This is a genomic window from Mesorhizobium sp. M1D.F.Ca.ET.231.01.1.1, assembly GCF_003999155.2.
Classification (GTDB): Bacteria; Pseudomonadota; Alphaproteobacteria; order Rhizobiales; family Rhizobiaceae; genus Mesorhizobium.
Genome location: NZ_RZOZ02000001.1, coordinates 597,914 through 654,841, shown reverse-complemented (window position 1 = coordinate 654,841; position 56,928 = coordinate 597,914). Strand labels below are relative to the sequence as shown.

Annotated in this window: 53 protein-coding genes and 1 pseudogene (2 of these 54 only partly in view); 28 read left to right on the top strand and 26 right to left on the bottom strand. The window is 63.7% G+C overall.

From position 1 onward, the window contains the following. Positions 1–244, bottom strand: the 5' portion of a protein-coding gene (locus EN874_RS03285; RefSeq protein WP_059188601.1) for a DUF971 domain-containing protein. It extends 110 nt beyond the left edge of the window; 244 of the gene's 354 nt are visible here — the first part of the coding sequence; the start codon lies at positions 242–244; its stop codon lies off the left edge, out of view. 195 nt (positions 245–439) lie between these two features. Here EN874_RS03285 and moaA point away from each other — a divergent pair, with 195 nt between their 5' ends. From moaA to EN874_RS03225, 12 genes are all read left to right on the top strand, one after another. Continuing rightward, complete coding sequence (gene moaA, locus EN874_RS03280; protein ID WP_127424035.1) at positions 440–1,435, top strand: GTP 3',8-cyclase MoaA; 996 nt, start codon at positions 440–442, stop codon at positions 1,433–1,435. A gap of 55 nt (positions 1,436–1,490) precedes the next feature. Beyond that, the gene (locus EN874_RS03275; RefSeq protein ID WP_127424034.1) at positions 1,491–1,985 is read left to right on the top strand and encodes a hypothetical protein; all 495 of its coding nucleotides are present in this window, start codon (positions 1,491–1,493) and stop codon (positions 1,983–1,985) included. Between the two features lie 114 nt (positions 1,986–2,099). Then, positions 2,100–2,459 (top strand): hypothetical protein, encoded by a 360-nt coding sequence (locus EN874_RS03270; RefSeq protein ID WP_126089224.1) that lies wholly within the window; start codon positions 2,100–2,102, stop codon positions 2,457–2,459. Between the two features lie 114 nt (positions 2,460–2,573). Next, a complete protein-coding gene (locus EN874_RS03265; protein ID WP_127424033.1) occupies positions 2,574–3,494 on the top strand; it encodes a DMT family transporter in 921 nt (306 codons plus the stop codon). A gap of 5 nt (positions 3,495–3,499) precedes the next feature. Further along, positions 3,500–4,132 (top strand): molybdenum cofactor guanylyltransferase MobA, encoded by a 633-nt coding sequence (mobA, locus tag EN874_RS03260; protein ID WP_127424032.1) that lies wholly within the window; start codon positions 3,500–3,502, stop codon positions 4,130–4,132. Further along, positions 4,129–4,644: a molybdopterin-guanine dinucleotide biosynthesis protein B gene (gene mobB, locus EN874_RS03255; RefSeq protein WP_126089221.1), complete on the top strand. Its 516-nt coding sequence runs from the start codon at positions 4,129–4,131 to the stop codon at positions 4,642–4,644. Before mobA ends, mobB begins: the two co-directional genes overlap by 4 nt. A 152-nt stretch (positions 4,645–4,796) precedes the next feature. After that, a complete protein-coding gene (locus EN874_RS03250) occupies positions 4,797–5,582 on the top strand; it encodes an ABC transporter substrate-binding protein (RefSeq protein ID WP_126089220.1) in 786 nt (261 codons plus the stop codon). 78 nt (positions 5,583–5,660) lie between these two features. Further along, positions 5,661–6,377, top strand: coding sequence for an ABC transporter permease (locus tag EN874_RS03245; RefSeq protein ID WP_127424031.1), 717 nt, complete (start codon positions 5,661–5,663; stop codon positions 6,375–6,377). Further along, positions 6,374–7,198: an ABC transporter permease gene (locus tag EN874_RS03240; protein WP_126089218.1), complete on the top strand. Its 825-nt coding sequence runs from the start codon at positions 6,374–6,376 to the stop codon at positions 7,196–7,198. Before EN874_RS03245 ends, EN874_RS03240 begins: the two co-directional genes overlap by 4 nt. Before the next feature lie 199 nt (positions 7,199–7,397). After that, the gene (locus EN874_RS03235; RefSeq protein ID WP_127424030.1) at positions 7,398–8,267 is read left to right on the top strand and encodes an NAD(P)-dependent oxidoreductase; all 870 of its coding nucleotides are present in this window, start codon (positions 7,398–7,400) and stop codon (positions 8,265–8,267) included. A 6-nt stretch (positions 8,268–8,273) separates the two neighbouring features. Beyond that, complete coding sequence (locus EN874_RS03230) at positions 8,274–8,978, top strand: DNA alkylation repair protein (RefSeq protein WP_127424029.1); 705 nt, start codon at positions 8,274–8,276, stop codon at positions 8,976–8,978. Next, positions 8,938–9,516: a GNAT family N-acetyltransferase gene (locus tag EN874_RS03225; protein ID WP_127424028.1), complete on the top strand. Its 579-nt coding sequence runs from the start codon at positions 8,938–8,940 to the stop codon at positions 9,514–9,516. The genes EN874_RS03230 and EN874_RS03225 overlap by 41 nt, the downstream gene beginning before the upstream one ends. Before the next feature lie 43 nt (positions 9,517–9,559). Here EN874_RS03225 and EN874_RS03220 read toward each other — a convergent pair whose 3' ends face one another. Beyond that, entirely contained in the window at positions 9,560–10,909 is a 1,350-nt protein-coding gene (locus EN874_RS03220) for a hypothetical protein (RefSeq protein WP_127424512.1), read from the bottom strand. 248 nt (positions 10,910–11,157) lie between these two features. On the opposite strand from EN874_RS03220, the gene EN874_RS03215 reads away from it, so the two are divergent. Next, entirely contained in the window at positions 11,158–11,724 is a 567-nt protein-coding gene (locus tag EN874_RS03215; RefSeq protein ID WP_127424027.1) for a DUF3299 domain-containing protein, read from the top strand. A 45-nt stretch (positions 11,725–11,769) separates the two neighbouring features. On the opposite strand, the gene EN874_RS03210 is transcribed toward EN874_RS03215, so the two are convergent. The 4 genes from EN874_RS03210 to EN874_RS03195 all read right to left on the bottom strand — a co-directional run bounded on the left by EN874_RS03210 (position 11,770) and on the right by EN874_RS03195 (position 14,472). Then, on the bottom strand, positions 11,770–12,261 hold the full coding sequence (locus EN874_RS03210; protein ID WP_066992738.1) for an Lrp/AsnC family transcriptional regulator: 492 nt from the start codon (positions 12,259–12,261) through the stop codon (positions 11,770–11,772). Between the two features lie 109 nt (positions 12,262–12,370). Then, positions 12,371–12,988 (bottom strand): uracil-DNA glycosylase family protein, encoded by a 618-nt coding sequence (locus EN874_RS03205; RefSeq protein ID WP_245513477.1) that lies wholly within the window; start codon positions 12,986–12,988, stop codon positions 12,371–12,373. A 28-nt stretch (positions 12,989–13,016) separates the two neighbouring features. Continuing rightward, complete coding sequence (locus EN874_RS03200; RefSeq protein ID WP_127424025.1) at positions 13,017–13,628, bottom strand: glutathione S-transferase; 612 nt, start codon at positions 13,626–13,628, stop codon at positions 13,017–13,019. A gap of 220 nt (positions 13,629–13,848) precedes the next feature. After that, a complete protein-coding gene (locus EN874_RS03195) occupies positions 13,849–14,472 on the bottom strand; it encodes a thermonuclease family protein (protein WP_127424024.1) in 624 nt (207 codons plus the stop codon). Positions 14,473–14,547: 75 nt separating this feature from the next. On the opposite strand from EN874_RS03195, the gene EN874_RS03190 reads away from it, so the two are divergent. After that, on the top strand, positions 14,548–16,068 hold the full coding sequence (locus tag EN874_RS03190; protein ID WP_127424023.1) for a HAMP domain-containing sensor histidine kinase: 1,521 nt from the start codon (positions 14,548–14,550) through the stop codon (positions 16,066–16,068). A 13-nt stretch (positions 16,069–16,081) separates the two neighbouring features. Here EN874_RS03190 and EN874_RS03185 read toward each other — a convergent pair whose 3' ends face one another. Beyond that, positions 16,082–17,077 carry a nicotinate-nucleotide--dimethylbenzimidazole phosphoribosyltransferase gene (locus EN874_RS03185; RefSeq protein ID WP_127424022.1) on the bottom strand — a complete coding sequence of 332 codons (996 nt, stop codon included), beginning with the start codon at positions 17,075–17,077 and terminating at the stop codon, positions 16,082–16,084. 164 nt (positions 17,078–17,241) lie between these two features. Between EN874_RS03185 and EN874_RS03180 the strand changes: the two genes are divergently transcribed. Further along, positions 17,242–17,472, top strand: a complete 231-nt coding sequence (locus tag EN874_RS03180; RefSeq protein ID WP_127424021.1) for a DUF1289 domain-containing protein — start codon at positions 17,242–17,244, stop codon at positions 17,470–17,472. Positions 17,473–17,499: 27 nt separating this feature from the next. Beyond that, positions 17,500–18,204 (top strand): TIGR02281 family clan AA aspartic protease, encoded by a 705-nt coding sequence (locus EN874_RS03175; RefSeq protein WP_127424020.1) that lies wholly within the window; start codon positions 17,500–17,502, stop codon positions 18,202–18,204. A gap of 7 nt (positions 18,205–18,211) precedes the next feature. Here EN874_RS03175 and dusA read toward each other — a convergent pair whose 3' ends face one another. After that, the gene (dusA, locus tag EN874_RS03170; RefSeq protein ID WP_127424019.1) at positions 18,212–19,222 is read right to left on the bottom strand and encodes a tRNA dihydrouridine(20/20a) synthase DusA; all 1,011 of its coding nucleotides are present in this window, start codon (positions 19,220–19,222) and stop codon (positions 18,212–18,214) included. Between the two features lie 506 nt (positions 19,223–19,728). On the opposite strand from dusA, the gene EN874_RS03165 reads away from it, so the two are divergent. The 3 genes from EN874_RS03165 to EN874_RS03155 all read left to right on the top strand — a co-directional run bounded on the left by EN874_RS03165 (position 19,729) and on the right by EN874_RS03155 (position 26,733). After that, positions 19,729–23,349 (top strand): DUF5801 repeats-in-toxin domain-containing protein, encoded by a 3,621-nt coding sequence (locus EN874_RS03165; protein ID WP_135882192.1) that lies wholly within the window; start codon positions 19,729–19,731, stop codon positions 23,347–23,349. A gap of 111 nt (positions 23,350–23,460) precedes the next feature. Next, a complete protein-coding gene (locus EN874_RS03160; protein WP_245513476.1) occupies positions 23,461–25,203 on the top strand; it encodes a type I secretion system permease/ATPase in 1,743 nt (580 codons plus the stop codon). A gap of 3 nt (positions 25,204–25,206) precedes the next feature. Further along, a complete protein-coding gene (locus tag EN874_RS03155; RefSeq protein WP_127424018.1) occupies positions 25,207–26,733 on the top strand; it encodes an HlyD family type I secretion periplasmic adaptor subunit in 1,527 nt (508 codons plus the stop codon). 86 nt (positions 26,734–26,819) lie between these two features. On the opposite strand, the gene EN874_RS03150 is transcribed toward EN874_RS03155, so the two are convergent. After that, positions 26,820–27,122 (bottom strand): DUF982 domain-containing protein, encoded by a 303-nt coding sequence (locus EN874_RS03150; protein WP_126089203.1) that lies wholly within the window; start codon positions 27,120–27,122, stop codon positions 26,820–26,822. A 307-nt stretch (positions 27,123–27,429) separates the two neighbouring features. On the opposite strand from EN874_RS03150, the gene EN874_RS03145 reads away from it, so the two are divergent. Further along, on the top strand, positions 27,430–28,887 hold the full coding sequence (locus tag EN874_RS03145; protein ID WP_127424017.1) for an NCS1 family nucleobase:cation symporter-1: 1,458 nt from the start codon (positions 27,430–27,432) through the stop codon (positions 28,885–28,887). Between the two features lie 46 nt (positions 28,888–28,933). Here the strand turns inward: EN874_RS03145 and EN874_RS03140 are convergent, their stop codons facing one another. The 5 genes from EN874_RS03140 to tpiA all read right to left on the bottom strand — a co-directional run bounded on the left by EN874_RS03140 (position 28,934) and on the right by tpiA (position 34,086). Continuing rightward, positions 28,934–29,482 carry a DUF1697 domain-containing protein gene (locus EN874_RS03140; RefSeq protein WP_127424016.1) on the bottom strand — a complete coding sequence of 183 codons (549 nt, stop codon included), beginning with the start codon at positions 29,480–29,482 and terminating at the stop codon, positions 28,934–28,936. After that, complete coding sequence (locus EN874_RS03135) at positions 29,482–31,119, bottom strand: CTP synthase (protein WP_127424015.1); 1,638 nt, start codon at positions 31,117–31,119, stop codon at positions 29,482–29,484. Before EN874_RS03135 ends, EN874_RS03140 begins: the two co-directional genes overlap by 1 nt. A 228-nt stretch (positions 31,120–31,347) precedes the next feature. Next, on the bottom strand, positions 31,348–32,460 hold the full coding sequence (locus tag EN874_RS03130) for a L,D-transpeptidase (RefSeq protein WP_127424014.1): 1,113 nt from the start codon (positions 32,458–32,460) through the stop codon (positions 31,348–31,350). Positions 32,461–32,672: 212 nt separating this feature from the next. Then, positions 32,673–33,149: a preprotein translocase subunit SecG gene (gene secG, locus EN874_RS03125; protein ID WP_127424013.1), complete on the bottom strand. Its 477-nt coding sequence runs from the start codon at positions 33,147–33,149 to the stop codon at positions 32,673–32,675. 169 nt (positions 33,150–33,318) lie between these two features. Next, the gene (gene tpiA / locus EN874_RS03120) at positions 33,319–34,086 is read right to left on the bottom strand and encodes a triose-phosphate isomerase (RefSeq protein WP_127424012.1); all 768 of its coding nucleotides are present in this window, start codon (positions 34,084–34,086) and stop codon (positions 33,319–33,321) included. Positions 34,087–34,230: 144 nt separating this feature from the next. Between tpiA and EN874_RS03115 the strand changes: the two genes are divergently transcribed. From EN874_RS03115 to lexA, 6 genes are all read left to right on the top strand, one after another. Beyond that, positions 34,231–36,123 carry a SurA N-terminal domain-containing protein gene (locus EN874_RS03115; protein ID WP_127424011.1) on the top strand — a complete coding sequence of 631 codons (1,893 nt, stop codon included), beginning with the start codon at positions 34,231–34,233 and terminating at the stop codon, positions 36,121–36,123. Next, on the top strand, positions 36,120–37,130 hold the full coding sequence (gene trpD, locus EN874_RS03110) for an anthranilate phosphoribosyltransferase (RefSeq protein ID WP_127424010.1): 1,011 nt from the start codon (positions 36,120–36,122) through the stop codon (positions 37,128–37,130). Before EN874_RS03115 ends, trpD begins: the two co-directional genes overlap by 4 nt. A 4-nt stretch (positions 37,131–37,134) precedes the next feature. Next, positions 37,135–37,986, top strand: a complete 852-nt coding sequence (gene trpC, locus EN874_RS03105; RefSeq protein WP_127424009.1) for an indole-3-glycerol phosphate synthase TrpC — start codon at positions 37,135–37,137, stop codon at positions 37,984–37,986. A gap of 66 nt (positions 37,987–38,052) precedes the next feature. Continuing rightward, positions 38,053–38,547, top strand: coding sequence for a cyclic pyranopterin monophosphate synthase MoaC (gene moaC, locus EN874_RS03100; protein ID WP_127424008.1), 495 nt, complete (start codon positions 38,053–38,055; stop codon positions 38,545–38,547). A gap of 1 nt (position 38,548) precedes the next feature. Then, positions 38,549–39,754 (top strand): gephyrin-like molybdotransferase Glp, encoded by a 1,206-nt coding sequence (glp, locus tag EN874_RS03095; RefSeq protein ID WP_127424007.1) that lies wholly within the window; start codon positions 38,549–38,551, stop codon positions 39,752–39,754. A 116-nt stretch (positions 39,755–39,870) separates the two neighbouring features. Then, the gene (lexA, locus tag EN874_RS03090; protein WP_059188640.1) at positions 39,871–40,605 is read left to right on the top strand and encodes a transcriptional repressor LexA; all 735 of its coding nucleotides are present in this window, start codon (positions 39,871–39,873) and stop codon (positions 40,603–40,605) included. A gap of 4 nt (positions 40,606–40,609) precedes the next feature. Here lexA and EN874_RS03085 read toward each other — a convergent pair whose 3' ends face one another. Further along, complete coding sequence (locus EN874_RS03085) at positions 40,610–43,054, bottom strand: ComEC/Rec2 family competence protein (protein WP_127424006.1); 2,445 nt, start codon at positions 43,052–43,054, stop codon at positions 40,610–40,612. A gap of 101 nt (positions 43,055–43,155) precedes the next feature. Between EN874_RS03085 and gltX the strand changes: the two genes are divergently transcribed. Continuing rightward, positions 43,156–44,580, top strand: a complete 1,425-nt coding sequence (gltX, locus tag EN874_RS03080; RefSeq protein WP_127424005.1) for a glutamate--tRNA ligase — start codon at positions 43,156–43,158, stop codon at positions 44,578–44,580. A 182-nt stretch (positions 44,581–44,762) separates the two neighbouring features. Beyond that, a complete protein-coding gene (gltA, locus tag EN874_RS03075) occupies positions 44,763–46,091 on the top strand; it encodes a citrate synthase (protein WP_127424004.1) in 1,329 nt (442 codons plus the stop codon). A 74-nt stretch (positions 46,092–46,165) separates the two neighbouring features. On the opposite strand, the gene lpxB is transcribed toward gltA, so the two are convergent. The 11 genes and pseudogenes from lpxB to pyrH form a co-directional block, all read right to left on the bottom strand. Beyond that, positions 46,166–47,347 carry a lipid-A-disaccharide synthase gene (gene lpxB / locus EN874_RS03070; RefSeq protein WP_127424003.1) on the bottom strand — a complete coding sequence of 394 codons (1,182 nt, stop codon included), beginning with the start codon at positions 47,345–47,347 and terminating at the stop codon, positions 46,166–46,168. Further along, positions 47,337–48,245: an LpxI family protein gene (locus tag EN874_RS03065; protein WP_245513475.1), complete on the bottom strand. Its 909-nt coding sequence runs from the start codon at positions 48,243–48,245 to the stop codon at positions 47,337–47,339. Before EN874_RS03065 ends, lpxB begins: the two co-directional genes overlap by 11 nt. Further along, a complete protein-coding gene (gene lpxA / locus EN874_RS03060) occupies positions 48,226–49,062 on the bottom strand; it encodes an acyl-ACP--UDP-N-acetylglucosamine O-acyltransferase (RefSeq protein ID WP_127424002.1) in 837 nt (278 codons plus the stop codon). The genes EN874_RS03065 and lpxA overlap by 20 nt, the downstream gene beginning before the upstream one ends. Before the next feature lie 15 nt (positions 49,063–49,077). After that, entirely contained in the window at positions 49,078–49,539 is a 462-nt protein-coding gene (fabZ, locus tag EN874_RS03055) for a 3-hydroxyacyl-ACP dehydratase FabZ (RefSeq protein ID WP_127424001.1), read from the bottom strand. Next, entirely contained in the window at positions 49,532–50,587 is a 1,056-nt protein-coding gene (gene lpxD / locus EN874_RS03050) for a UDP-3-O-(3-hydroxymyristoyl)glucosamine N-acyltransferase (protein ID WP_126089186.1), read from the bottom strand. The genes fabZ and lpxD overlap by 8 nt, the downstream gene beginning before the upstream one ends. Before the next feature lie 75 nt (positions 50,588–50,662). Then, on the bottom strand, positions 50,663–53,032 hold the full coding sequence (gene bamA / locus EN874_RS03045; protein WP_127424000.1) for an outer membrane protein assembly factor BamA: 2,370 nt from the start codon (positions 53,030–53,032) through the stop codon (positions 50,663–50,665). A 218-nt stretch (positions 53,033–53,250) separates the two neighbouring features. Beyond that, positions 53,251–54,393, bottom strand: coding sequence for an RIP metalloprotease RseP (gene rseP, locus EN874_RS03040; protein WP_127423999.1), 1,143 nt, complete (start codon positions 54,391–54,393; stop codon positions 53,251–53,253). A gap of 104 nt (positions 54,394–54,497) precedes the next feature. Further along, positions 54,498–55,313, bottom strand: coding sequence for a phosphatidate cytidylyltransferase (locus EN874_RS03035; RefSeq protein WP_127423998.1), 816 nt, complete (start codon positions 55,311–55,313; stop codon positions 54,498–54,500). Positions 55,314–55,322: 9 nt separating this feature from the next. Beyond that, positions 55,323–56,054, bottom strand: a pseudogene (locus EN874_RS03030) (isoprenyl transferase); the annotation flags it as partial. Between the two features lie 20 nt (positions 56,055–56,074). Beyond that, positions 56,075–56,629 (bottom strand): ribosome recycling factor, encoded by a 555-nt coding sequence (gene frr / locus EN874_RS03025; RefSeq protein WP_126089181.1) that lies wholly within the window; start codon positions 56,627–56,629, stop codon positions 56,075–56,077. 89 nt (positions 56,630–56,718) lie between these two features. Then, positions 56,719–56,928, bottom strand: the 3' end of a protein-coding gene (gene pyrH, locus EN874_RS03020) for a UMP kinase (protein WP_059188649.1). It continues 513 nt past the right edge of the window; only the last 210 of its 723 coding nucleotides appear in the window; the start codon falls outside the window, past its right edge — the gene reads right to left on this strand; it ends in the stop codon at positions 56,719–56,721.

Below are 56,928 nucleotides of genomic sequence, written 5' to 3'. Positions count from 1 at the left end.
TGTCGTGGAAATCGTCAAAGGTGATGCGCACGGCGTAGTTGCCGACCGGCTCGATCTTGAGGATCGCCACGTTGCGCTTGCCGGGCACGGTCACCCGCTGTTCCGGCGAATGGCCCTGCACCTCCGCCGAGGGCGAGGCAACGCGCAACAATTCCGCCGGCAGCTCGAACGGCTGGTGATCCGGGAAGGTCACGGTGAGCAGCTTGCGGTCTTTGGAGACCCTCAGTTCCTTCGGCGCCGTCATGCTTGGTCCTGCGTGAAATGGCCCCTTCCCTACGCCGCTTCGCGCGACGCGGGAAGGCCATACGAGGCAGCCGACATACCATGTCGGTCAGGGAATGTTGCCAAAGATCAAGACCTTCTATCTTGAATGTCGGGCTGGATCGTATCACATAGCCGTATATAACGAACCCGTTCACGGCCACGGAAGCGTTTGAGCATGAACATGATCGACCCATTCGGTCGCACGATCACCTACCTTCGCGTGTCGGTCACCGACCGCTGCGACTTCCGCTGCACCTATTGCATGGCCGAGGACATGACCTTCCTGCCGAAGAAAGATCTGTTGTCGCTCGAGGAACTCGACCGGCTCTGCACCGTCTTCATCGAAAAGGGTGTGCGCAAGCTGAGGCTTACCGGCGGCGAGCCGCTGGTGCGCAAGAACATCATGCATCTGGTGCGCCAGCTGTCGCGGCATCTTGAGAGCGGCGCGCTGGAGGAGCTGACGCTCACCACCAACGGCTCGCAGCTCTCGCGCTTTGCCGCTGAGCTTGCCGACTGCGGGGTGAAGCGCATCAACGTCTCGCTCGACACGCTCGACGCCGACAAATTCCGCCAGATCACCCGCTGGGGCAATCTCGGCAAGGTCATGGAAGGCATCGACGCCGCGCGGGCCGCGGGCCTGAAGGTCAAGCTCAACGCCGTGGCGCTGCGCGAATTCAACGATGCCGAAATCCCCGAGATGCTGCGCTGGGCGCATGGCCGCGGCATGGATCTGACCGTCATAGAAACCATGCCGATGGGCGAGATCGACGCCGACCGCACAGACCAATACCTGCCGCTGTCGCTGCTGCGCGCCTCGCTGGAGCGCCAGTTCACGCTGACCGATATCCCCTACAAGACCGGCGGCCCTGCCCGCTATGTCCATGTTTCCGAGACCGGCGGCAGGCTCGGCTTCATCACGCCGATGACGCATAACTTCTGCGAAAGCTGCAACCGCGTTCGGCTGACCTGCACGGGCACGCTCTATATGTGCCTCGGCCAGGAGGACGCCGCCGACCTCAGGGCGCCGTTGCGTGCGTCCGAAGGCAACGAACTGGTCAGCGAAGCGATAGACGAGGCGATCGGGCGCAAGCCCAAGGGCCACGATTTCATCATCGATCGCCGCACCAGCCGTCCCTCCGTGTCGCGCCATATGAGCGTCACCGGCGGCTGATTTTTCCCAAGGATTGGTGCAAGATCACCTGTGGTCACTGACCTTTGGGGGCACCATGACGCGTTTTCATCTCATCCAGGGCGCGCCTGTGGCGGTCGCCTTATCGTTGCTGACGACTGCAGCGACGACGGCGATCGCGAAGCCATTCACCTACGTCAATGCGCGCTTCGGCACCTCCTGCACGTTCCCCGACGAGGTATTCAGCATCACCGAAGCGGAACCGGAGAATGGCGATGGGCAGCAATGGAGCGCGGTCGACGGCGCCAGCCTGACCTGCTCCGGCATCTACAACATCAACAACGATACGCCGAAGGGCTTCGTCGCCGCCGAGACGGCAAACACTGGACCAGGCTACAAGATCACCTACAGCAAGACCGGCAAGAACTGGGCGGTGCTGTCCGGCATCAAAGGCGACAAGGTCTTCTACGAGCGTCGCCTGTTCGGAAAGGACGGCGTCATTCGCAGCGTCTGGATCGAATATCCTTCGTCGCTCAAGCCGAAATACGATCCGCTGAGCGGCGCCATCGCCGCCAGCCTGCGCGGCCCCTGAGGCAAGCGCGGCGCGCTGCAAAATAAACCTGTCGCGCTGACCTCCGCCCGATTTACCGCCGCTCCGTTCCAGCCTAGCCTTCACGAGCGATTTTCGCTCGAGGGGGAAGTGCACATGCGCAAATTCTTGGCTTCACTTGCAATGCTTGGGATTGCTTCCATGCCGGCTGCGGCCCAGTCGATCGGCGGCACCTACACGGTTTCCGGCACCAACTTCGACGGCTCGTCTTACGGCGGCGAGGCAACCATCACGCTCACCAGCGAGACGACCTGCACGATCCATTGGGAAACGGGCGGCTCGTCCTCGGACGGCATCTGCATGCGCAACGACAATGCCTTTTCCGCAGGCTATGTGATGGGCAAGGAAATCGGCCTCGTCGTCTACAAGGTGGAAGACGACGGCTCGCTGCACGGGCTCTGGACCATCGCAGGCAAGGATGGCAACGGTACCGAGACGCTGACGCCCAAGAAATAAGGCCAACTGTTTTCCGGCAGGCCGGGCCACGGCGGATGCCGTGGCCCATTTCTTTGACGTTGCTGTTTCCCCTTCGCCTGCTAGAGGCTGATCCAAGGATAATTGGAAACGCCCTTGCCTCTCTCGCCCAATCTTCGCGGCGCGCTTTTCATGGTGGTGGCCATGATCGGCTTCACGCTGAACGACGCGATCACCAAATTCTCTTCCGAATCGATGAACATGGCGCAGGTCATGCTGGTGCGCGGCGCCTTCGCATCGCTCTTCGTCGGCCTGCTCGCCTGGCAGCGCGGCGCGCTTGCCGATCCTCGCGCCATGCTGCAGCCCATGGTCGCGGCGCGCGTCGCCGGCGAAGCCGGCGCCACGGTCTCCTTCCTCGTCGCTCTGGCGCATCTTCCGATCGCCAACGTCTCCGCCGTTCTGCAGGCGTTGCCGCTCGCCGTGACGATGGGCGCCGCACTTTTCTTCGGCGAAGGCGTCGGCTGGCGGCGCTGGCTCGCAATTGCCCTTGGTTTTGCCGGCGTGCTGATCATCGTACGGCCGGGCTTCGAGGGTTTTAGCGTCTATTCGCTGCTGGCGCTGGCGAGCGTTGTCTGCTGTGCGGTACGCGACCTCGCCACCAAGCGCATTCCGCACGCGATCCCGACCATGCTGGTATCGACAGCGACAGCTCTTGCCATGACGGTGTTTGGCGCGCTGCTCTTGTCGCCGATGGGCGGCTGGACGCCGATGAGCGCACGAGCGACCGCGCTGCTGGCGCTGGCGGCAGTGCTGGTCCTCATCGGCTATCAATTCATCATCATGGCGATGCGCTTGGGCGACATCTCCTTCATCGCGCCCTTCCGCTATACGGCGCTGCTGTGGTCGATCCTGCTCGGACTCATCATCTTCGGCGACGTCCCCGACCTGCCGATGATCATCGGCGCCTCGATCATCATCGGTTCCGGCCTCTATGCGCTCTATCGTGAACGCATCGTCGGCCGGCGGCAGCCTGCCGCCGAAAGCGCTGGACCCGACATGGCGCCGGACGGCATATAGGCGCGATGTACCAAAGCGTTGCGGGCATCATCCTGGCGGGAGGCCAGTCGCGCCGGATGGGCGGCGGCGACAAGCCCCTGTTGCCGCTGGGCAAAGGCAGGCTGATCGACCACGTCGTCGCGCGTCTCAAAGCGCGGGTCGGCGTGCTTGCGCTCAATGCCAATGGCGACCTCGCACGGTTTGCCGGCCTCGGCATTCCGGTGATCGCCGACACGGTGCCAGGCTTTGCCGGCCCGTTGGCCGGAATCCTCGCCGGCCTCGAATGGACGGCGGACAACGCGGCCTGCCGGTCGCTTGTCAGCGCGGCCGGCGACACGCCATTCTTCCCCCGCGATCTCGTCGAACGGTTGGCCGCAGCCGCCTACGAAAGACCAGGCGCGATCGCGGTCGCCAGTGCCGACGGCAGATGGCACCCGACCTTCGCGCTCTGGCCGCTCGGCCTGCGCGACGATCTGCGCCGTTTCCTGGTCGACGAGGACAATCGCCGGGTTTCGGCCTTCATCGAGCGGCACGGTTTCGTCGAGGTTGAGTTTCCCATGATCGAGGCGGACGGCGAGCGGATCGACCCGTTCTTCAACATCAACACGCCGGACGATCTTGCGGAGGCCGAGCGTCTGTTGCAAAGCCTGCAGCCATGAGACGCGTATTCGGCATCACCGGTTGGAAGAATTCCGGCAAGACGACCCTGACCGAAAAGCTGGTCGCCGAACTGGTCCGGCGCGGCTGGACGGTCTCGACCGTCAAGCATGCCCATCATGACTTCGACATCGACAAGCCTGACACGGACTCCTTCCGTCACCGCCAGGCTGGTGCCATGGAGGTCGCGATCGTCTCCGGCCGGCGCTGGGCGCTGATGCACGAGCTGCGCAACGAGGACGAGCCGTCGCTGGACGACATCCTGTCGCGCCTGGCGCCCTCCGACATCGTGCTCGTCGAGGGCTACAAGCGCGAGGCGCACAAGAAGATCGAGGCAAGGCGGCTGGAGGCCAAGGACCGGACGCCGCTTTCGATCAACGACCCAAACATCGTCGCCATCGCCGCGGATTTCAAAGTCGAAGGCGAAACCCTCCCCGTTTTCGATCTCGACGATACGAAATCGATAGCCGACTTTGTCGAGCGCGCGACCGGCCTGAACGCTCCAACCAAGTAACGCAGCGGCACACGGCGGATGTCGTTTGCTGTTGTTTTGCAGTTGCTTTTTTCTTCGAAAGAGTGGGAGTATCCCGCGCAGCGGGCGGTCAAGAAGCCCCGCCCACAAGAGCCGCACGGGACAGCGGCCATGGACAATATGAGAGGATTATCATGCGTATTGCACTGCGTATCGCGCTCGCCGCTTCGGCCGCGCTGCTGACACTTGGCGTCGCCCAGGCTCAGGAGAAGACCCTGAGGATCGGCACCGAAGGCGCGTACCCGCCCTTCAACAACCTGACCTCGGACGGCCAACTCGTCGGTTTCGACATCGATATCGCCAAGGCGCTGTGCGACGAGATGAAAGTGAAGTGCACCTTCGTCGCGCAGGACTGGGACGGCATCATTCCAGCGCTCCAGGCCGGCAAGTTCGACGCCATCGTCGCCTCGATGTCGATCACGCCCGAGCGGCAGGAAAAGGTGGACTTCACCCACAAATACTACAACACCCCCTCGGCGATCGCCGTGCCCAAGGATTCGCCGCTCAAGGGCGTGACCAAGGAAGACCTCGCCGGCAAGTCGATCGGCGTCGCCACCACGACGACGCATTTCAACTATGCCTCGAAGACCTATACCGACAGCACGATCAAGGGCTATCCGAGCAGCCCCGAGGAACAGGCTGACCTTGCCAATGGCCGCCTCGACGCCATCGAGGACGACATCGTCGTGCTGCAGCAGTGGCTGGATTCGACCGACGGCGCCTGCTGCAAGATCCTCGGCCAGCCCTCGCCGCAGCCGGTCGAGATCTTCGGACCGGGCGCCGGTATTGCCGTGCGCAAGGGCGAGACCGACCTGGTCAACAAGCTAAACAACGCGATCGACGCTATCCGCAAAAACGGAAAGTACAAGGAAATCAACGACAAGTACTTCAAGTTCGACGTCTACGGCGCCGAGTCCTGATCATAACGCTCGGGGCGGTGAGGACCACCTCACCGCCCTTCCTTCATTCCGGGATCGCCACGGAGACACGCCCCGCCAATGCCGGCCCAAAGCATCTGGACACTTCTCAGTTGGGGCCCTGATGGCTGGAGTGACGATATCGCCTCCGGCGTGCTGGTCACGATTGCGCTGGCGCTCGCGACGCTCCCGATCGGCCTGACGATCGGTTTTTTTGTCGCCTTCGCCAAACAGTCGCAGGAACCGTCGCTGCGGCTCGCGGCTAACATCTACACAACGGTCTTTCGCGGCCTGCCCGAACTGGTGACGCTGTTCCTGTTCTTCTTCGGCATGCCGCTGCTGCTGCAATATGTCGTGCGCCTGTTCGAACCTGAGGCGACGGTCGACGTGAACAGCTTCATTGCCGGCATGATCGTGCTGTCGCTGATCTTCTCGTCCTACGCCAGCGAGGTCTTTCTTTCGGCCTTCCGCGCCATCCCCAAGGGCCAGTATGAGGGCGGCTACGCCATCGGCTTTTCGAAATGGCAGACGATGCGCCTGGTGATCCTGCCGCAACTTTTGCGTATCGCCTTCCCCGGCTTGGAGAATTGCTGGCTTAGCCTGCTCAAGGACACCTCGCTGGTCTCGGTCGTCAACCTCGCCGAGACCCTGCGCAATGCCGGCGTCGCGGCCCGCGTCACCAAGCATTCCTTCCTCTTCTACAGCGTCGCGGCGCTGGTCTTCCTTGTGCTGGCCGTCCTGTCGTCGATCGCCACCGCCTATATCCTGCGCTCGCTCGGGCGGAGGGAAGCGCGATGAGCGTCAGCCAGGCTATCGCCATCGACAAACCGCCGCCGCAGGCACGCGGCTGGCCGCGCGCGCGCATCGTCGGCTACGCGCTGGTCGGGCTGTGGGTGCTTTTCGGCCTTGGCATCGTGGCCTATCTTGTCCACGCTTGGAATGCCGAGTTCTTCGCCAGATACGCGCCCGCCTATCTGCAAGGACTTGGAACCACCCTGTCGCTGGTGGCCATTTCAATGGTGACCGGCGCGATCCTGTCGCTGCCCGTCGCCTACGGACGCATGTCGAAGAACAGGATCCTGTCCGGGCTCGCCTATTGCTACGTCTATTTCTTCCGCGGCACACCGCTGCTTGTGCAGACCTATCTGGTCTATTACGGCGTCGGCTCCTTCCGGCCGGAATTGCAGACGGTCGGGCTGTGGTGGTTCTTCCGCGAGGCGTTCTACTGCGGCGTGTTTGCCTTCTCCCTCAACACCGCTGCCTACCAGGCTGAAATCCTGCGCGGCGCCATCGAAAGCGTTCCGCGAGGCCAATGGGAGGGTGCGGCCTCGCTCGGCCTGCACAAGCTGCAGACGCTGCGCAAGGTCATCATGCCGCAGGCGATCATCGTGGCGCTGCGGCCTTACGGCAACGAACTCATCCTGATGATCAAGGCTTCGGCAATCGTCGCCATCATCACCGTCTATGATCTGATGGGCAATGCGAAGCTCGCCTACGCAAAGTCCTTCGACATCCAGGCCTATATCTGGGTGGCGATCGTCTATCTGGTGCTGGTCGAGATCCTGCGCCACGGCGTCGAATGGATCGAGCGCCGGATCACCATCCACCTCAAACGATAGAGCGTTTGAGCAATTCCAGGAAAAGGGCGCAGCGGTTTTCCGTCCGGAATTGTGGAAAATAAAAGCAGAGCGGCTCTCTAACCGAAACCCACGGGCATCGGCCTGCGCCAGTCGATGCGGCTCTGCGTGCCTTGACGAATTTTTCACATGGCCTAGACCTTCCGCCGCTGAAAACTCTCTCGTGTTGGAAGGCAGGCTTATGGCATCGGTTGCATTTCTCGGTCTTGGCGTCATGGGCTATCCGATGGCCGGGCACCTCAGGAACAAGGGCGGCCACGACGTCACCGTCTACAACCGCACCGCGGCAAGGGCCGAGCGATGGGTCGCCCAGAACGGCGGCAAGCTGGCGCCGACGCCGGCCGAGGCGGCCGAAGGCAAGGATTTCGTCTTCTCCTGCGTCGGCAATGACGACGACCTGCGCTCGGTGACCATCGGCGCCAGGGGCGCCTTCGCCGCCATGAAGAAGGGCTCGGTCTTCATCGACAACACCACGGCCTCGGCCGAGGTCGCGCGTGAACTCGCCGAAGCCGCCGAGAAGGCCGGCTTTTCCTTCCTCGACGCGCCGGTTTCCGGCGGTCAGGCCGGCGCCGAGAACGGCGTGCTGACGGTGATGGTCGGCGGCGAGCAGGCTGCCTTCGACCGGGCCAGGCCGGTCATCGACGCCTTTGCCCGCATGGTCGGGCTGATGGGTCCGGCCGGCGCCGGCCAGCTCACCAAGATGATCAACCAGATCGCCATTGCCGGCCTCGTCCAGGGTCTGGCCGAAGGCATCCATTTCGGCAAGAAGGCCGGGCTCGACATCGAGAAGGTCATCGAGGTGATTTCCAAGGGCGCCGCCGGTTCCTGGCAGATGGAAAACCGCCACAAGACGATGAACGCCGGAAAGTATGATTTCGGCTTTGCCGTCGACTGGATGCGCAAGGATCTCGGCATCTGCCTCGCCGAGGCCAACCGCAATGGCGCTAGGCTGCCGGTGACGGCGCTGGTCGACCAGTTCTACAAGGACGTGCAGGACATGGGCGGCCGGCGCTGGGACACGTCGTCGCTGCTCGCGCGTCTGGAAAAATAGACGGCGATGACCGTGCCCGATCCGAGCTGGAGCGTCGATGACATCGTCGCTTACCTGCGCTCGATCGGCACCGAGGAAAACCGCGCCGGGATGGCGCGGTTCGGCATCAACACCGCGACCGCGCTCGGCGTCGGCAATTCCGACCTGCGGCCGTTGGCGCGCAAGCTTAAAAAGAACCACGAGCGGTCGTTGCTCCTGTGGGACACCGGCATCCGCGAGGCGCGCCTGACGGCGGCCTTTACCGGCGAGCCGAAAAAGCTCGATATCGGCCAATGTCGGCGCTGGGCCGCCGATTTCGACAGCTGGGAAATCGTCGACACCGTTGCCGACCTGTTCGCCGAGACGCCATTCCGGCGTGAACTGATCGAGGAATTCGCCGAGGACGAGCGTGAGTTCGTCCGCCGCACCGCCTTCGCCATGCTGGCCTGGAGCGCGGTGCATCTGAAAAAGGAGCCCGACGCGACTTTCCGTGCCTATCTGCCGCTGGTCGAGAAGCATGCCGGCGACCCGCGCAACTTCGTTCGCAAGGCGGTGAACTGGGCGCTGCGGCAGATCGGCAAGCGGTCGATGGCGCTGCACGCCCCTGCCCTTGCGCTTGCGGAAAAACTAGCCGCGTCGTCAGACAAGACGGCGCGTTGGATCGGCAAGGACGCTGTCAAGGAACTGACGGATGCCAAACAGCTCGAGCGACTCGCCGCCGGAGAGGCTTGATCCCGGCCGTATCCGCTTCATCGAGGTGACGCGGGAAACGCGCGGCCGCTTCGAAGATCTGTTCGAGCAGCCGGGCGCTCCGAAATATTGCTGGTGCATGGCCTGGCGCCACTGCAGCCGCGAGCACATTCAAAACGACGAGAAGAAACGCATGATGATGACGCTGATCGATCGAGGCACGCCGGTCGGTATCGTCGCGGAGATCGACGGCAAGATCGTTGGCTGGTGCTCGGTCGCGCCGCGCGAGACCTATCGCAAGCTTTCCAAACAGCAGAACGACAGCGAGATGGGCGTCTGGTCGATCGTCTGCTTCTATATCCCAAGGGCCCTGCGCGGCGGCGGCTTGGCTTCAGCCCTGCTGGACGCAGCCGTCAAGCATGCCTTCGCCAAGGGCGCGCGCGTGATCGAGGCCTATCCGGTCGACGAGGCTGCACCGAGCTACCGCTTCATGGGTTTTCGCGACATGTTCGTCGCGCGGGGTTTTCGGGAGATTGGCACAGCCGGCACGCGCCGGCATGTGATGCGGCTGGAACGTTGATGCTTGGCTCCATAACACTGCTGGGGCACATATACGGAACGTCCTACCGCCGCAGGTCATGAACCCCGAGTTCCTTCCACATCCACCCGAAGCTGTAGGTTGCCATCGGATGGGCCGGATCAGGCTGCTTGGCAGTCTGGTTTTCCACGTATTTCAGCCAGTCGGCGACCTTTTGTCGGCCGGCCGCAGTTTTGGCGGCCTGGCGCGGTGTCTTGTTTCCCAACATTTTGACCGGCTGATCGAGAGTTTCCAGATAATGCCGATCCAAGTACTCGTGGATTCTCTGTTCGGCAACTTCCGGTAGGATGTTCGATGGCGATGTTTTGGCACCTTTACGTGGATGTTCCGCTTTCATCTGCTCGACGGTGCGGATTTCTGTTAGGGGTGTCCTGACAAGATCGCCGAGAGCCTGCTGAATCAAAGCCGTCCCTCTCGCCGCCCGGACTGCGGAATTGGCCGACAGATGCAGGAAACGGCCCTTCAACTCGACATTGCCAAGCACGAGCGGACCGTTGTCCATCGTGGTGTCCATGGCAGGAGCGGTCGCCGCTTTTGATTTGTGACGGCCTTTCGTCGTCTCTTCCAGCCAGTTCCAGAACTTCACGTCCGCCTGCGACAAGGCTGGAATATTGTCCAATCGGGCCGCGATGTCCTCCTGTTTCACGCCTGCTACAAGCGGAAAGCGGACGTTGTGGAATACGATTTCATCACCATCGGTGTTTTGCAGCCGAGGCCCCGCCACCCTTCCAAGGGTATCGAATAACCATGAGAGCGTGAACATGAATGCTGCAGCCTGCAGTTCGTCATCCTTGATGGCCGGTAGCTTTTTCGCATTTCTTTTGCCGAACAGGCCCCGCAGCCCATCGAATAATGTTTCGGTGGCCTGGGGGGTAAAGGGCAAGACACCGCCGGCCATGACGTTTTTGCCCATGACGGGAACGATCCGCGCGGCAAGCCTGTCCCACTGCTTCAAAGTCTTGGTGGCGGTGCCCTCGCTGACGGCGACCGGCTCGCCGCCGCGGACAAGGTCGCGTGCCATAAAAGACATTCCTGGAACGACGTCGCTCACCTCATACAAACTCATGACTGAGGTGCGCAGCGCTGCCATGTACGCCCTTGATTGCGCGCTTTCCTTCCAGCCTCGGCGCTTCAGATACTCATCGACCATATTGCTGGGTTCGCCCTCGAAATCCTGCGTCAGGAAATCCTCGAAAGCGCAGCCCCAAAGGGCCATCGTCCAGTAATCGCCGACGACTTCGGCAAGATCTTCAAACTCCCCTTCGCCATCGAGGATGGGGCCGAAATGTTCGTTGAACACTTCTTCGAAGCATTCGCGCCATTCGTCCCGGGCTAGAAATTTCATCAGCCCGCTGAGATCGTGGCTGATCGGCATGAACTTTCTCCAGTTTCTTGCGCGCCGGGCATCGCGCGACGCGGGTTCGCTGCCATCATTTGTCGGGCTATTTTCAGCGCCGCTCCACGACCGGGCAAGGCCTGGGCAACGATTTCCCGGTGTTTCTTCCATGGACTTTCCGCCGGGGCGTTTCTGCGGCACCCACCAATTCCATTGGGCCCAAAAATGGTTCAGAGATCACGGCAGTTTTACTCGCTCGCAATCACGGAGCGGCCAGAATGGAGCCAATGAAAAACCCTCTCAAAACAGGCACCATCATCGCCGCGGTGCTTGGCCTTGCCGTTAGTCAGGCCTCGGCGGAAACCGCGCATATCTTCTGGAAGGATCTGCGCCCCGCCACGCAACCGGTCGCGGAGGACGCCAATCTGCCGATGATCGCGGCTAAGCTGCCCGACCATGGCGAGACGTTGTCGCTTAACCTTCAAGACAAGACGATCCAGTTAGCCGGCTATGCCTTGCCGGTGGACCGTGACGAAGACCTCGTCTACCAGTTCCTGCTGGTGCCATGGACGGGCGCCTGCAGCCACATGCCGACGCCACCGCCGAACCAGATCATACTGGTCACGCCCGCGCACCCCTACAAGATGTCTGAGGCCTATGAGCCGGTTTCGGTGACCGGCGTGCTGAAGCCGGGCATGGAGAAAAGCCAGCTCTTCATCCTCGACGGTGTCCTGATCGTCCAGTCCGGCTACACCGTGCGCAAGGCCGAGGTGGCGAGCGTCGACACGGTGCCCGACACTGTCACGCTCCCGGTCAACTCGCCGTGGAATTTCCTCAACAAAAAGAAGAATTAAGTCTCGCCGCTTCGCGCATAGCGGGAAGCGACGAACGCCAGATGCTCACGCTGCGTTGGCGCCCGACTCCTTGTCGAGGATCATGTAGTCGAGCGGAATCTCGGTCGTGTACTTGATCTGCTCCATGGCGAAGGAGGACGAGACGTCGCGGATCTCGATCTTGGCGATCAGCCGCTTGTAGAAAGCGTCGTAAGCGGCAATGTCGGGCACCACCACGCGCAGCAGATAGTCGACGTCGCCGCTCATGCGGTAGAACTCGACCACTTCCGGAAACTCCTGGATGACCTCGGAGAAGCGCCGCAGCCATTCATGGCTGTGCGAATTGGTGCGGATCGACACGAAGACGGTGACGCGCACATTGACCTTCTCGTGGTCGAGAATGGCCACGCGCCGCTTGATGACGCCCTCTTCCTCGAGCTTCTGGATGCGCCGCCAGCACGGCGTGGTCGACAGGCCGACTTTCTTGGCGACGTCGGCGACCGCAAGCGTCGCGTCCTCCTGCAGGAGGCGGAGAATTTTTCGGTCAAGGCGGTCCATCGGGAGAACTCCAGGGGAATAGTTTCGCTATAATCCCTTTTATCGGGGCCATTCACAAGAAAGAAATTCTGCCAATGGCGGCAAAAGCGAGTGATATCTTGCCGAATGCTTAGCCGATGCGATAGCGGATTTGCGACCGCAGGAAAGGCAGCAAATCCATTTCAAACCACGGATTCTTCTTCAGCCAGCCGGTGTTTCGCCACGACGGATGCGGCAGCGGCAGTACTTTTATGCTGGCCGCCGCATCCCAGATCGTGCGCCAGTTCTTGACCGTTTCCGTCAGCGAAGGCCCGCGCGCCATGCCTATGTGCCAGGTCTGCGCGTAACCGCCGATCGTCAGCACCAGGTCGATCTGGGGCATCAGCGCCATGAGATCAGCGCGCCAGGCCGGCGCGCATTCGCGGCGCGGCGGCAGGTCGGCGCCCTTGGCGTCCTGGCCCGGAAAGCAGAAGCCCATCGGCACGATGGCGAATTTTTCCGTGTCGTAGAATTCTTGGGAATTCACGCCGAGCCAGCTTCTGAGACGATCCCCGGAAGCATCGGTGAACGGCATGCCCGATATGTGGACCTTGGTGCCCGGCGCCTGGCTGGCGAGCAGGATCCGGGCTTTCGATGAGGGCCTCAGCACCGGGCGCGGCTCATGCGGCAAGGGCCGGCCGCGCGGGTGCTCGACGCAGATGCGGCAGGCCCGCACTCTCGCCGTCAGGCTCTCCAGCGCTTCGCTGATGTCCGCCGGGTTGTCCAACAGCCAGGCCTCAGGCGGCAGCGCTTGGCCGCCTGGAGAGCGCCGCATGCCAGCGCAGCACGTTCGCGCATTCCTCGGGCACCTTGATGCGCGCCGGCTTCATGAAATCGATGGCGATCAGCCCGGTGATGTCGGCGACCGAATAGGTGTCGCCGGCGGCGAATTCCCTGTCGGCCAGTTCGCGGTCGAGGAGGCGCAGGAACTCGATGGCCTTGGGCTTGTTGGCCTCGCCCCATTCGGGAATCTGCGGCACCTCCCAGTCCTTCATCGCCGGATGGATGTGTCGGAACGCGGCGGCGACGCAGCTCAGAAGATTGAGTTCCATGCGCCTCTGCCACATCTCGACCTTGGCCTTGCCGAGCGCTCCCTTCCCGAACAAGGCGGGCTCGGGATGCAGTTCCTCGAAATAGCGGCAAATGGCAATGGATTCGGTGATGATGGTCCCGTCGTCGAGCTCCAGCACCGGCAGCCGCCGCAGCGAATTGCGCGTCGCTACCGGCTCCTCGCGATGCTCCAGCGCGCCCATGTCGACGGGCACCAGCGGAACGGTCAGTCCCTTTTCCGCCAGGAAAACCCGGACCCGCCTGGGGTTCGGCGCGCGGCCGCCATCGAACAGCTTCATTCCATTCTCCGATCTTCCATCCCGATCTTAAAGCATGTCTCCCGAAAATGGGACCGGTTTCGGGGACAAAGACATGCTTGAAATCAAAGGCTTAAAGCAGGTCGCGTGAAACTTTTTTCACGCGACCCGCTTTAAGGCGCGCTTCAATCATGTCGCCCAAAACTGCGCGGCGGTTTTGGAGAGACGCCATGCATTCAACGGAGCATCGCCGGAAGCGGCATCATCGGAAGCGAAAGAACTCGCGCAGCGCATCGCCGAGCCAAGCCAGCCTGCCATGCCTCCGCTCGACCGGTTGATCGTGATGGCTGTCGCGCCAGTCCTGCGGCACGTCGAAGGAGCCAGCCCAGATGCCGGCTTTGGCGGATCTGGCGACTGCCTCCTCGGTTTCGAAGTCGCCAAAGGCGACGGCCCATCCCGCCTGCACTTGCGCACGGTTGAGGTCCGTGTCGCCCGCCTTGCAGTCGCCGAGCACCCGTCCATAGCGGTCGCGCTGCCAGCCGCTGCAGGAAACCGGCCTGCCGGCGATCAGCCGCACCAGCGACTGCCGCGCGAGCTTTCCGCAAGGGTAGTCGGCGCCATCCTTGCGGCATGTCTGCACGTATTCCGGAGCGTCGATGCCGCGCATGCGGATGCGCTCGGCGCCGAGCGTGATCGAATCGCCGTCATTGACGATCGCCGTGCCTTGCTCCTTGCGCGTCTCGAAACGGTCGAGCCGAGCCGCCACCAGGATGAACAGGCCAAGCAGGACCGCCGTCAGCCCGTAATCCAGCAACCTGCGCCAAAGGCTTCGCGGAGGCCGCGCAACATATCGTCGGCGCGGTCCTCGCGACCAGGAACGGCTCATATGGCAAACAGTCTCTTAATCATTCGAACGTAGCTTAACGAACTGAAAATCGCTGCGCGCGGAAATTGAACTTGCATGCCTTTGCTACGCTCGGACACAGCGGACAAATTCATTGTGGACCGCAGGAAACCGCATCGCAACAGCGATGTGGCGCGCGCGGTGCGCAGGACGCGTGACCGCCTCTCGCAGCAGGCCGGCAATCTTGATTTCGACCGCGAGCTGCTCAAGCTCCATGCGCGCGCCATGGTGGTCAGCGCGGCGGCGATTCCTCTGCTTGCGCTTTCGGTGGCAGCCATCGGCCGCTTCGCTGGCCTGGGCAATCAGGTCGCCGTCTGGGCTCTCTTCACGCTGCTTTGCTACACCATCGTCGCCTTCATGGCGCGGCGTGTCGAGCGCACGGAAGCGGCCGAGCTCGACCCGGTGCAAACGCGCCGCGATTTCCTGATCGGCCACGCGCTTTGCGGCCTCGGCTGGGCCTGGTTCGCATGGCTGGGCTGCGAGACATGCCAGGTGGATCAGTTCCATATCGTCAAGGCCGTGGTGCTCCTGGTCGCCATGGCGACGACCGCGGTCATGGCGTCGTCGCTCGGCGGTGCCCTGCTCGCGACCTTCGCCGTACCCGTGGCGGTCTATGCTTATGCGGTCCTGCGCCTGTGGATGCCGATCGAAGCGATCATGGCGGCGCTGCTTGTCGTCGCCCTGCCCTTCTTCGGCTACGTCGCGCGTCATCTCAACCAGGCTTCGTGGATGATCCTCTCCTTCCGCTCCGAGAAGGACGCGCTGATTGCCGAGGTGGAGACGGCGAAGTCGATGTCCGACGAGGCAAGGCGGCGCGCCGAGGACGCCAATCTGGCGAAGTCGCGCTTCCTCGCCTCGATGAGCCATGAGCTCCGCACGCCCCTCAACGCCATCCTCGGTTTCTCCGAGGTGATGGCCAATGAAGTGCTCGGGCCGATGAACAACCCGACCTATCGCGACTACGCGCACGATGTGCACGAATCCGGCCAGCACCTGCTCGACCTGATCAACGAGATCCTCGACCTGTCGCGCATCGAGGCCGGCCGATACCAGCTCAATGAAGAGCCGATGGCGTTGGTGACGATCGTCGAGGACTGCTGCCACATGATGGAGCTGAGAGCCCGCAACAAGGACATCCGCATCAGCCAGGAGTTCGAGACCACCTTGCCGCGCCTGTTTGGCGACGAGCGGGCCATCCGGCAGATCGCGCTCAACCTGTTGTCCAACGCGATTAAGTTCACGCCGTCGGGCGGCGAAGTGCGCGTGCGCGTCGGCTGGACGGCGGGCGGCGGCCAGTACATCTCCGTCAAGGACAACGGGCCCGGCATTCCGGAGGAAGAAATCCCGGTGGTGCTTTCCGCCTTCGGCCAGGGCTCGATCGCCATCAAGAGCGCCGAACAGGGGACCGGCCTCGGCCTGCCGATCGTGCAGGGCCTGCTCGACATGCATGGCGGCGAGTTCGAGCTCCATTCCAAGCTGCGCGAAGGCACCGAGGCCATCGCCATCTTCCCGCTGAGCCGGGTGATGGAGGAACTGCCCGCACTGCCGACCAAGGCCGTCGCCGCGCGCCGGCGTTAGCTCGGGGCACGGTTCAGAGCCGCACCGCCGCCGCCATGCCCGAACTGGTGAGCGCCGCCGCCTTGACCAGCCCGGCCGCCAGCCCTGCCCCCACCCCTTCGCCGTGACCGACACCGAGATCGAGCAGTGGCTCCAGCCCAAGCTGCTTGGCGACTTCGGCGTGGCCAGGCTCCGGCGACAGGCTGGCAAGCAGGCAATGGTCGATGGCGGAAGGATTGGCTTTGTGCAGAACCGCGGCGGCTGCCGTCGCGACGAAGCCGTCGAGAAGCACCGGGATCTTCTGCATGCGGGCGGCGAGGACGGCGCCGCAGATCGCCGCGAACTCGCGGCCGCCGACCCGGCGCAACGCCTCGAGCGGGTCACCGAGGCCGGCGCCGTGGAAGGCCAGCGCCCGATCGACCGTTTCCGTCTTGCGCGCCATCATTGCCGCATCGGCCCCCGATCCCGGTCCGACCCAGCCGGCGCCCTTGCCCCCGAACAGCGCCGCGCTGAGCGCGGCCGCAATAGTCGAATTGCCGACACCGAGATCGCCAAGGCAAAGAAGGTCGGCGCCGCCGGCGACCGTTTCCATGCCGAAGGCCATGGTGGCGGCGCAGCCGCGCTCGTCGAGCGCCGCTTCTTGCGTGATGTCGCCGGTCGGAATGTCCAGCGCCAGGTCGAAGACCTTCAGGCCGAGATCGTTGGCGATGCAGACCTGGTTGATTGCCGCACCTCCGGCAGCGCAGAGTTCAACGGCATTGGCGGTCGCCGAAACCGGCCGCGGCGAGATGGCGTGCCTCACAGCGCCATGATTGCCGGCGAAGATCGCCACCAGCGGCCGGTTGACGGCCGGCGGCGCGCGCCCGCTCCAGGCGGCGAGCCAGGCCGCGATGTCCTCGATCCGGCCCAGAGAGGCTTTCGGCTTGTCGGCGCTGGCAAACAGCGCGCGGACGCGGGCTTCGGCGGCAGCATCCGCCGGCGGCAGCGTCGCCAGGAGGGTGCGGAAATCATCGAAAGGCTTTGCGGTCATGTCGGATGCTGTCTCTTTGCGGGGAACAGGCAGCGGCATAGCCGCCTTCACCGCCCGGCACAACCGCCCCGGCGATGCCGCGAAAGCGCCGGTCGGCGGCGCATTGCGGAGGGCTTGCATTGGCTTTGCGGTTGCACCATGTGGAGTGAAGGCAAGAGAACAGCATGACCGCCATCGAGTCTCCCTGCATACTCGTCTGCTCGATCGACATGAAAACCGGCTTCTGTTTCGGGTGCGGCCGCACGCGCGATGAGATCGCCGGCTGGATCGCGATGACGCCGGAAGTCCGGCGTGCTGTCATGGCCGAATTGCCGCAGCGGCTGGAGACGGTCGAGCGCAGGCCTCGGCGCGAGACGCGGCGCGCCCGCATGGCGCGCGAGCGTGACATGCTGTGAAGAGCCGGCCGTGAGAAGGGGTTGGTCATGAACCGCCTGTTCTGGATCGTCATGCTGGTGATCGGCGCCGGAGTGATCCTGCTGATGATGAACGATTCCGCCGGCCGCACCTTCGGCATCGAGAACCACGATTTCAGCCGGTTGATCTGGGTTGGTGTCCTGGTAGCGGTGATCGGCGCCAGCCTCGTCCGCTCGGGCCGGCCGCTCGGCGACATGGCGCGCAATCTCGGCGTCTGGGCGGCAATCGTGCTGGCGCTGATCGCCGGCTACCAATATCGCTACGAGCTGCAGGACGTTGTCAGCCGCGTGACGGCCGGCCTTGTCCCGGGAAGCCCGCTGGCGCTCGGCGTGGAGAATGGCCGCGCCACCGTGACGCTCGACAAGGCCGACAACGGCCATTTCGAGGCGCGAATTCTCGTCAACGGCGCGCCGGTGCGGACCGTGGTCGATACCGGCGCTACCAGCACGGTGCTGACGGCGGAGGACGCCCAGGCGGCCGGCTTCAACCCGGCCACGCTGAGCTACACCGTGGACGTTTCGACCGCCAACGGCATGGCGCGTGCCGCCACCGTCAGGATCGGCGAGGTCGCGATCGGCGGCATCGTACGCAAGGATATGCCGGTCATGGTCGCGGCGCCCGGCATGCTCGAGCAAAGCCTGCTCGGCATGAACTTCATCAGCTCGCTCTCGGGCTTCGACGTGCGCGGCGACCGCATGATCCTTCGGGATTGAACCTGGCTCAGGCTGCCTCGGCCTCCGCCCCAAAATCGATTGCCGCGAACGCCGTCTTCAGCACCTCCGGCCCGGCGCCGGGTTTGTTGGCGTCGGTGGACAGGATCTGCCGGTAGCGGCGCGCGCCGGGAAGGCCGTGGAACAGCCCGACCATATGGCGCGTGACATGACCGAGCCGCCCGCCCTTCTCGATATGGCGCGCAGCGTAGCCGGCCATTGCATCCATGAGCGCCGCGTAGTCGAAAGCGACCGGCACCTCGCCGTAGATTGCGGCATCGATCCCGGTGAGGATGCCGGGCGTATGATAGGCCGCGCGGCCGAGCATGGCGCCGTCGACATGGCGGAGGTGGTCCGAAACCTCGTCGAGCGATTGAATGCCGCCATTGATGCCGATGAATTGGTTCGGCTTCCTGGCTTTGAGCCGGTAGACGCGCGGATAGTCGAGTGGCGGGATCTCGCGATTTTCCTTGGGGCTCAGCCCCTCCAGCCACGCCTTGCGGGCATGCACCCAGAGCGCATCGGCGCCCGCCGCCAGCACGCCGTCTGTGAGCGTGTCGAGCGCGGGTTCGGGGTCCTGGTCGTCGACGCCGATGCGGCATTTGACGGTGACCGGGATCTTCACCGCCGCCTTCATCGCCGCGACGCAGTCCGCCACCAGCGCCGGCGTCTTCATCAGGCAGGCGCCGAACGTGCCCGACTGGACGCGGTCGGACGGGCAGCCGACATTGAGGTTGATCTCGTCGTAGCCGAACGCCTCGCCGATCACCGCTGCTTCGGCAAGCTTTCGCGGATCCGAGCCGCCAAGCTGCAGCGCAACCGGATGCTCGGCATCGTCGAATCCAAGCAGTCGCTCGCGTGCGCCATGGATGACGGCGTCGGCCACGACCATCTCGGTGTAGAGCAGCGCGCGGCGCGTCAGCCGGCGGTGGAAGAACCGGCAGTGCCGGTCCGTCCAATCCATCATTGGTGCTATAGCAAGCAGCGGTTGCATCGCCTTTTTGAGTTCTTTCTGTTGCATCATCTTCCATATTTGGTAGATGCGGATCGCGAAATTCTCTTTTAGTTTCATACAGTTCGAATGGACAGGGACAAAGGTCCCATGATCGATTAGACCATTTCCTACGTCACACTTTTGTCACAAAAGCAACAGTCCGATTTTAACTTTCCACAAATAAGAGTAAACTTTTCGTGCTCAAGTTCTGAGCGGGAGGCGTACAGGCAGTCAATAGCCTGTTGAAGAGGGGCGGGGTTGAGTATGCCCTCATCGTTGATTCTTGGTGCCCGCCGCTGGTGGGTCACCGATGCGCATAGGACGCATCCGCCCAGAATTGCCTGACGGGGCATGGAGCGGGGGCGCGGCGGCCCCCTCAACACCCTCTACCCCGAGCGTCAAACAAACTCCAGTTTCCTTTTAACGATGACGCGCAGCGCTGGCCTCAGCCAGCGGATGCGCGCCCATGCGACCGGTCGCCAGCGTTGGGGCTGATACCGCGCCTGTCGCATTGAAACCAGGGAGAATTTGCAATGGCACTCGACATCACAGCTCAAGACATCATCATCGACGAGAGCACCGGTCTCCAGCAGCCCAGTGATATTGACCCGACCGGCAATACCAACCTCACATTGTTACATCTCCTGGGCCTCGGCACTCCACTGGAAACCGCCTACCAGGCCGACTTCGTGGTGGCTTCGGGGGACCCCGGAGAAACCATCACCTCAGTCGTCCTCACCCAGGACTTGTCGGGAACGGCGTTTTCCACCACCGACGGCGTACTCACCGACATCCAGACGGTCGATGGCAATTATGTCTGGCTGTTCCAGGACTTGACCAATCCAGATGTCGTGATCGGCGTCATTGGCACCTCCGACCCGACCGCCGAGCCCGATGAGGGCGGCGATCTCGCCTTCTCGTTTGGGCTCGATCCCACCAGCAACACCAATGCGGACCTCTACCTGGTTCAGTATGTGGCGTTGCAGAATCCGGACCCGACCAAGGCGGACGACGACCTCATCGATCTGACGGACAAGGTGTTCGCCTCGATCGAGGGCACCTCCCAGATCAGTTTTACCGGTGAGAATGCCCATCCCGGCAGTAATGAATTCAACCTGCTCAGTTCGCCCGATGACGCCTCCAAGCAGGTGCTGGTGACGGGGCTGGTGCGGTCGAGCCAACTCGACCCCAACAGCCCGCTGGTCAACAGCGAGTGCAACGTGAGTGAGCAAGGTTTTGGCGTCGATAACCAGAGCATCCAACCGGATACGGACGGGCAGAAACAACCTCTAGGACATGAAGTGCTGCAGATCGACTTTGTGACCGGCGGTACCGACGGCGCAGGTGATGGCGCGGACATTGCGTACGGCACCCATCTTGAGACCGTCACGCAGGCTGGCTTCATCATCAACCAACTCACGCCGTCGACTCCGTCAGGCCGGGTCGACATCAAGATCAGCGCGTTCAACGTTCAGGGCAACGAGCAAGGCTCGGACTTCTTCGACGGCAGTCCGACTGACCCCGTGGACATCACCAGCATCAAATTGACTGGCCAATCGGGCGTTGCCGCCACCATCACTGCCGATGGCGATTATATCACGGGAAGCGGCGACACCATCCACGTCTCGGGGCTTAGCGGCACCGGGAACGTCGTAACCATCACCGGGCTCGATAACATCACCACCGTCGATTTCACGACCAGCAGCCCAATGGATCGACTGCAGGTGGAAGCGATCGATGCAAATGAAGGGCTAGACATCACCGAGGTCCATTACTCGGCGACGACCACCAACGCCCACACCGAAGAGGTCGGCTCCCTCATCAACTTCGACGACGACGGGCCGACGGTGACCGCGGACGGCACCGTTCCGACACTGACCACCGACGACACCAACATCCCGGATACCACATCGGCAGACTTCTCGGGCATCTTCACCACCGACCCCGGCACCGACGCCGACGCCGTCACCTATGAGCTGGGCGTCAAGAGCGCAGGCGTCGACAGCGGCCTCGACGACACACTCAGCGGCGACAACATTCTGCTGCGCGTCAATGCGAGCGGCGAAGTCGAGGGCTATCTGCAGAACGCCACTGGCACTGTCGCCTTCGTGATCAGCGTCGATGAGAACACCGGCGAGGTGACGCTGACCCAGGACCGTGCGATCGTCCATGATGACCCGACAGATCCGGTGGAGACCGGTGCTTCGGCGGCGGTACTTGCTTCGGCCGACCTAGTGACGTTGAAGGCGACCGTCACCGATGGTGACGGCGACACCGCTGATGCGACGGCCAATATCGGCACCGCCTTCACCTTCGAGGACGACGGCCCGACGGTGACGGCGGACGGCACCGTTCCGACACTCGTCACCGACGATTCGGATCTTTCCGATACCACATCGGCAGGATTCGCTGCGGCCTTCACCACCGACCTCGGCGCCGACGGCGGCGCCGTCACCTATGAGCTCGGCGTGAAGAGCGCAGGGGTCGACAGCGGCGTCGACGACACGCTTAGCGGCGACAACATTCTGCTGCGCGTCAATGCCAGCGGCGAAGTCGAGGGCTATCTGCAGAACGCCACTGGCACTGTCGCCTTCGTGATCAGCGTCGATGAGAACACCGGCGAGGTGACGCTGACCCAGGACCGCGCGATCATCCATGACGATCCGACCGACCCGGTGGAGAGCGGCGCTTCGGCGGCGGTGCTTGCCTCGGCCGACCTGGTGACGCTGACTGCCACCGCCACCGATGGTGACGGTGACACGGCCTCGGATACTGCCAATATCGGCACGGCCTTCACCTTTGAGGACGACGGTCCGACGATCACGAAGCCGTTCGATGGTGATCCCGACACTGTAGGTATCCAGAACGAGACTCTGGCAAACGCGGCCAACGCGTCGGCCAGCGGAGACTTCGGCTACGACATCGGCGCGGACGCTCACCCGGCCGCGTTCTACGATGCCACGCACTCGGACTTCGTCGACCAGGACGCCGTGACTCCCGGCATCCAGATCGGGCTTTCCGGCACAATCACCGGCGGCGGCGGCGGCAATCTTGTCACGTCGGATGTGACGCTCGCTTCGGAGAGTGACATATCCGCGACCTTCAATTTCACCTTCACTTACGACAAGGACCCGGCGCCCAACGTCCAAACCGGCACGGCGGGCGGCACCCTTGTCTTCGACAAGGTCAACGACACTTACACCATCACCCTAACCGACCCGCTCGAAGGCACCAGCTTCGACATCATTCACACCAGTGAGTTCCTGTCGAAGCAGCCCACGAGCAACTCGGGCCACCCGCCGATCGTGCTGGAAAAACTGGCCGCGGACGACCCGACCACGCTGAACGTTGACGAAGACTTCTACGTGCAGTTCACGGGCAACTTGGTCAACAAGGCCAACCCGTTCAGCCTGACGAGCAATGGTGAGGGGAAATCTAACACTACCCCCCCTGATACCACGTTCACCGGCAGTGCCCACGACATGGTCAGCAACAACAATGAAACGTGGGTGTCCGCTACACAGGCCACCAACGGTGTTGCCGGCGACACGATTCAGAAGGGCGAACTGCTGACATTGCGCTTCTTCAACGACAACGTCGGTATCGCGAGCGAAGTGCTGCAGACTGCGACGAACACGGCGACGGCCGGCGCCATTGCCATCAAGTTCGACGGCATCGGCAACAGCGAGGATCTGATGCTGATCCTCGACCTGACCGACGGTACCAACTCGATCACGAAAGCGGTGTACGTCTCGAACGACGACATCTTCCGGAAGGGTCAGGTCCCGGCTCCATACAGCAACGAGTTCACGCTCGACAACAATGACGGCCTCGTGATCATCGAGCAGAACGACTACAACACGGGCAGCGATCATTATGTGATCCAGGGTGTCCAGATCATGCAGTCGGGCAACGGGATCAGCGGCACGGCCATCGACCTGAACGGAAAGACCACGGCCGACGCCGGCGGCGGTGCCAGCACCGGGACCCACGCCTTCGACACCGTCGACAACGACGTGCTCAAGATCACGGATATCGGCTTCACCTCGACCGTGACCCAGACGCCGGACGCCGATCTCCAATTCTCCTTCCAGGTGGCCGACGCCGACGGCGATACGACTGCGACGCAGTTCATAGATGTCCACATCGGCTGACACCTGCCAACGGGGGCAGCCAATGCCGCCCCCGTATGACACCACCCCGGCCGGACGCCAGTGCGGCGCCGGCCGGCCAACGGCAAAAGGATCGAAACGGGGGGTTCCGTGATGCAGCCTAGACCGCAATTCCAGGAAGTGATGCGCCTGGCGCGCCGTCAGGCGCCCGCCCTCCTCCTTTTCAGCCTGCTTACCAACATCCTCCTGCTCGCCAGCACCGTCTACATGCTGCAGATCTACGACAGGGTGCTTTCGAGCGGCTCGATGGACACGCTGCTGTGGCTAACTCTGGCCGTCATCGGCGCCATCGCCGTCTATGGCCTGCTGGAACACGCCCGCCGGATGATGCTCGGGCATATAAGCCAGTGGCTGGACGACCAGCTCAGCGTGCCGGTGATCGAACGCGCCATGGAGGCGCGGCTGGCCGGCAGCAACCTCGAGGCCGGCCTGAAGGACGTTGGCGATCTGCGCAGCTTCATTGCCGGCGACGGCATACTGACCTTTCTCGACGCGCCGTGGACACCCGTCTTTTTGGCGTTCATGTGGTTCCTGCATCCGGCATTGGGCATGCTCGGCGTCGCCGGCGCCGTGCTCCTGTTCTGTTGCGCTTTAGCCAACGATTTCCTCACCCGCCGCAAGGGCCAGGAAGCGGCCGCGGGACTGCGCCGCAGCCAGGCCGCCGTGGGTCAATTCATCGATGGCGCGGAGACCCTGCGCTCGCTCGGCATGTCGGAGCCGGCGCTGCTGCGCTGGGAGCAGAACCAGCAGTCGCTGACGCATCTCCAGTCCCGGATTTTCCATCGCACCACCGTCATCGGCAGCCTGTCGCGCTCGCTGCGTCTCGCCCTCCAGGTGGCCGTGCTGGGGCTCGGCGCCTATTTCGTCCTGCGCCGCGAACTGACGGGCGGGTCGATGATCGCGGCTTCCATCCTGCTCAGTCGTGCGCTGGCGCCGATCGAGCGCTCGATCGGCGCCTGGCGCAGCCTGCTCAGCGCGCGAACCGCGCGCCGCAACCTGATTAGCCTTTTCGACAGCGCGGCGACGCGGAAGGCCGGCGTCACCTTGCCGCGCCCGCAGGGCCGGCTGAAACTCGAAGGCCTGCACTACTACGTGCCGGGAAACTCACAGGCCCTGCTGAACGCGATAAGCTTCGGTGTCGAGCCCGGCCAGACCTGCGGTGTGATCGGCTCGTCCGGCTCCGGCAAGACCACGCTGTGCCGTCTCATCGTCGGCACGATGCGTCCTTCGCTCGGCCATGTCAGGCTGGACGGCGCGGAGGTGTGGAACTGGCCCTCGGACGAGCTCGGCCAGCATATCGGCTACCTGCCGCAACAGGTCGAACTCTTCCCGGGGACAATCGCCGAGAACATCGCGCGCCTTCGCGATGTCGACAGCGAGGCCGTCATCGCCGCGGCGCAGCTCGCCGGCATCCACGAGATGATCCTGCGCTTGCCGAACGGATATCGGACCGAGGTCGGACCGCATGGGGCCCGCATCTCTCGCGGCCAGCGCCAGCGCATCGCGCTGGCCCGGGCGCTGCTCGGCGACCCGCCGCTGGTCGTTCTCGACGAGCCGAACACCGGCCTCGACGGCGAAGGCGAGGTGGCGCTGTTCAACGTGCTTCAGCAGTTGAAGGAGCGCGGCCGCACGGTCGTTGTCGTCAGCCATCAGACCAACCTTCTGCGCACGGCCGATCATGTCGTCTTCCTCCGCGATGGATCCGTCGCGATGTTCGGCCCGCGCGACGAAGTGCTCGGCGCGCTGGCAGGCCAACCCAGGCGCATTCCGGTGCCGTCGGCAATACGGGACAAGATTGCCGCCAATGCGGCCGCGAACCTGAAGGCGGTGGAGTGAGCCATGAACGAGCGATTTGGCGACTACTCAACAATGCTGGCCGGACTGGTGGACAGCCTGCGCGAGCTGGGCGACAGGTTGGCCGTTTCCGCCGGCGCTCTGACCGCCGCGGCATCGACCTGGTTCGACGGGCTGAACCAGCCGACGCGTCTCGCCATGATGGCGGCAGCCGGCGCGCTTATACTGTTGCTGATCTCGCGGCTGTTTCGCCGTCGCTCGCCCGCCCTCGAAGCCAGCAAGCGCGACCTCAATCAACGGACGCGGCCCGCGCGCATGCTGGGCTCCGTTTCGGCTATCGTCTTCGTCGGCGGCATTGCCGCATGGGCGAGCGTCGCGCTCCTGGCAAGCGCGGTCGTCGCCAATGGCGTCGTCAGCCCCGAAGGCTATCGCAAGACGGTCCAGCATCTTGAGGGCGGCATCATCGGGGCGATCCATGTCAAGGAGGGCGACCAGGTCAGCGCCGGCCAGGTGCTCATCAGCTTGAAGACTACCGAGGCCAAGGGCCGCTACGACGAGTTGCAGGGGCATTATATCCGCCTGCTGGCAAGCGAGGCGCGCCTGGTCGCGGAGCTTGCCGGCCAGGACCGGATCGCCTTTCCCAAGGAGCTGACATCGATCGACAGCGAGTTGGCGCGAAAGGTGGTCACCGAAGAGCAGGCGCTGCTCGACAGCCGCCTCGCAACCCGCGACGGGCGCACGCAGATCCTCAATAAGCGCATCGCGCAGATCGAGGAGCAAAGCGCGGGATCAAGGGACGTAATGGCTGCCGAGGCGGAGCAGCTCAAGCTGATCGACCAGGAGATCGCTTCCGCGCAGGAGCTTTACAAGAAAGGGCTGGAACGCCTGCCGCGGATATTGGCGCTGCAGCGCTCCCAGGCCGATATCCGTGCCAATCAGGCGTCGAACCGGGCGCAGGTGGCGAAGAACGATCAGCAGATCGGCGAAACCCAATTCCAGCTCCTCAACCTGCGTCAGCAGGACAGCGAGAGCGCTAATGAGGATCTCGCCAAGGTGCGCACCGACCTCGCCGAACTGCGCAGCCAATTGCCCTCACGCCAGGACGTGCTGGCAAGAACGGATATCGTCGCGCCGATCGCCGGAACGGTGATGAACCTGCGGGTAACAACGGAATCGGGCGTGATCTCCAGCGGCCAGCCGCTTCTCGATATCGTTCCCAACGAGCCCAATCTGGTCATCGATTCCCGGATCAGGCCTACGGACATCGACGTGGTGCATCCGGACATGCCGGCCCGCGTGGTGCTGACGGCCTATCCGAGCAGGCATTTGCCGCAGATCCATGGCCTGCTCACCTCGGTGTCGGCCGACCGGCTGACGGACGAGAGGACCGGCGAGCCCTATTTCCTCGCCAAGGTCAAGGTCGACGCGGCCGATCTCGCGGAGTTGCATGATATCCGCGTGTCCCCCGGCATGCCGGCCGAAGTCATGATCCTGACCGGAGAGCACACTTTGCTCGACTATATGGTGGCCCCGGTCGAGGCCTCGCTGACACGCTCCTTCAGGGAGAATTGAAGACAAAACAACAGCGACCGTCGGCCTCGGGCCGGCGTCTCGTCAATCCAGCCGGCAGCCGAGGCTGCCGGAGGATTGGGACGGTGCTATCGCCTCAGAGCGTAGACGTTGTCCATGGACGCGCCGCCCAGAGGCAGCGCCATGTCGTCGTCGAGTATCCGGGTGATGCGGGCAAAGCCGACGAAGGCCTTCCTCGCCTCCTCGGCCGACATCTTGCCAGCCACAGCCGCCGAGCAGCAATTCACGGCGCATTGATAAACAGGGCCGCGTCTTCCCGTTGGCCACTTCCGCAGGAACACCATTGCTTCGGAGACGCTGTCGACTTCCTCCAAGGGGTATCCCTGCCCACGCGCAATCCGCACTGGGGTAAAGAAATGCAAGCGATCCATCATTATCCTCCCGGCCGACCGCATCGCGGCCGAACCGCATTAAACGCACGTCCGGCGGTTTGGTTCCAAACAAATTTGGTTGCCGGCCGAAAAAGTTCGGAACTGGATAGAACGCGACTCAGCGGGCTGTTCGGCAGCCGACTCAATAAAGGCGATTCCGCTTTTGGCGCAACGAGAAGCGCGATTCTCATTGAATGACTTTAAGGCCAAAGCCGGCAAATGGGTTGCTTGTCGGTTCCCCAACGTCAGGCTTAACCTCGACAGTTAACGCGTGAGGGCGCGTTTTGCAAAAAGGGGAACACTTGCAATGACCATACAAGGCGCATCGCCCGGCCTCTACAACGAGGATCTGGCTCCGGCAACGGTCAGGAACTGGGGGCCGTTTTCGATCTTCAACGTCTGGACCTCCGACGTCCACAGTCTCTGGGGCTACTATCTCGCCGCCAGTCTGTTCCTGTTCTGCGGCGGCTTCGTCAATTTCATCATCGCCATCGGCATCGGCTCGCTGATCATCTACGCGCTGATGAACCTGGTCGGCTATGCCGGCGTGAAGACCGGGGTGCCCTACCCCGTGCTCGCGCGCGCCTCCTTCGGCATCTGGGGCGCCAACATCCCGGCGTTGGTGCGCGCCGTCGTCGCCTGCTTCTGGTACGGCGCGCAGACAGCCGCCGCATCGGGCGCGATCGTCGCGCTGCTGACCCGGCTGCAGTGGTTCAATGAATTCAACCAGACCTCGCATCTGCTCGGCCATTCCACGCTGGAGGTGATCTGCTTCGTCGTCATCTGGGCGCTGCAGCTCCTGATCATCCAGAAGGGCATGGAAACGGTGCGCCGCTTCCAGGACTGGGCCGGCCCCGCCGTGTGGGTGATGATGCTGATCCTGGCGATCTATCTCTGCGTGAAGTCGGGCACCTTCGCCTTCACCAGCGACATCCCGATGGACGTGCTGCTCGACAAGACCAAGGATGCCGGCGTGCCGGGAGAACCGGGATCGTGGACCGCGCTGTTCGCGGTGGCGGCGATCTGGGTGACCTATTTCTCGGCTCTCTACCTCAACTTCTGCGATTTCGCCCGCTACGCGCCGGACAATGCGGCGCTGCGCAAGGGCAACATCTGGGGCCTGCCCGTCAACCTGATCCTGTTCTCGCTGGTCGCCGGCGTCACCACGATCGCCGCCTACGACGTATACCACGAGGTGCTGCTGCATCCCGACCAGATCTCGGCAAAGTTCGACAGCTGGTTCCTGGCGGCTCTCGCGGCGCTGACCTTCGCGGTGGCGACCCTCGGCATCAACGTCGTGGCCAACTTCGTCTCGCCGGCCTTCGACTTCTCCAACGTCTTCCCGCGCCAGATCGACTTCAAGAAGGGCGGCTATATCGCTGCATTGATTGCGCTTGTGCTCTATCCCTTCGCGCCGTGGGAAGGCAGCGCAGCCTCCTTCGTCAACATCATCGGCGCGACGATGGGGCCGATCTTCGGCGTGATGATGGTCGACTACTATCTGATCCGTAAGGGCGAGGTCGACGTCAACGCGCTCTACCGGGAGGACGGCGAGTTCCGCTTCCAGGGCGGCTGGCACGTCAACGCCTTCATCGCCGCCGGCATCGGCGCGATCTTCTCCTCGATCCTGCCCAACTTCACCAACTGGCTGCCGTCCTGGTGGGGCGTCTATGGCTGGTTCTTCGGCGTGGCGATCGCGGGCGCCGTCTACTACGTGCTGCGCACCATGGCGCTGGGCGCGGGCGCCCGGACGGCGAAGGCCTGAGAATTGGGGGAGTAAGGGAGCAGGTAAGTAGGGGAGCAGGCGAGCCTTATTCCCCTATTCCCCTAACCATCTCCGCCAGCCTGCGCACCGTATTCCAGTTGCGGGAAGTGCCGACGCCCATGCGCTTGTGGTTTGCCGCTGCAAGCAGCCGCGAACTTGGCCGCTCGCGCGAAAACACAAGCCAGATATCGCCGTCGACCGAAGCCACCTTCTCATCCTCGGCGGCATAGGAATGCAGCGCCGCAACGGCCTCGGCCGGCGCCGGGCTGCGCATCACGCGCACCGCGACCTGATCACCCGTATCGGCGGACTCGGCCGGAAACGGATTGCTGGCCGCGAGCTTCAGCCAGTCCTCGGCGCCGCGCACGATGATGTCGACGTGACGGCCGAAGGTCTCTTCGAAGGCCTTCTCCAGCCGATGCTCGAGACCGGAAATCTTGGCCGTCCGCGCCTCGAAGACCAGATTGCCCGTCGCCACCAGCGTGCGGACGTTCTTCAGGCCGACGCCTTCGGCCATCGCCTTGAGGTCGGCCATGACGACCCGCCGTCCCTCGCCGAGGAGGATGCTGTAGAGCAGCGCGATGTATGTCCGCATCAAACGAGGCGCGACTGTTCCACCGCGGCCGAGATGAAGCTGGCGAACAGCGGATGCGGTTCGAGCGGGCGGCTCTTCAGTTCCGGGTGGTACTGCACGCCGATGAACCAGGGATGGTCGGGATATTCGACCGTCTCCGGCAGCACGCCGTCCGGCGACATGCCGGCAAACACCAGGCCGCAATCCTCGAGCCGCTGCTTGTAGTCGACATTCACCTCGTAGCGGTGCCGGTGGCGCTCGGAGATCTGCGTGTCGCCGTAGATCTCGGCGATCTTCGAACCCTTGGCGAGATCGGCTTGGTAGGCGCCGAGCCGCATCGTACCGCCGAGATCGCCGGTGGCCCTGCGCTTTTCCAGCATGTTGCCCTTCAGCCACTCGGTCATCAGGCCGACGACGGGCTCCTCGGTCAGGCCGAACTCGGTCGACGACGCATGCTCGACGCCGGCGAGCGACCGCGCCGCCTCGATACAGGCCATCTGCATGCCGAAGCAGATGCCGAAATAAGGCACCTTGCGCTCGCGCGCGAATTTTGCCGCCAGGATCTTGCCTTCCGAACCGCGCTCCCCGAAACCGCCAGGAACGAGGATGCCATGCACCTTTTCCAGCCAGGGTGCGGGGTCTTCCTTCTCGAAGATCTCGCTCTCGATCCAGTCGAGCTTGACCTTGACGCGGTTGGCGAGGCCGCCATGCGAGAGCGCCTCGATCAGCGATTTATAGGCATCCTTGAGGCCGGTATATTTGCCCACGACGGCAATCGTCACCTCGCCTTCCGGGTTGTGGATACGGCTGGAGAGCGCCTGCCAGGGCTCCATGCGCGGCTTCGGCGCCGGGTCGATGCCGAAGGCGGCGAGCACTTCCGAATCCAGCCCCTCCTTGTGGTAGGCCATCGGCACGTCGTAGATGTGCGGCACGTCGAGTGCCTGGATGACGGCGCTTTCGCGCACGTTGCAGAACAGCGAGAGCTTTCGGCGCTCTTCCTTGGGGATCGGCCGGTCGGCGCGCACCAGAAGAATATCGGGCGCGATGCCGATGCCGCGCAATTCCTTGACCGAATGCTGCGTCGGCTTGGTCTTCAACTCGCCTGCGGTCGGAATGTAGGGCATCAGCGTCAGATGCACATAGACGGCGTTGTTGCGCGGCAGGTCGTTGCCCAGCTGGCGGATCGCTTCGAGGAACGGCATCGCCTCGATGTCGCCGACGGTGCCGCCGATCTCGCAGAGTACGAAGTCGTAATCGTCATTGCCGTCGAGGACGAAATGCTTGATCTCGTCGGTGACGTGCGGGATCACCTGAACGGTAGCGCCAAGATAGTCACCGCGCCGCTCGCGCTCGATGATGTTCTTGTAGATGCGACCGGTGGTGATGTTGTCCTGCTGATTGGCCGAGCGGCCGGTGAAGCGCTCGTAATGGCCGAGATCGAGATCGGTCTCGGCGCCGTCGTCGGTGACGAACACCTCGCCGTGCTGGTAGGGCGACATCGTTCCAGGGTCGACATTGAGGTAGGGATCGAGCTTTTTGATCCGCGCGCGATAGCCTCGCGCCTGCAGGAGAGCCCCAAGAGCTGCTGCAGCTATGCCTTTTCCGAGTGAGGAAACCACGCCGCCAGTGATGAATACATATCGCGCCATGGGAGTCATCGCTTAACGCGGCCTGATTGATTCCGCCAGAGAAAAAACCGCCGCGAAGGCTTTTTCCCAAAATGGCGCCGGTGCCCGCTGTGGGCGTTCGCGAAGCATGTCGCCAAAAGCGCCAAGCGGTTTTGGGAGAACGACATGCGTCAAAACAAGAACTCAAAACAAAAGGGCCGGCGGTGCCGGCCCTTTCGGCAGTTTGCGTGAACGCGTCAGATAATAACGACTGAGTTGTTATATAATAACAACCTTGGTGCCGATCTTGACGCGGCTGTAGAGGTCCATGACGTGCTCGTTGATCATGCGGAAGCAGCCGTTGGAAGCGCTGGTTCCGATCGACTGCGGCGCGATCGTGCCGTGGATGCGCAGATGCGTGTCCTTCTTGCCGTCATAAAGGTAGATGGCGCGCGCGCCGAGCGGATTCTCGCCGCCGCCGGGCATGCCGTCCTTGTATTGGCCATAGTGCTTCGGCTCGCGCTTCTGCATGTCGAGGGTCGGGATCCAGCGCGGCCATTCCTGCTTGTCGCCAACGGCGACGGTACCCTTGAACTGCAAGCCTTCGCGACCGACCGCGATGGCATAGCGGCGCGCCGTGGAAAACGACTCGACGAGATAGAGGCGGCGGGCGCTGGTGTCGATGACGATGGTGCCCGGCTCGTACCCAGTGAACGTGACGTCCTGCGGCACGAATTCCGGCTTCACCTTGAATGGCCTCTTGGCGTCCTTCTTGGCGAGCGCCGAATCGAGCGCGCGAGTCTCGGGCAGATAGTTGATCGAGGTCACCGACTGACCGCCGAACAGGCCCGCGAACAGCCCACCGCTGCTCTGCTTCTGCCCCGGCTGTTCGCTGCGCAGCTCACCGTTGTTGCCGGTGTCCGCAATGTTCATGGCGTCCGCTGTCATCGGCTCGTCGGTCTGGATCGGCGAAACTGGCTCGAGCGGCGCGATGATCCTGGTGATCTTCTTGAGCGGCCTGGCATCGGCCACTTCCGTCGATGCTGCCGACCCCTTCTTGGCAAGCCATTCCTGGCGGGCCGCGTCGGCCTTGGCCTTGGCCGCCTCGCGCATCGCCAGCTTGCGGGCTTCGAGCGCCTTTTCCTTGGCCGCATCCCTGTCGGCAGCGATCTTGGCCTCGAGCTTCTTGATCTCCGCGAGGTCGACCGAGGTCGGGTTTTTCTTCTTCTTGAGAAGCCTCAGCTGTGATGCGTCGCTCTTGGCGGCGACGGGAATTGCGTCGGTCTTCTCTACCGACGGCGAAGTGGCCAGGTTTGCCGGCGAGGCAAAGGCCGGGGATCCCATGCCGAATACGGCACAGAATCCCAAAAGGATGAAGCTGCGAAGCTGCATGGCGAAGATCCGATTTTCTATGCGAGTTGCCCACGGCGGCGCCCGGCGCCCCCCAAGGACGCCGAAAAGTGCCGCGCGCAATCTATAATCGATTAGCCAGCGCGCCCTCAAGCTGAGTAACGCGCTACGCTTGGTTGAATCTTCGTGATGAAGCGGCATTTGCCGCGACTGTGTTCAAAGAACAACAGGTCGCGGCGGCAATGCTTGCCTGGCTACTGGTTCGGAACCTGCGGAGTGACCGGCAAGGTAACGCCGTTCGTGGCCGGCGGCGTGGTCGGATTCGCGGGCGCCGGCGTGGTGGGAACGGTGGCCGGAGCCGTGGTGGTGCCGCCATCCGACAGCGGCGTCGTGGTCGTCGTGCCGCCCGACGGCGCTGCCGGCTGCGAGCTGCCCACCGGGCCATTGGCGCCCGGCAGCTGGTTGAGCACGCCCTTGCTGGGGACCCGATCGAGAATGTCGGTCGGCTTCTCGCCGTAGCGGGCGAGGACGGATAGCGCGAGCGAGGTAACGAAGAAAGCCGCCGCCAGGATCGCGGTGGCGCGGGTCAGCGCGTTGGCGGCGCCCCGCGCCGTCATGAAACCGGAACCGCCGCCGATGCCGAGACCGCCGCCTTCGGAACGCTGCAGCAGCACCACGCCGACAAGGGCGAGCACGACCATGAGGTGAACGACGATCAGTACGGTTTCCATAATTTATCCTGGCGAGGCCGTGCGCGGCCGCGCATACGGCCGGTGATTTGGAGGCGGCTCCTTACAATGCTTTGGTGGCATTTCCAAGCCCGTGGCCGGGAATATGGGGAGCAATGCGGCCATTGCAACGATTTCAGCCTGCCTCTGCCGCATGGGAAGGCCCCTGCGGCTACGCCATGTTCATATAGGCTTCCGCAATGGCGAGGAAGTCGGCGGCCTTCAGGCTTGCGCCGCCGACCAACGCGCCGTCGACATTCTCGACGCCAAGCAGTTCCGCCGCATTGGATGGCTTGACCGAACCGCCGTAGAGAATGCGCATCCTGGCCGCGGCATCGCCGAGCAGCGCGATGAGCTTGCCGCGAATATGCGCATGCGCGTCCGCAACATCGGCGGCGGTCGGCGTCAGGCCGGTGCCGATCGCCCAGACGGGCTCGTAGGCGATGATGGTGTTGGCGGCGGTGGCGCTTGGAGGCACGGAACCGTCGAGCTGGCGCGACAGGACATCGAGCGTCGCGCCGGCTTCGCGTTCGGCGCGTGTCTCGCCGATGCAGATGATCGCCACCAGCCCTGCCCGCCAGGCCGCCGACGCCTTGGCGTGGACGATCGCGTCGTCGTCGCCGCACTGCTCGCGGCGCTCGGAATGGCCGACGATGACATGGCTGGCGCCGGCATCCTTCAGCATCTCGGCCGAAATCTCACCCGTATAGGCGCCGCTCTCCTTGGGATGGCAATCCTCGCCGCCGGCGCGAACCGGCGTGCGCGAAAGGATCTCGGCGGCCTGGTGAAGCAGGGTCGCCGGCACGCAGACCAATGCCTCGGTCTCCGCATCGAGCCCGCTCATGAAGCCGTTGCCGATCATCCTCAGCTCGTTGAGCGAGGCGCTGGTGCCGTTCATTTTCCAGTTGCCGGCAACGAGCGGACGGATTCCAGGGGTCATGGGGTCGGTTTCTCCAGGCGACATAAGGCAGCGCCCTCACTACCAAAATCAAGCCACAAAGCAATCGACAGTGGACCGGAAGGACGCTATTGCGCTTGTTTCAGACTCGGCGCATGCGAAAATGCGCAAAAATCGGAAGTAAGCATGCTTGGTTTATTGAGAAGCGCGGCGGGCACCTGGGTCGCGAAGGCGTTGCTGTCCTTGCTGGTGGTGAGCTTTGCCGTCTGGGGCATTTCCGGGCGTCTGTCGGGAACCTTGGCCGGCCATCATTCCGTAATTACCGCTGGCGGCACGACGGTGTCGATCAACGAGTATCGCCTGGCATACGATCGCCAGATCAATCTGCTGTCGCAGCAATACGGCCAGCGCATCACGCGGGAGCAGGCGAAGCTGCTCGGCATCGACAACCAGGTTCTGGCGCAACTCGTTTCGGGTGCCGTGCTCGACGAGCAGGCCCGTAAGCTCGGGCTTGGGCTTTCCAAGGACCGGCTGGCCGAGTTGACGCGCGAGGATCCGGCCTTCAAAGGCCCGAGCGGCCAGTTTGACCGCAGGACCTTCGAATATCTGCTTCGCCAGGTCGGCATGCGCCCGGAGGACTATCTCAAGAATCGCTCGCAGGTAGCCGTGCGCCAGCAGATCGTCGAGGCGATTTCCGACGGCCTCAAGGCGCCGCAGACCTTCCTGAAGGCGGTCGCGCTCTATCGCGGCGAGGATCGCACGATCGACTATCTCGTCCTGCCGAAGACACTGGTGCAGCCGATCGAGGCGCCGGCCGACAGTGCGCTGAAAACCTATTTCGAGGCCAACAAGAAGAACTACGCCGCGCCCGAGTACCGCAAGTTCTCCTATGTCCGGCTCGAGCCGCAGGACATCATGGACCCGACGGCGGTGACCGACAGCCAGGTCGCCGACGACTACAACAAGAACAAGGCGCGCTACACCACGCCCGAAATGCGCACCATCGAACAGCTGGTGTTCAAGACGGCGGACGCGGCCAAGGCGGCATATGACTCCCTGAAGACCGGCGCCACCTTCGACAAGATCGTCACCGCCGAGGGCAAGACCCAGGCCGACACGCTGCTCGGCACGCTGGCCAAGGACAAGATCGCCGACAAGGCGGTCGCCGACGCAGCCTTCTCGCTCAACGCCAACGAGGTGAGCCCGGTGGTCCAGGGCGCCTTCGGCCCGGTGCTGCTGCGCGTCACCGAGATCAAGCCGCAGGTGGTGAAGTCGCTCTCCGAAGTGTCCGACCAGATCCGCAAGGACATGGCGCTCGGCGAGGCGAGCCGCATCTTGCTCGACGTCCACGACAGCTACGAGGACACCCGCGCTTCGGGCGCCTCGCTTGCCCAGGCGGCGGAAAAGCTGAAGCTCAAGGCCGTCACCGTCGACGCCATCGACCGCACCGGCCAGCGGCCGGACGACACGGTCGTCAACGACCTGCCGCAATCGGCCGACCTCATCAAGGCGGTCTTCGAGGCCGAGCCGAACACGGAGAATGAAGGCCTGACGACCGCCGACAACGGCTTCGTGTTCTATGAAGTCCAATCGATCACGGCAGCGCGCGACCGCACGCTGGACGAAGTCCGCCAGAAGGTGGCAGCCGACTGGACCGCCGCCGAGACCGACAAGCGGCTCGACGCGAAGGCCGGGGAGCTGGAAAAGCGCCTCAAGGCCGGCACGGCGCTCGATGTGATCGCAGGCGAGCTGAAGCTCGAGAAGCAGACCAAGCGCGGCCTGAAGCGCGAAGCCGACGATGCCGATTTCGGCAAGGAAGGTGCCGCGGCCATGTTCGGCGTCGGCGAAGGCGGCACGGGCCTGATCCCCTCGCCCACCGGCGACGGCCAGATCCTGTTCAAGGTCGCCGAAGTCTTTGAACCGGCCGGCGCCGATGGCAGCTCCGTCCCGGACGATGCGCAGAAATCCTTCAGCGCCGGCATATCCGACGACCTGCTCGACCAGCTGGTGGCGCAGCTGCAGTCGCAGTATGACGTTCGCATCGATCCGGCCGCCGTATCGCAAGCACAGACACGATGAGCGCTCTCAAGACACACATAGCCAAGGTCGCCACTGGCACCGCGCTCTCCTTCGAGGAAGCGCGCGAGGCTTTCGACATCATCATGTCGGGCGATGCGACGCCGGGCCAGATCGGCGGTTTCCTGATGGCGCTGCGCGTGCGCGGCGAGGCCGTGAGCGAGATTTCAGGCGCGGTCGCCACCATGCGCGCCAAGATGCTGCGCGTCGAAGCCCCGCATGGCGCCATCGACATCGTCGGCACCGGCGGCGACAACTCGCACTCGGTCAACATCTCGACCGCCTCGGCCTTCGTCATCGCGGCGGCGGGCGTTCCGGTCGCCAAGCACGGCAATCGCGGCCTGTCCTCGCTGACCGGCTCCGCCGACGTGCTGATGGCGCTCGGCGTCAAGATCGACATTCCGCCTGAGACGATCGGCCGCTGCATCCACGAGGCCGGAGTCGGCTTCATGTTCGCGCCGGCGCATCATCCGGCGATGAAGCATGTCGGACCGATCCGGGGCGAGCTCGGCACCCGCACCATCTTCAACCTGCTTGGACCGCTGTCCAACCCGGCCGGCGTCAGCCGCCAGATGGTCGGCGTCTTCCTGCCGGAATGGATCATGCCGGTGGCCGAGACACTGAAAGCACTTGGGGCCGATCACGCCTGGGTCGTGCATGGCGACGGTTATGACGAGATCACCACCACCGGCGAAACGCAGGTGGCTGAGCTTGCCGGCGGCGAAATCCGCAGCTTCACGCTCACCCCGGAAGTGGTGGGGCTGAAGCGCCACAGCAAGGAAGAGCTGCGCGGCGGCGATGCGGCCTACAATGCCAAGGCATTGCGCGATATGCTGCGCGGCGATGCCGGCGCCTATCGCGACACCGTGCTGATGAATGCCGGTGCCGGGCTGGTGGTGGCCGGCAAGGCGACGACGCTCGCCGACGGCATTGGGGCCGCCGCGCAAGCCATCGACAGCGGCCGGGCGCCTGCGGTGCTCGACAAGCTCATCGAGATTTCGAACGGTTAGAACCTTGTCCGACATCCTGCGCAAGATCGAAGCCTACAAGCGCGAAGAGATCGCCGCGGCGAAGCTCAGCGCGCCGCTTGCCGAGGTCGAGGCGAAGGCGAAGGATGCGGAACCGCCGCGCGGCTTCCTTGCGGCCCTCGAGGCCAGGCGGAAGGCCGGCGGCTTCGCGCTGATCGCCGAGATCAAGAAGGCAAGCCCCTCCAAGGGTTTGATCCGCGCAGACTTCGATCCGCCGGCGCTCGCCAGGGCCTACCAGCAAGGCGGAGCGGCCTGCCTTTCGGTGCTGACCGACGCCCCGTCCTTCCAGGGCGCGCCGGGCTTTCTGACAGCCGCGCGCGCCGCCGTCGGCCTGCCCGCCCTGCGCAAGGATTTCCTCTTCGACCCGTACCAGGTCCACGAGGCGCGGGCCTGGGGCGCGGACGCGATCCTCATCATCATGGCAAGCGTCGACGACGTTCTGGCCGGCGAGCTCGAGGCAACGGCCTTCGAGCTCGGCATGGACGCGCTGGTCGAGGTGCATGACGAGAAGGAGATGGAGCGCGCGCTCACGCTCTCGTCTCGGCTGATCGGCATCAACAACCGCGATTTGCGGACCTTCGAGACCAGCCTCGACGTTTCGGAGCGGCTTGCCGCCATGGTGCCGGCCGACCGGCTGCTGGTCAGCGAGAGCGGCATCTTCACCCATCAGGACTGCCGCCGGCTGGAGAAGAGCAAGATCGGCACCTTCCTCGTCGGCGAGAGCCTGATGCGGCAGGCCGACGTGGCCGCCGCGACCGCGCTTCTGTTGACGGGCAAGGCTCCGGCCAATGCATCGGCCCGAAAATCGACTCCGATTTTTGGAGAGCACGATGCATAGATTCAAAGTGTTAGAACGTACTTTGTGCGTCCAAGTGGACGCACGTCGTTCTAAGGCCGTTTGAGGATGCCTGCGCTTACCCATCTCGGCGCCAAGGGCGAAGCCAACATGGTCGATGTCGGCGACAAGGCCGAGACGACGCGAACGGCCATTGCCGAAGGTTTTGTTTCCATGCGGGCGGAAACGCTGGAGATGATCCTGGCCGGCGACGCCAAGAAGGGCGACGTGCTTGGCACGGCGCGCATCGCCGGCATCATGGCCGCCAAGAAGACGCATGAGCTTGTTCCGCTCTGCCATCCGCTGCTTCTCACCAAGGTTGCGGTCGATATCGAGCCCGACCGCGCGCTCCCCGGCCTGAGGGTCACCGCGCTTGCTCGCGTCACCGGCAAGACGGGCGTCGAGATGGAGGCGCTGACCGCGGCGTCCGTCGCCTGCCTGACCATCTACGACATGGCCAAGGCAGCGGACCGCGCCATGGTGATTTCCGGCATCAGGCTGGTCGAGAAGACCGGCGGCAAGTCGGGTGACTACAAAGCTGCCGAACATGGGGCAGGCTCCTAGGATGGCGCTGGTTCCGGTCGCCGAGGCGCTCGAACGCCTGCTGGATGGCGCGACCGCGCTGCCTGGCGAAAGCGTTCCGCTCGCCGATGCGGCAGGCCGTGTGCTGGCCGAACCGGTGGCAGCGCTGCGCACGCAGCCGCCCTTCAACGCTTCGGCCATGGACGGCTACGCCGCACGCGCCGAGGACGTGGCGTCAGTGCCGGTGCGGCTCTCCGTTGTCGGCATGGCGCCCGCCGGGCGAGGCTTTGCCGGCTCCATCGGCAAGGGCGAGGCCGTGCGCATCTTCACCGGCGCGCCCCTTCCCGAGGGCGCCGACACCGTCGTTATCCAGGAGAATGTCCGCGACCTCGGTGGTGGCAGCATCGAAGTGACCGAGCCGACCGCGCAGGCACGCAACGTCCGTCGCCGTGGGCTCGACTTCGGCGAAGGTGACGTGCTCCTCCATAAAGGCCGAGAGCTCGATCCGGCAGCGCTTTCGCTAGCGGCGTCGGGCAACCACCCGAGCCTCAATGTTGTGCGGCAGCCGCTGGTCGCGATCATCGCCACCGGCGACGAACTATTGCCGCCCGGCAGCGCGCTCGGTCCCGACCAGATCATCTCGTCCAATGCCTATGGCGTCGCCGCCGCGGCCCAGTCGGTCGGGGCGCGCGCGCTCGACCTCGGCATCGCCGCCGACCGGCAGGACGCAATCGCGGCTCTGGTCAGGAAAGCGGTCTCAGCCGGCGCCGACGTCATCGTCACGCTCGGCGGCGCCTCGGTCGGCGACCACGACCTCATCCACGACGTGCTGACCGGCGAAGGCATGCAGCTCGATTTCTGGAAGATCGCCATGCGCCCCGGCAAACCATTGATGTTTGGCCGGCTAGGCAACATCCGCTGCATCGGCCTGCCCGGCAATCCGGTGGCGAGCCTTGTCTGCTCGCAATTGTTCCTGAAGCCGCTTCTGGCGCAGCTGGGTGGCCGCAACTACCGACAGGACATCCGCGCCGCCCGGTTGGCCGCCGCGATGCGCGCCAACGATCTCAGGCAGGACTATGTGCGCGCCGTCGTGCGCGAGGAGGCCGGACGGCTGGTCGCGACACCGTTCGGCATCCAGGATTCCTCGATGCTGAGGACGCTCGCCGACGCCAACGGCCTGATCGTGCGCGAGCCCTTCGCCCCGGCGGCGGAAGCCGGCGCCGAATGCAGCGTTCTGATGTTACGCTGAACAAAACGTCAACACATTCACTAAACTTTAAACGGTTGCGGAACACAACTGGAACAGATAGTGTTTGTTCTGGGTTTGTTTTTCTGATTCTGGTTTCAGAACCCATGGGGGCCGCCATGCTGACGCGCAAACAACATGAACTCCTGATGTTCATCCATGAACGGCTCAAGGAAAGCGGCATTCCGCCGTCTTTCGACGAGATGAAGGAAGCGCTCGACCTTGCCTCGAAGTCGGGCATCCATCGCCTGATCACGGCGCTGGAAGAGCGCGGTTTCATTCGCCGGCTGCCGAACCGGGCGCGTGCCCTGGAAGTCCTGAGGCTGCCCGATTCGATCGCGCCCGGCCTCAATGCCGCGAAGAGATTCTCGCCAAGCGTCATCCAGGGCGGCCAAGGCAATCTCGGCCGGCAGATCAAGCCTGCGGCGCCCTCGCGCACGCCTACGCCCAGCAATGATGACGATGCCGTTTCGGCCGTATCCATTCCGGTCATGGGTCGCATCGCCGCCGGTGTGCCGATCGATGCCATCCAGCATCAGACGCATTCGATCACAGTGCCGCCGGACATGATCGCGGGCGGCGAGCATTATGCCCTGGAAGTCAAGGGCGACTCGATGATCGAGGCCGGTATCTTCGACGGCGATACGGTCATCATCCGCAACGCCAACACGGCAAGCCCGGGTGAGATCGTGGTGGCTCTTGTCGACGACGAGGAAGCGACGCTGAAGCGCTTCCGCCGCAAGGGTGCCTCGATCGCGCTCGAGGCCGCCAATCCCGCCTATGAGACCCGCATCTTCGGGCCGGACAGGGTTAAGGTGCAGGGCAAATTGGTCGGGCTCATTCGCCGCTACTGAGCGGCTATGGCTTTGCCTCTGGCTTTTCGGGCCGCTTGTAAGGCGCCAGGCCCCTCGCCTCTCGCGAGTAGCTCCGCTGTTCGTGCCAGGGGCGATAGGACTTCTCGACGGCGTATTGAATGACAGGTTGCGCCGTCGCCGATTGCGGATCGAAGAAGACGGCAGCGCTTCCATCGCGAGCAAGTTGGCGTTTGGTGACGACAAGAATGCGTGGATCGCGGCAAGGATTGTAGGCCGTGGCGTCGTTGATGACGATGAGGTCGGCATAGCCGCAGGCCGGCCTGGCGCTGTCGCGGTTTTCGGCAAGCGCGACGATCGCGCCGGTAGGATGCCGGCCGATGCAGAGATCGCCGGTGCAATAGAATGGCGATCCCGGCGGCAGGTCGACGGGATCGGCAATATCCAGCGCGCCTTTGGCGAATGTCTCCGGCGGCACGATTTCCTCGGCTTTCAGCGCGCGCTTCCAGTTGTCGGTGGTGAACTCGTTGGAGCGTTCGCGGTTGATAGCGAGCTCGCCGCCGCCGATCGGCATTGCCACCAGATGCGCGTCCTCCGAGATCAACACATCCGGCGTGCGGACATGCGGAATGGTGAGCAGGGCAGCAAGCGCGAACGGCACGGCTGCCAATCTGAGCCAGGTGGTGGCCATGGTCGCGATGACCAGCGCGATCGTCGCCAGCAGCACCGATTGGATCGAGATCAATCCCACGGCATCGACAGGCGAGCGCTCGGAAATCCATGCCGAAATGGCAATCATCGCGGTCAGGCCCTTGCCCATCACGTAGAGGAACGGACCGTCGAAGCCGAACGGCATCGCCAACGCGCTCAGCACGGCGAACGGCATGACGAGCAGCGAAACGATCGGCATCACCGCCAGATTGGCGAGCAGACTGAGCGGCGAGACGCGCTGGAAGTGCCAGATCGCAAACAGTAGTGTCGCGCTGCCCGCGATGAGCGAGGTTACAGCGGCGCCACCCACGCCGACCGCCAGTTTTCGCGACAAGAACCCGAGGAAGGAGCGCTTTGCCGGCGGCACGATCGCTTTGCCGGCGCGATAGTCGGCAAAGCCGGCATAGGCGCCGACCAGGGCGGCGGTGGCCGCGAAGGACATCTGGAAGCTCGGACCGACCACTTCGTGCGGCGAGACAAGGATGACGGCGATGGCCGAGATCGCCAAATTGCGCATCGTCAGCGCCGCGCGGTCGAAGAGCACGGCGACCAGCATCACGGCGAGCATGATGAAACTCCGCTCGGCCGCCACCACGATGCCGGAGATGACGAGGTAAGCCGCGATCGAGGCAAGCGCGATCGCCGCGGCGTATTTCTTCACCGGCCGGCGCGACGAGAAATCCGGAAACAGCGCAAAGGCGCCGCGCAGCAGGAACATGATCGTGCCGGCGACCAGCGCCATGTGCAGGCCGGAGATTGAGATGATGTGATAGATGCCGGTGCGCCGCATCGCTTCGTTGATGTCTTCGGGAATGCCGGCGCGAACGCCGACAATCAACGCCGCGGCGATTTCGCCTTCGGACCCGCCGATGGTGTTTCGGATGTGGTCGGCGATGTTCTCGCGCGCGTTCTCAATCGCCGAGGCGATGCTCGTCTCTGCCGGCGGGGCAGTTGCCGGAAGGACTTTCGGATCGCCTAGGAAAAAGCCGCTGCCGCCGATGCCGGAAAAATAGCTGTCGAAGGAAAAATCATAACTCTCGGGGCGGACCGGGCCTCTCGGCGGCAAAAGCCGCGCATAGCCCGTCACCAGCGATCCAGCCTTCATGTCCGGCGGCGTCCTGCGCGCCGAGAGCCTGACGCGGTCCGGCGCGTAGCGCAGCGTCGGATGCGCGGTCGACACGAGATCGATGGTCAGCCGCACCCGCCCATTGGCCATCTCCTCGGCGACGACGACGCGCCCGGTCAGCCGCGTCTGGATTTCGGAGCCGAGCATAGGTGTTGCGACGCGCCATGTCTCGACCTTCGCGGCGACGAAGCCCAAGGCGCAAAACAGCGCCGCCATGAAGACGAGATGCGTCTTCGGCCAGGAGCGCGAGACCGCCACGCAGACAGCCATCAGCGTGGCCGCCGCCAGCGGCCTGTAGAGGTCCGGCTCGGCATTCAAGGAAAAATAGAGGATCACGCCGGCGGCCAGCAACACCGGCACCAGCAGGAAGCCGACGCCGCGGTCGAGTTCGGTAGCGGCCGCGACGGCGACGCCCCGGCGAAACACGGAAAACGAAGCGCTGCGGAACTGCCGGCGGATCCGGTCGATGGCTGCCGGCGGAGACGTCGGGCGGGCGGGGGTGCCGTCGGGCGATGGAACGTCCACAGGCAGGTGCCGCTCCGGGAGCAGGACCGGCATCGCTTCGGCAGGCAAGGCGCCGGCAAACAGCAAGCGCTCGCTGACGCCAGCCGTCGTCCCTTCGCCCTCCTCCTCGCCCCGGCCACGTCCAGCCATCGGGTCTGCCCCTTGCGCCCCAGACCTCCTATGCTACATGAACGCCACCTGCGCGAAAGCCCGCGCAATCACGCCCGTTTCAGTGCTTCTTCGAGAGTTCCATGTCCGACAAGGTCGTCACCCGCTTTGCCCCCTCGCCCACCGGCTACCTGCACATCGGCGGGGCGCGGACGGCGCTGTTCAACTGGCTCTACGCCAGGCACACCGGCGGCACGATGCTGCTGCGCATCGAGGACACCGATCGCGAGCGCTCCACCGAGGCTGCGACAGCCGCCATCCTGGACGGACTGACCTGGCTTGGCCTTTCCTGGGACGGCGACGCCGTCTCCCAGTTCGAGCGCGCGCCGCGCCACCGCGAGGTCGCCGAGGAGCTCGTGCGCCTGGGCAAGGCCTATTACGCCTACGAGACGCCGGCGGAACTCGATGCCATGCGCGAGGCGGCGCGGGCCAAGGGCATGCCGCCGCGCTACAACGGCCAGTGGCGCGACCGCGATCCGTCCGAGGCGCCTGCGGGCGTGAAGGGGGCGATCCGCATCAAGGCGCCGACCGAAGGCGAGACGATCGTGCATGACCGCGTGCAGGGCGAGGTGCGCTTCCCGAACAAGGATCTCGACGACTTCATCATCCTGCGCTCGGACGGCAACCCGACCTACATGCATGCCGTGGTCGTCGACGACCATGACATGGGCGTCACCCACATTATCCGTGGCGACGACCATCTGACCAACGCCGCGCGCCAGACCGTGATCTACAACGCCATGGGCTGGACCGTGCCGTCGATGTCGCACATCCCGCTGATCCACGGCGCCGACGGCGCCAAGCTGTCGAAGCGCCACGGCGCGCTCGGCGTCGAGGCCTATCGCGCGATGGGCTATCTGCCGGAGGCCCTGCTCAACTATCTGGCGAGGCTCGGCTGGAGCCATGGCGACGACGAGGTGATGTCGATCAGGGACATGATCTCCTGGTTCGATATCGGCGACGTCAACAAGGGCGCCGCGCGTTTCGACTTCGCCAAGCTCGAGGCGCTGAACGGCGTGCATATGCGCCAGATGGACGACAAGGCCCTCGTCGACGTGTTCGTCGCCACCTTGCCCCATCTCCAAGGAGGCCCGGCGCTCGCGGCAAAGCTCGACGACAGGCGCAAGGCGCAGCTGCTGGCCGCCATGCCCGGCCTCAAGGAGCGGGCAAAGACGCTGGTCGAACTCATGGATGGAGCCGCTTTCCTGTTCGCAGAACGCCCCCTGCAGCTCGACGAGAAGGCCGCTGGGTTGCTCGGCGGTGAGGCGCGCGCCACTTTGCGCGGTGCTCATGCCGCGCTCGCCGCGGTTTCCGGCGAATGGAGCGCCGCGGCCGCGGAAGCCGCAATTCGTGACTTTGCCCAGGCCGGCGGACACAAGCTTGGCGCCGTGGCGCAACCGCTGAGAGCCGCGCTCACCGGCCGCAGCACCTCGCCTGGCGTCTTCGACGTGCTTGCCGTGTTGGGACGCGAGGAGGCCCTGGCGCGGATTGGAGATCAAATCGATTAGGAGCGAACTGGCCCAAAAAGATTGGCATTGAAAGGTGTGTTTCGCAGTGCAACATTAGGCCTTGGCCCAATCTGGCACGCACCTCCTAAAATGCGGTGGTAAGTTCGCGCATTCCGGTGATTTCGACGTGTCGTTTGCAGGAATTGCCTTGCCGGCATGAGGAAACATAAAGGAGTTTGAGAATGAGCGAAGCTGCGACAAAACTGGAATCGGGCGGCAAGGCGCATGAGTCGACCGCCAAGCTCGAACTCGCCGGCAAGACCCACGAATTCAAGGTGCGAAGCGGCTCGACCGGGCCTGACGTTATCGACATCGGCGCGCTTTACAGCACCACCGGGGCGTTCACCTACGATCCAGGCTTCACCTCGACGGCGAGCTGCGAGTCGGCGATCACCTTCATCGACGGCGACGCCGGCATCTTGCTTCATCGCGGCTATCCGATCGACCAGCTTGCCGAGCACGGCGACTTCCTCGAGGTCTGCTACCTCCTGCTCTACGGCGAATTGCCGACCAAGGCGCAGAAGGACGACTTCGACTACCGCGTGACGCGCCACACCATGGTGCATGAGCAGATGTCGCGCTTCTTCACCGGCTTCCGGCGCGACGCGCATCCGATGGCCGTCATGTGCGGCGTGGTCGGCGCGCTCTCGGCCTTCTATCACGACTCGACAGACATCTCTGACCCCTACCAGCGCATGGTCGCCTCGATGCGCCTGATCGCCAAGATGCCGACGATCGCGGCGATGGCCTATAAATACCACATCGGCCAGCCTTTCATTTACCCGAAGAACGATCTGGGCTTCGCGGCGAACTTCCTGCACATGTGCTTTGCCGTGCCGTGCGAGGAGTACAAGATCAATCCGGTGCTGGCGCGCGCCATGGAGCGCATCTTCATCCTGCACGCCGACCACGAGCAGAACGCATCGACATCGACCGTCCGGCTTGCAGGTTCTTCGGGCGCCAATCCGTTCGCCTGCATCGCCGCCGGCATCGCCTGCCTGTGGGGTCCGGCGCATGGCGGCGCCAACGAGGCGGCGCTCAACATGCTGGGCGAGATCGGCCATGTCGACCACATCCCGGAGTTCATCGACCGCGCCAAGGACAAGAACGATCCGTTCCGCCTGATGGGTTTCGGCCACCGCGTCTACAAGAACTACGATCCGCGCGCCAAGATCATGCAGAAGACGGCGCATGAGGTGCTGGGCGAGCTCGGCATCAAGGATGATCCGCTGCTCGACATCGCGATGGAGCTGGAGAAGATCGCACTGACCGACGAGTATTTCATCGCCAAGAAGCTCTATCCCAATGTCGACTTCTATTCCGGCATCACGCTGAAGGCGCTGGGCTTCCCCACCACCATGTTCACGGTGCTGTTCGCGGTTGCCCGCACCGTCGGCTGGATCGCGCAGTGGAAGGAAATGATCGAGGATCCGCACCAGAAGATTGGCCGCCCGCGCCAGCTCTACACCGGCGCAACGGAACGGGACTACGTGCCGATTGCGAAGCGGTGATTTGATAGCGAAATAGCGAGTGGCGAATAGGGAAAGAAGACCGGGGCGGCATCCCAACCTCTACTCGCTATTCGCTACTCCCTATTCGCTCTCTTGATGCATCCCATCACGACCTCCGCGGCGATTTCGCCGGAGGGCCTCTCGGTCGCCATGCGCCTGGCTATCTCGGCGAAGCCCGCTTTCTGCCAGGCGCGCATGCCGGTGTCGGCAAACAGGGCTTCCAGCTGGCGCGCCAGGTTCTCCGGCCTGACATACTGGTCGTAGAACTCCGGCACCAGAGCGCGATCGGCGATCAGGTTGGGCAGCAGCGCCGACCACGTCGTCACGAAATGCTGCGCCAACTGTCTGGCGATCGGGTCGAGCTTGTAGCTGGAGACCATCGGGACGTCGGAAAGCGCCAGCTCCAGCGAAACCGTTCCGGACGCGATCAAAGCCGCATCGGCCTTGCCGAAAGACTGCCATTTGCGCTCCGGTTCGGTGATGATCTCGGGTTTCTCGTCCCACGTCGCGACCGACGTTTTCACCAAGTCGGCGACATGCGGCACCGTCGGCAGTAGCAGGCGTAACCGGTGGCCACGCTGGCGCAGAACCGACATCGTCTTGCCGAACGGCTCGATCAGCCGGCGCACCTCGCCGCGGCGCGAGCCCGGCAGCACAAGCAAGGTCTTGACGCGATCCTCCGACAGGTCGCGAGGCAAGCTCTGCGCCTTGGCGGCGCCGAGCACCCCGGGATCCTGTGTCAGCCGATGGCCGACATAGGTGCCGGGCGGCCCGCCAAGACGAGCGAGCGCCTTCACCTCGAAAGGCAGGATGCAGAGGATGTGGTCGACATAAGGCTTCATCGCCACCGCCCTGCCCGGCCGCCATGCCCACACGCTCGGACAGACATAGTGGACGATCGGGATGGCGGGTGCCGTAGCGCGGACCTTTTTGGCGACACGCAACGAAAAGTCTGGACTGTCGATGGTAACCAGGCAATCCGGCCGCTCGGCCGCAACGGTGGCGGCCGTCTGGCTGATCCGGCGCATCAGCCGCGGCAGATCGCGCAAGACAGCGCTGAAGCCCATCAGCGCGATCTCGCTGCCGTCGAAAAGCGGTGTCAGCCCCAGTTCCTGCAGATGCCGGCCGCCAATGCCGACGAGCCGGATCTTGCGGCCGGTCGTCCTCTCCAGTGCGCGCACGATGTCAGCGCCGAGCAGGTCGCCGGATTCCTCACCGGCGACGATTGCGATCTTGAGCGGCTTCTCACCTGCCATCAGCCGACCCCGTTGCCGGGAGCCCGACGATGAACAAGCCAAGCGCATTGGCTCGCGCCAGTGTTGTCGGGCCTTCGAGGATTAGCGAGCGGCCGGCTTCGACGGCTATGCCGGCAAGGCCGGCGGCATGTGCCGCCTCGACCGTCTGCGGCCCTATCGAAGGCAGGTCGGCGCGCAATTCCTGGCCCGGCTTGGCACATTTGACGAGAACGCCGCGCGTCTCCCCGGCGAGCCTGCCGTGCCCGCGCAAGTCGCGTGCCCTTTCGAGCAGGCCGTTGGTGCCTTCGATGCCTTCCAGCGCGATGACCCGACCTGCGATCGCGATCGCCGCCTGGCCGATGTCGAGCGCGCCGATGGCCTTGGCGGCCGCACGGCCCGCCTCGATATCGCGCCAGTCGGACTTGCTTGGCCGGGTCGCCGTCAACGTGCCTTCACCGGCCGTCAGTTCGGGCACGACCTCATGCGCGCCGACGACTTTGATGCCCCGCTTTTCGAGGCCCCGCGTCAGAACCTTCAAAAGCCCATCGTCGCCGCGCGCCAGTGCAGCGATCACCGACGGTACGATCGCCAACAACCCGAGACTGGGACGCATGTTGCTAAGCCTTGGCCTGCGCTTGATTTCGCCGGCAAGCACCAGATGGGTCACACCGTGGCGTTTCAGTGTGGACACCAGAGAGCCGATCTGCTCGAGCGCCATGGTGACGTGCTCGTATCGGCCGAGCTGTTGCTTGCGGTCAGCCTCACCCTCCATCAACAGGACGAAGGGCGGATAGCCGTGCCCGGCGAGACCATCGGCAACTTCCACCGGCAGGCTGCCGCCACCGGCGATGATCCCGACCCTGGAGCCCGGCGCAAGTTCAAGCGCTGATCCCGCCGGATCAGCCCTCGTCATCGCCATCGTCATCGTCGCCGCCACCCTTGAGCGACGGAACGGCATAGTGCCGCTTGCCGCGGCTGGTGATGAAATCGATGATCTTCATGGCCGTTGGCGATGAGGCGAATTCCGTCTTGGCGATTTCGACATTCTCGGCAACGGTGCGGGAGCGGTCGAAGATCATCCTGTAAGCCCGGCGCAATAAATAGATTTCGGCGCGCGGCAGACCGGAGCGCTTCAGGCCGATGATGTTGAGGCCACGCAAGCTGGCGCGGTTGCCGGCGGCGATGGCGTAAGGAATGACGTCGCCGACAAAAGCCGAGCACCCGCCGAGAAAGGCATTGTCGCCGACGCGCACGAATTGATGAACGGCGCTGAGGCCGCCGATATAGACGTTGTCGCCGATTTCGCAATGTCCGCCGAGCGTTGCTCCATTGGCAAAAGTGGCGTTCCTGCCGACGACACAATCATGGGCGATGTGGGCATAGGCAAGGAAATTGCCGTTGTCGCCCACGGTCGTCTCGCCGCGGCTGGAATCCGTGCCGAGATGCATGGTGACGCCTTCGCGGATCGTGCAGTTCTCGCCGATGACCAGCGTGGTACGCCCGCCCTTATGCTTTGTGTTCTGCGGCGGGCCGCCCAGGATCGCCATCGGATAGACCTTGGTCGCGGCACCGATGGTGGTCGCGCCCATCACCGAGACGTGGCTGACCAGTTCGACCCGGTCGCCGATCACCGCGTCGGCGCTCACGTGGCAGAATGGTCCGATGCGGACGCCTTCGCCGAGTTGCGCCCCTTCTTCGATGATCGAGGAAGGATGGATCGATGTCTGGATTTTCATGAGCATTTCGAACCGTCAGCCGGTAACCATCATAGCCGAGATTTCGGCTTCCGCCGCCTTGGCGCCATCCACCATGGCTTCGCAGGCGAATTTGAGCAGGTTGCCGCGCATCTTTATTTTCTTGACGTGGATCTTCAGCTGGTCGCCTGGAACGACCGGTTTGCGGAATTTCGCGTTGTCGATGGTCAGGAAATAGACCAGCGACGGCTTTTCCGTGTTGAGGCTGCGGATGCAGATCGCGCCGGCCGTCTGCGCCATGGCCTCGACGATGAGCACGCCCGGCATCACCGGCTGCTCCGGGAAATGGCCCTGGAAGTGCGGTTCGTTGATCGTCACATTCTTGATGCCCACGGCGGAGTCGTTGCCGTCGATGTCGACGATGCGGTCGATCAGCAGGAACGGATAACGGTGCGGCAGGAGCTTCATGAGCCCCATTATGTCGACCGCCTCGAGTGTCGTCGCCACCATGTCAGCCATTTCCGTCGCCCTGCTTGCGCGTCCTGGCCAGCCTGCGCAGCATCGCGATCTCGCGCATGGCTTCCGCCATCGGCTGCGCCGGATAACCTCCCCAGACCTCGCCTGCCGGCACGTTGCTCATGAATCCACTTCTCGCAGCAAGCTTGGCTCCCGGACCGATGGTCAAATGGTCGGCAAGGCCGACACCGCCACCCATGGTGACGTTGTCGCCCACGACGACGGAACCGGAAATACCCGAAAGCCCGGCTATAATGCAATTGCGGCCGATGCGAACATTGTGGGCGATCTGCACCAGATTGTCGATCTTGGTGCCTTGTCCGATGACGGTGTCCGACATCGCGCCGCGATCGACGGTCGAGTTGGAGCCGATCTCGACGTCGTCCTGGATGATGACGCGACCGATCTGCGGCACGCGTTCGGGTCCCTTGGCACCGCCCACGAAGCCGAACCCGTCCTGGCCGATCCTTGCGCCGCCATGAATGATGACGCGATTGCCGATCAGCGCATATTGGATGCTGGCGCCCGGCCCGACGTAACCGTCGCGGCCTATCTTGCAGGAGCGGCCAATGACGGCATGGGGCGCAATGACCGTGCCGGCGCCTATGGCTGCACCGGGACCGATCACGGCGCCTGCCTCCACGATCGCTCCGCTTTCGACATGCGCGGACGGATCGATATGCGCTTGCGGCGAAATACCAGTTTCGCCGGTCATCGGCCCCGGCGTGGCCGCCTGCGGAAAGAGCAGCCGCCCGACCATGGCGAAAGCCTGCTGCGGGCGCGGATGCACCAGCACGGCGATTCCCTGCGGCGCTCTGTTGGCAAAGTCGGCAGGGCACAGCACGGCAGCCGCCTTGAGCGATTGCATCAAAGCGAAATTGCGCTTGCCGTCGACAAAGACCAGCGCCCCATCACCGCCCTCATTGGCGGGCGCCAGCGCTTCGATGGCGATCTCGGCCTGCGAGGTATCGAGGAGATTGGCGCCGGTCAGATTCGCGACCTCGCCAGCCGTATACCGGCGTGAAGGCGCGAAGAACACCGGATCGGTCATTCCACAAATAGTATCCAGCTCGGTCGGATCAGCCTCTTCCGGGCCGTCAGGCCCGGAAGCATTGTAACCCGCGGATTAGAAACGGGTCGCTATGCCGAAGTTGAATTCCTGCACGTCGTCGCCCGGCTGCTTCTCGACCGGGATCGCATAGTCGATGCGGATCGGGCCGAACGGCGAAGCCCACATCAGGCCGACGCCGACCGAAGCGCGCAAATGCAGGTCCGCCGATCCAGCCTTTACCAGGCTCGGATCAAGCTTGTTGCCGTAGAGCGTTGCCGCGTCGGCGAACACCGCGCCGCGCAAGCCGAAGCTTTCCGGAATGACCGGCAGCGGGAACTGGGCTTCCGCAGATGCATTGAAATAGGTCGTGCCGCCGAGATGGTCGCCGCTGTTGTCGCTGGCAATCGGACCAATGCCGCCATAGGCGAAACCGCGGATCATGCGGTCGTTGCTCTGGAAGTGGTCGAAGATGCGCAGATCGCCATCGCCGTAGCCCGCGATATAGCCAGCACCACCCGACACCAGGCCGACCAGGTCGAGTTGCTCGGACAAGGTCTGGTACACGCTTGCGCGCCCGGTCAGCTTCACCCACTTGGCGTCACCGCCGAGACCAGCAACTTCGGTCGTGCCGGTGATGTAGAGACCCTCATGCGGGTTCTTCATGTCGTCGATGGTGTTGTAGACCAGGCCGAGGCTGACCGAAGACTTGACCCAAGGGCTTTCGGCAACGCCGTCCCGTATCGCCGGGGAGATGGTGCACTTGGCCGGGTCGTAAACCCCGTTAGTCAAGCAGCCATCGGCCAGCGAATACTTCTCCTGCGAGATATTGTACGCCAGCTGCGTCGAGATGCTGTCGGTGATGGGCAGACCGAAGCGAATGGTCGCGCCGGTGACGTCGGTGTCGTAGTGATTGTACTCACGGGTCGACTTGTAGATGTCGAAGCCCGCGGCGATACGCCGGCCGAGGAAATACGGCTCGGTGAAGGAGAGCGCGTAGTCACGCGAATGTTTGCCGCCGCCGGCCGACAACTTGATGTACTGGCCGCGGCCGAGGAAGTTGCGCTCGGTGATCGAACCTTCGACGGATGGACCCGGCGTATCGCCGCCGGTCGAATAGCCGGCGCCAACCGAGAACTCGCCGGTCGACTTCTCGACCACGTCGACCACCAGGACGACCTGGTCGGGAGCCGACCCAGGAACAGTCGAGATGTCGACTTTCTCAAAGTAATCCAGCGCTTCCAGCCGCTTCTTCGCACGCTGGATGAGAACCTGGTTGAAGGCGTCGCCTTCGCTGACGTCGAATTCGCGACGGATGACATAGTCGCGCGTGCGATCGTTGCCGCGGATTTCGATGCGCTCGATATAGGCCTTGGTGCCCTGGTCGATGGTGTAGACGACCGAGATCGTGTGATTCTCGAAATTGCGGTCGCCGCGCGGCGTCACCTGGGCAAAGGCGTAGCCAGAACCGGCGACCTTCTCCGTCAGCGCGACAATCGAGTCCTCGACATCCTTGGCGTTGTAGACGTCGCCCTTGTGGGTCTCGACCACCGATTCCAGCGACTTGGAGTCGACCTCGGGGATGGTGCTCTCGACGCTGATGTCACCAAAGGTGTAGCGCTCGCCTTCCTGAACGGTGATCGTGACCGTGTATTTGTTGGTGGTGTCGTCGAGCTCGCCGACAGCGGAAACAACCTGGAAGTCGGCATAGCCGTGATTGTAGTAGAAGCGGCGCAGCAACTCCTGGTCGGCGCGCAGCTTGTCCTCGTCATACACGTCGTCGCGCAACACGAACGAAAGCCAGGACGAACGCTTGGTGTTGATCACATCCGACAACCGGCGGCTGGAATACGCGCTGTTGCCGACGAAATTGATGGCGGCAATCTGGGTACGGCCGCCTTCGTTGATGTTGAAGACAACGTTCACGCGGTTGTCGCCGAGATCCATGATCTGGGTGGTCACGGCGGCGTCGTCGCGACCGATGCGCCGATAGGCAGCCTTGACCGCCTCGACGTCGGCGTCGAGCGCCTGCTGCGAGAAGGTGGCGCGCGGCTTCAGCTGGACGGCAGCCTGGAGCGCGTTGTCCTTAAGCTTCTTGTTGCCCTGGAACAGGACCTGGTTGACGACCTTGTATTCGGAAACCTTGACGACCAGGGTCGAGCCGACCTGATTGATCTGGACGTCCGAGAATAGCCCGGTGCCGAACAGAGCCTTCACGGCGCTGTCGATATCGGCGCTCGAAAACGCCTTGCCCGGCTTGATCGAGATGTAATTGCGGATGGTTTCGGCATCGACACGCTGGTTGCCGCTGACCTCGACCCTGCTGACCACTGCTGCTTCGGCTACCGATGTGGCAACGAACTGCACTGCGAGCGCGCCTGGCAAAACCAGGGCGGCGGACAAAGCCGCCGCGGACGCGGCGCTCAGAAACTTGGATGCTGCCTTCATCGGGCTTTTGTACCTTTTTCTCGTAGTCCCCACGGCGAGAAAACCGGACGTGCGGTATTTTCCCTTACCGTATTAACCGGATTTCCCCTACACGCAAGGCTCCCGGTTAATTTGTATTTACTTAACCCTGTTGCGTGGCTTTCGTGTCACGCATATCCCCACGCATGGTAAACGGCGTCTCAATGTGGCCGGGGCCGAAGCCAAATTTCTTCATGATTTCAGCACCCAAACAGATCATTCCAAAAAACGAAGCCCATGAATCCGAGCACCAGAAAGAGCCCGGCCCGGTAGGCCATCTCCATCATTCGCTCCGACACGGGCCGCCTTATGACGGCCTCCACGCCGTAGAACAAGAGGTGACCTCCGTCGAGAGGGGGAATCGGCAGCAGATTGAGAATTCCTATCCCGACTGACAGGAATGCAACAAGTTGCACCAGCCACTCGAAGCCGAGTTTGGCCGCCTGACCCGACATTTTTGCGATCTTGATCGGTCCGCCCAGCGCGCATTTGTCTTCGCGCCCAACGACAAAGCGCTTCAGGAACTGGCCGGTGCGCTCGATGACATGCCCGGTTTCCTCGACAGCCGCCGCCAGTGCGCCCGCGGGCGTGTAGGAGACCAGTCGCGGCTGCCCGAGCTCGGCGTTGTTGGCAACACCGATGATCGCCACCTTGACCTTGTTGCCCAGCGCATCCTGCTGCTCAATCGGCTCCGGCGTCGCCGTGACCGTGATTTCCTTGCCGTCGCGCAACATGATGAAAGTGATGGCGTCGCCGGCGCGGCCCGAGACCAGGCGCTGAACGTCGGCGAAGGTCTCCACCTTGCTGCCGTCGACTTTGACGAATCGGTCGCCTGGCTGGATGCCTGCCCGCGCCGCCGGGCTGCCGGCGGTGACTTCGGCCACCATCGGCTCCATGACCGGACGGCCGTAGAGCGAAAACAGCACTGCGAACACGGCGATCGTCAGCAGGAAATTGAACAGCGGTCCGGCAACCACGGTCGCCGCGCGTTTCCAGATCGGCTGGGTGTGGAAGGCGACCTCGCGCTCGGCCTCGGTCAGCGATTCGAGGTCTTCGGCGCTCGGCTGGCTCGATGACGCATTCATGTCGCCGACGAATTTGACGTAGCCGCCGAGCGGGATGGCGCAAAGCTTCCAGCGGGTGCCGTGGCGGTCGTTGAAACCAAAGAGTTCCGGACCGAAGCCGACGGCAAAAGCCTTCACCCCGATGCCGCACCAGCGGCCGATGAGGTAATGGCCCATCTCATGGACGAACACCACGACGGTAAGCACGAACAGGAACGGCACCAGGGTGCCGAGGACAAAGCCTTGCGTGCTGAAGAGCGCGTGAAGAATCTCGTTCAAGTCATGCCCTCAAATTCGCCCAGCGCGACCGTCCGCCGCGACTGTGGCATCAATCCGGGCGAATCCGTGGCACGCGTCGTTTTTCGCCCACCGGCGACGCCCATTCAGTTCGGAAACAGCCCCATTGCCGGATGATCGGCGCCCGCCGCAATCCAACCGATGACGTACAGGGTGAAAGCCGCCGCGACAAGCCCGTCGACCCTATCCATGACACCGCCATGCCCAGGAATCAGATTGCTCGAATCCTTGCAGCCGTGCCGACGCTTGACCCAGGATTCGAACAGGTCGCCGATCTGCGACACGATCGAGAGTGCCAGGGCGACAAGGCCAAGCATCACGAGATTGCCGGCTCCGGACGCGATTGCCAGCAGCAGGCCGGCGATAACGCCGCCGACAGCGCCGCCAAGCGCGCCGCTCTGCGTCTTGCCGGGCGAGATCGACGGCGCGAGCTTCGGCCCGCCGACCGCGCGGCCGACGAAATAAGCCGCTATGTCGGTCGCCCAGACCACGGCGAACAGGAAAAGAATCGCGATCAGGCCGGAATGGCCATCGTCGCGCAGATAGGCGAGCGAAAGGCCGGACAAAGCCGCGTAGACCAACCCCGATGCCTCCCATTGTGCCGCGCCCTTCAGCCGAGCGGCGACGGCGGTGATTGCAGCGAGAGCTGCGACCAGAAGCAGGAGCCACAGCGCCGGCAGGCCGGCGATCAGCGCGCCGATGAAGACCAGAACCAGCGCTTCCGGTAGAAAGCCAAGGGTCGCGCCGTTGCCATGACGCGACATCCGCGTCCATTCGTAGAAGATCAGCGCCGCGATCGCCGCGCCAAACAGCCGGAACGGCAGTCCGCCGAGCCAGGTGAGCCCAAGCGTGACCGCCGCCATCACGATGGCCGAGATGACGCGCTGCTGGAGATTGCTCATGGACGCCGGCTACAAGGCGACGTCGCGGGCGGCGAGCCCGCCGAAGCGGCGTTCCCGGCCGGCAAAATCGCGCAGCGCGTCGGCGAGATGCTCCCGGCTGAAGTCCGGCCAGTAGCAGGGCAGGAAGACGAGCTCGCTGTAGGCAGCCTGCCACAAGAGGAAGTTCGACAGCCGCAGTTCGCCGCTGGTGCGGATCACCAGATCGGGATCGGGAATGCCTATGGTGTCGAGCGAATCGGCAAAGCTCTCCATCGTGATCGCGTCGCTTGTCATCTCGCCGCGCGCCACGGCGGCGGCGAGCTTGCGCGCGGTGCGCACGATCTCGTCGCGGCCGCCATAGTTGAAGGCGATGACCAGCGTCAGCGCCTCGTTCGCCGCGGTCAGCGATTCGGCCTCCTGCAGCAGCCCGCTGATGTCCGGCTGCAACCCTTCCCTGTCGCCGATCACCCGCACCCGCACGCCGTTCTGGTGCAGCTCGGCGAGATCGCGACGGATGAAGAGCTTCAAGAGACCCATCAGGTCACTGACTTCGGATTTCGGCCGCGACCAGTTTTCCGAGGAGAAGGCGTAGACCGTCAGGTAGGAGATGCCGAGCTGGGGTGCGGCGCGCACCGTCTTGCGCAGGGCCTCGACGCCGGCGCGATGGCCGGCAAGCCGCGGCAGGCCGCGAGCCTTGGCCCAGCGTCCATTTCCATCCATGATGATCGCGACATGCGCGGGCGTTGCCATGGTCTCGCTTTCGAGCCGGTGAGAAGTCGACCCTAAACCTGCATGATTTCAGCTTCCTTATCGGAAAGCAGGTGATCGATGGTGCTGATCATCTCGTCGGTCAGCTTCTGAACCTGGTCGGACCGCTTGCGATGATCGTCCTCGCTGATCGTACCGTCCTTTTCCGACTTTTTGAGGAAATCCATGCCATCACGGCGCACATGACGCACCGCGACGCGGGCGTTCTCGGCATAGCCATGCGAGATCTTGACCAGTTCCTTGCGGCGCTGCTCGTTGAGCTCGGGCAGAGGAATCCTCAGATTGGTGCCGTCGACGATCGGATTGAAACCAAGATTGGCCTCGCGGATGGCCCGGTCGACGGCGCTGACCATCGACTTGTCCCAGACCGAGACCGAAATCATGCGCGGCTCCGGCACCGTCACATTGGCAACCTGGTTGATCGGCATAGTCGTGCCATAGGCCTGGACCTGGACGGCGTCGAGCAGGTTGCTGGACGCGCGGCCGGTGCGCAGCGAAGCGAGATCGTGCTTGAAGGCCGCGACAGCCCCGTCCATACGCCGCTTGAGATCGTCATACTCGCCACTCATGATCATCTCCTCGACCCGTTCGCCGGGTTCACTGCTTGTCTTCTAGTCTCGTCCGGAACCGGCAATCATTTAGCCGACCGCGGCCCCAGTCAATTGTCCGCGACGATCGTGCAACGGCCGCCACCCCTCAGAATTTCGCCGAAACCACCCTTTTCGTGGATCGAATAGACGATTATCGGAATGTTGTTTTCGCGCGCAAGTGCAATCGCGGCCGTATCCATGATCGTAAGCCCGCGTTTGATGACTTCGGCATGACTTATGCGGTCGAATCGCACCGCGTTCGGATCCTTCTTCGGGTC

Bases quoted from the DNA above. Each gene is read 5' to 3' on its own strand.
- moaA (WP_127424035.1), top strand. From the start codon at position 440: ATGAACATGATCGACCCATTCGGTCGCACGATCACCTACCTTCGCGTG.
- EN874_RS03275 (WP_127424034.1), top strand. From the start codon at position 1,491: ATGACGCGTTTTCATCTCATCCAGGGCGCGCCTGTGGCGGTCGCCTTA.
- EN874_RS03270 (WP_126089224.1), top strand. From the start codon at position 2,100: ATGCGCAAATTCTTGGCTTCACTTGCAATGCTTGGGATTGCTTCCATG.
- mobA (WP_127424032.1), top strand. From the start codon at position 3,500: ATGTACCAAAGCGTTGCGGGCATCATCCTGGCGGGAGGCCAGTCGCGC.
- mobB (WP_126089221.1), top strand. From the start codon at position 4,129: ATGAGACGCGTATTCGGCATCACCGGTTGGAAGAATTCCGGCAAGACG.
- EN874_RS03250 (WP_126089220.1), top strand. From the start codon at position 4,797: ATGCGTATTGCACTGCGTATCGCGCTCGCCGCTTCGGCCGCGCTGCTG.
- EN874_RS03245 (WP_127424031.1), top strand. From the start codon at position 5,661: ATGCCGGCCCAAAGCATCTGGACACTTCTCAGTTGGGGCCCTGATGGC.
- EN874_RS03240 (WP_126089218.1), top strand. From the start codon at position 6,374: ATGAGCGTCAGCCAGGCTATCGCCATCGACAAACCGCCGCCGCAGGCA.
- EN874_RS03235 (WP_127424030.1), top strand. From the start codon at position 7,398: ATGGCATCGGTTGCATTTCTCGGTCTTGGCGTCATGGGCTATCCGATG.
- EN874_RS03230 (WP_127424029.1), top strand. From the start codon at position 8,274: ATGACCGTGCCCGATCCGAGCTGGAGCGTCGATGACATCGTCGCTTAC.
- EN874_RS03225 (WP_127424028.1), top strand. From the start codon at position 8,938: ATGCCAAACAGCTCGAGCGACTCGCCGCCGGAGAGGCTTGATCCCGGC.
- EN874_RS03220 (WP_127424512.1), bottom strand. From the start codon at position 10,909: ATGCCGATCAGCCACGATCTCAGCGGGCTGATGAAATTTCTAGCCCGG.
- EN874_RS03215 (WP_127424027.1), top strand. From the start codon at position 11,158: ATGAAAAACCCTCTCAAAACAGGCACCATCATCGCCGCGGTGCTTGGC.
- EN874_RS03210 (WP_066992738.1), bottom strand. From the start codon at position 12,261: ATGGACCGCCTTGACCGAAAAATTCTCCGCCTCCTGCAGGAGGACGCG.
- EN874_RS03200 (WP_127424025.1), bottom strand. From the start codon at position 13,628: ATGAAGCTGTTCGATGGCGGCCGCGCGCCGAACCCCAGGCGGGTCCGG.
- EN874_RS03195 (WP_127424024.1), bottom strand. From the start codon at position 14,472: ATGAGCCGTTCCTGGTCGCGAGGACCGCGCCGACGATATGTTGCGCGG.
- EN874_RS03190 (WP_127424023.1), top strand. From the start codon at position 14,548: ATGCCTTTGCTACGCTCGGACACAGCGGACAAATTCATTGTGGACCGC.
- EN874_RS03185 (WP_127424022.1), bottom strand. From the start codon at position 17,077: ATGACCGCAAAGCCTTTCGATGATTTCCGCACCCTCCTGGCGACGCTG.
- EN874_RS03180 (WP_127424021.1), top strand. From the start codon at position 17,242: ATGACCGCCATCGAGTCTCCCTGCATACTCGTCTGCTCGATCGACATG.
- EN874_RS03175 (WP_127424020.1), top strand. From the start codon at position 17,500: ATGAACCGCCTGTTCTGGATCGTCATGCTGGTGATCGGCGCCGGAGTG.
- dusA (WP_127424019.1), bottom strand. From the start codon at position 19,222: ATGCAACAGAAAGAACTCAAAAAGGCGATGCAACCGCTGCTTGCTATA.
- EN874_RS03165 (WP_135882192.1), top strand. From the start codon at position 19,729: ATGGCACTCGACATCACAGCTCAAGACATCATCATCGACGAGAGCACC.
- EN874_RS03160 (WP_245513476.1), top strand. From the start codon at position 23,461: ATGCAGCCTAGACCGCAATTCCAGGAAGTGATGCGCCTGGCGCGCCGT.
- EN874_RS03155 (WP_127424018.1), top strand. From the start codon at position 25,207: ATGAACGAGCGATTTGGCGACTACTCAACAATGCTGGCCGGACTGGTG.
- EN874_RS03150 (WP_126089203.1), bottom strand. From the start codon at position 27,122: ATGGATCGCTTGCATTTCTTTACCCCAGTGCGGATTGCGCGTGGGCAG.
- EN874_RS03145 (WP_127424017.1), top strand. From the start codon at position 27,430: ATGACCATACAAGGCGCATCGCCCGGCCTCTACAACGAGGATCTGGCT.
- EN874_RS03140 (WP_127424016.1), bottom strand. From the start codon at position 29,482: ATGCGGACATACATCGCGCTGCTCTACAGCATCCTCCTCGGCGAGGGA.
- EN874_RS03135 (WP_127424015.1), bottom strand. From the start codon at position 31,119: ATGACTCCCATGGCGCGATATGTATTCATCACTGGCGGCGTGGTTTCC.
- EN874_RS03130 (WP_127424014.1), bottom strand. From the start codon at position 32,460: ATGCAGCTTCGCAGCTTCATCCTTTTGGGATTCTGTGCCGTATTCGGC.
- secG (WP_127424013.1), bottom strand. From the start codon at position 33,149: ATGGAAACCGTACTGATCGTCGTTCACCTCATGGTCGTGCTCGCCCTT.
- tpiA (WP_127424012.1), bottom strand. From the start codon at position 34,086: ATGACCCCTGGAATCCGTCCGCTCGTTGCCGGCAACTGGAAAATGAAC.
- EN874_RS03115 (WP_127424011.1), top strand. From the start codon at position 34,231: ATGCTTGGTTTATTGAGAAGCGCGGCGGGCACCTGGGTCGCGAAGGCG.
- trpD (WP_127424010.1), top strand. From the start codon at position 36,120: ATGAGCGCTCTCAAGACACACATAGCCAAGGTCGCCACTGGCACCGCG.
- moaC (WP_127424008.1), top strand. From the start codon at position 38,053: ATGCCTGCGCTTACCCATCTCGGCGCCAAGGGCGAAGCCAACATGGTC.
- glp (WP_127424007.1), top strand. From the start codon at position 38,549: ATGGCGCTGGTTCCGGTCGCCGAGGCGCTCGAACGCCTGCTGGATGGC.
- lexA (WP_059188640.1), top strand. From the start codon at position 39,871: ATGCTGACGCGCAAACAACATGAACTCCTGATGTTCATCCATGAACGG.
- EN874_RS03085 (WP_127424006.1), bottom strand. From the start codon at position 43,054: ATGGCTGGACGTGGCCGGGGCGAGGAGGAGGGCGAAGGGACGACGGCT.
- gltX (WP_127424005.1), top strand. From the start codon at position 43,156: ATGTCCGACAAGGTCGTCACCCGCTTTGCCCCCTCGCCCACCGGCTAC.
- gltA (WP_127424004.1), top strand. From the start codon at position 44,763: ATGAGCGAAGCTGCGACAAAACTGGAATCGGGCGGCAAGGCGCATGAG.
- lpxB (WP_127424003.1), bottom strand. From the start codon at position 47,347: ATGGCAGGTGAGAAGCCGCTCAAGATCGCAATCGTCGCCGGTGAGGAA.
- EN874_RS03065 (WP_245513475.1), bottom strand. From the start codon at position 48,245: ATGGCGATGACGAGGGCTGATCCGGCGGGATCAGCGCTTGAACTTGCG.
- lpxA (WP_127424002.1), bottom strand. From the start codon at position 49,062: ATGAAAATCCAGACATCGATCCATCCTTCCTCGATCATCGAAGAAGGG.
- fabZ (WP_127424001.1), bottom strand. From the start codon at position 49,539: ATGGCTGACATGGTGGCGACGACACTCGAGGCGGTCGACATAATGGGG.
- lpxD (WP_126089186.1), bottom strand. From the start codon at position 50,587: ATGACCGATCCGGTGTTCTTCGCGCCTTCACGCCGGTATACGGCTGGC.
- bamA (WP_127424000.1), bottom strand. From the start codon at position 53,032: ATGAAGGCAGCATCCAAGTTTCTGAGCGCCGCGTCCGCGGCGGCTTTG.
- EN874_RS03035 (WP_127423998.1), bottom strand. From the start codon at position 55,313: ATGAGCAATCTCCAGCAGCGCGTCATCTCGGCCATCGTGATGGCGGCG.
- frr (WP_126089181.1), bottom strand. From the start codon at position 56,629: ATGAGTGGCGAGTATGACGATCTCAAGCGGCGTATGGACGGGGCTGTC.